Annotated in this window: 51 protein-coding genes and 1 pseudogene (1 of these 52 only partly in view); 30 read left to right on the plus strand and 22 right to left on the minus strand. The window is 71.9% G+C overall.

All coding sequences use genetic code 11. The annotated features are described in order from the left end of the window. Nucleotides 1–225: 225 nt before the first annotated feature. The 6 genes from ACWC21_RS26380 to ACWC21_RS26405 form a co-directional block, all read right to left on the minus strand. A complete protein-coding gene (locus ACWC21_RS26380; RefSeq protein ID WP_450885306.1) occupies nt 226–1761 on the minus strand; it encodes an MDR family MFS transporter in 1536 nt (511 codons plus the stop codon). A gap of 209 nt (nt 1762–1970) precedes the next feature. Further along, nucleotides 1971–2867, minus strand: a complete 897-nt coding sequence (locus ACWC21_RS26385) for a VOC family protein (protein WP_450885307.1) — start codon at nt 2865–2867, stop codon at nt 1971–1973. A 170-nt stretch (nt 2868–3037) separates the two neighbouring features. Then, nucleotides 3038–3619, minus strand: a complete 582-nt coding sequence (locus ACWC21_RS26390) for an NADPH-dependent FMN reductase (protein WP_450885308.1) — start codon at nt 3617–3619, stop codon at nt 3038–3040. A 144-nt stretch (nt 3620–3763) separates the two neighbouring features. Continuing rightward, on the minus strand, nt 3764–4516 hold the full coding sequence (locus ACWC21_RS26395; protein WP_450885309.1) for an alpha/beta fold hydrolase: 753 nt from the start codon (nt 4514–4516) through the stop codon (nt 3764–3766). 64 nt (nt 4517–4580) lie between these two features. After that, nucleotides 4581–5723: an FAD-dependent oxidoreductase gene (locus ACWC21_RS26400; protein WP_450885310.1), complete on the minus strand. Its 1143-nt coding sequence runs from the start codon at nt 5721–5723 to the stop codon at nt 4581–4583. Nucleotides 5724–5971: 248 nt separating this feature from the next. Beyond that, on the minus strand, nt 5972–6667 hold the full coding sequence (locus tag ACWC21_RS26405) for a TetR/AcrR family transcriptional regulator (RefSeq protein WP_450885311.1): 696 nt from the start codon (nt 6665–6667) through the stop codon (nt 5972–5974). Between the two features lie 229 nt (nt 6668–6896). On the opposite strand from ACWC21_RS26405, the gene ACWC21_RS26410 reads away from it, so the two are divergent. From ACWC21_RS26410 to ACWC21_RS26425, 4 genes are read left to right on the plus strand one after another with little or no spacing between them, the layout of a single operon-like run. Next, a complete protein-coding gene (locus tag ACWC21_RS26410) occupies nt 6897–8078 on the plus strand; it encodes an acyltransferase family protein (protein ID WP_450885312.1) in 1182 nt (393 codons plus the stop codon). Next, entirely contained in the window at nt 8053–8496 is a 444-nt protein-coding gene (locus ACWC21_RS26415; protein WP_450885313.1) for a response regulator transcription factor, read from the plus strand. The genes ACWC21_RS26410 and ACWC21_RS26415 overlap by 26 nt, the downstream gene beginning before the upstream one ends. After that, on the plus strand, nt 8487–8711 hold the full coding sequence (locus ACWC21_RS26420; protein WP_450885314.1) for a winged helix-turn-helix domain-containing protein: 225 nt from the start codon (nt 8487–8489) through the stop codon (nt 8709–8711). The genes ACWC21_RS26415 and ACWC21_RS26420 overlap by 10 nt, the downstream gene beginning before the upstream one ends. Next, nucleotides 8708–9955 carry a sensor histidine kinase gene (locus ACWC21_RS26425; RefSeq protein ID WP_450885315.1) on the plus strand — a complete coding sequence of 416 codons (1248 nt, stop codon included), beginning with the start codon at nt 8708–8710 and terminating at the stop codon, nt 9953–9955. Before ACWC21_RS26420 ends, ACWC21_RS26425 begins: the two co-directional genes overlap by 4 nt. Before the next feature lie 25 nt (nt 9956–9980). Here the strand turns inward: ACWC21_RS26425 and ACWC21_RS26430 are convergent, their stop codons facing one another. Next, a complete protein-coding gene (locus ACWC21_RS26430; protein ID WP_450885408.1) occupies nt 9981–10388 on the minus strand; it encodes a hypothetical protein in 408 nt (135 codons plus the stop codon). 717 nt (nt 10389–11105) lie between these two features. On the opposite strand from ACWC21_RS26430, the gene ACWC21_RS26435 reads away from it, so the two are divergent. Further along, nucleotides 11106–11498, plus strand: a complete 393-nt coding sequence (locus ACWC21_RS26435; protein ID WP_450885316.1) for a hypothetical protein — start codon at nt 11106–11108, stop codon at nt 11496–11498. 98 nt (nt 11499–11596) lie between these two features. Here ACWC21_RS26435 and ACWC21_RS26440 read toward each other — a convergent pair whose 3' ends face one another. Beyond that, a complete protein-coding gene (locus ACWC21_RS26440; RefSeq protein ID WP_450885317.1) occupies nt 11597–12574 on the minus strand; it encodes an L-threonylcarbamoyladenylate synthase in 978 nt (325 codons plus the stop codon). 130 nt (nt 12575–12704) lie between these two features. On the opposite strand from ACWC21_RS26440, the pseudogene ACWC21_RS26445 reads away from it, so the two are divergent. The 6 genes and pseudogenes from ACWC21_RS26445 to ACWC21_RS26470 all read left to right on the plus strand — a co-directional run bounded on the left by ACWC21_RS26445 (nt 12705) and on the right by ACWC21_RS26470 (nt 18639). Continuing rightward, a pseudogene (locus tag ACWC21_RS26445) lies at nt 12705–13122 on the plus strand (GNAT family N-acetyltransferase). A 1088-nt stretch (nt 13123–14210) separates the two neighbouring features. Continuing rightward, entirely contained in the window at nt 14211–15308 is a 1098-nt protein-coding gene (locus tag ACWC21_RS26450; RefSeq protein WP_450885318.1) for an IS110 family transposase, read from the plus strand. A gap of 32 nt (nt 15309–15340) precedes the next feature. Beyond that, nucleotides 15341–16636, plus strand: coding sequence for a bifunctional 3-oxoadipate enol-lactonase/4-carboxymuconolactone decarboxylase PcaDC (gene pcaDC, locus ACWC21_RS26455; protein ID WP_450885319.1), 1296 nt, complete (start codon nt 15341–15343; stop codon nt 16634–16636). Nucleotides 16637–16674: 38 nt separating this feature from the next. Next, a complete protein-coding gene (locus tag ACWC21_RS26460) occupies nt 16675–17310 on the plus strand; it encodes an MBL fold metallo-hydrolase (RefSeq protein ID WP_450885320.1) in 636 nt (211 codons plus the stop codon). Nucleotides 17311–17362: 52 nt separating this feature from the next. Further along, nucleotides 17363–18142 carry an exodeoxyribonuclease III gene (locus ACWC21_RS26465; RefSeq protein ID WP_450885321.1) on the plus strand — a complete coding sequence of 260 codons (780 nt, stop codon included), beginning with the start codon at nt 17363–17365 and terminating at the stop codon, nt 18140–18142. Nucleotides 18143–18222: 80 nt separating this feature from the next. Next, nucleotides 18223–18639: a DUF6278 family protein gene (locus ACWC21_RS26470; protein WP_450885322.1), complete on the plus strand. Its 417-nt coding sequence runs from the start codon at nt 18223–18225 to the stop codon at nt 18637–18639. A 137-nt stretch (nt 18640–18776) separates the two neighbouring features. On the opposite strand, the gene ACWC21_RS26475 is transcribed toward ACWC21_RS26470, so the two are convergent. After that, nucleotides 18777–20345: an alpha/beta fold hydrolase gene (locus ACWC21_RS26475; RefSeq protein WP_450885323.1), complete on the minus strand. Its 1569-nt coding sequence runs from the start codon at nt 20343–20345 to the stop codon at nt 18777–18779. Between the two features lie 115 nt (nt 20346–20460). Further along, a complete protein-coding gene (locus tag ACWC21_RS26480; RefSeq protein WP_450885324.1) occupies nt 20461–21219 on the minus strand; it encodes a hypothetical protein in 759 nt (252 codons plus the stop codon). Nucleotides 21220–21323: 104 nt separating this feature from the next. On the opposite strand from ACWC21_RS26480, the gene ggt reads away from it, so the two are divergent. Further along, nucleotides 21324–23123: a gamma-glutamyltransferase gene (gene ggt, locus ACWC21_RS26485; RefSeq protein ID WP_450885325.1), complete on the plus strand. Its 1800-nt coding sequence runs from the start codon at nt 21324–21326 to the stop codon at nt 23121–23123. 16 nt (nt 23124–23139) lie between these two features. Here ggt and ACWC21_RS26490 read toward each other — a convergent pair whose 3' ends face one another. Continuing rightward, entirely contained in the window at nt 23140–25695 is a 2556-nt protein-coding gene (locus ACWC21_RS26490) for an ATP-dependent Clp protease ATP-binding subunit (RefSeq protein ID WP_450885326.1), read from the minus strand. 250 nt (nt 25696–25945) lie between these two features. Here ACWC21_RS26490 and ACWC21_RS26495 point away from each other — a divergent pair, with 250 nt between their 5' ends. The 9 genes from ACWC21_RS26495 (at nt 25946) to ACWC21_RS26535 (ending at nt 37453) form a co-directional block, all read left to right on the plus strand. Next, on the plus strand, nt 25946–26197 hold the full coding sequence (locus ACWC21_RS26495; protein WP_450885327.1) for a helix-turn-helix domain-containing protein: 252 nt from the start codon (nt 25946–25948) through the stop codon (nt 26195–26197). 145 nt (nt 26198–26342) lie between these two features. After that, nucleotides 26343–28343, plus strand: coding sequence for a hypothetical protein (locus ACWC21_RS26500; RefSeq protein ID WP_450885328.1), 2001 nt, complete (start codon nt 26343–26345; stop codon nt 28341–28343). Nucleotides 28344–28536: 193 nt separating this feature from the next. Then, on the plus strand, nt 28537–29379 hold the full coding sequence (locus ACWC21_RS26505; RefSeq protein ID WP_450885329.1) for a nitrilase-related carbon-nitrogen hydrolase: 843 nt from the start codon (nt 28537–28539) through the stop codon (nt 29377–29379). Next, on the plus strand, nt 29376–30662 hold the full coding sequence (locus ACWC21_RS26510) for an aspartate aminotransferase family protein (RefSeq protein WP_450885330.1): 1287 nt from the start codon (nt 29376–29378) through the stop codon (nt 30660–30662). The genes ACWC21_RS26505 and ACWC21_RS26510 overlap by 4 nt, the downstream gene beginning before the upstream one ends. Before the next feature lie 49 nt (nt 30663–30711). Further along, nucleotides 30712–32289: a PucR family transcriptional regulator gene (locus tag ACWC21_RS26515; RefSeq protein WP_450885331.1), complete on the plus strand. Its 1578-nt coding sequence runs from the start codon at nt 30712–30714 to the stop codon at nt 32287–32289. Nucleotides 32290–32462: 173 nt separating this feature from the next. Continuing rightward, the gene (locus ACWC21_RS26520; RefSeq protein ID WP_450885332.1) at nt 32463–33305 is read left to right on the plus strand and encodes a nitrilase-related carbon-nitrogen hydrolase; all 843 of its coding nucleotides are present in this window, start codon (nt 32463–32465) and stop codon (nt 33303–33305) included. A 31-nt stretch (nt 33306–33336) separates the two neighbouring features. Then, a complete protein-coding gene (gene hydA, locus ACWC21_RS26525) occupies nt 33337–34779 on the plus strand; it encodes a dihydropyrimidinase (protein WP_450885333.1) in 1443 nt (480 codons plus the stop codon). A gap of 11 nt (nt 34780–34790) precedes the next feature. Next, nucleotides 34791–35810, plus strand: a complete 1020-nt coding sequence (locus ACWC21_RS26530) for a TIGR03842 family LLM class F420-dependent oxidoreductase (RefSeq protein ID WP_450885334.1) — start codon at nt 34791–34793, stop codon at nt 35808–35810. A 116-nt stretch (nt 35811–35926) separates the two neighbouring features. Continuing rightward, nucleotides 35927–37453, plus strand: coding sequence for an NCS1 family nucleobase:cation symporter-1 (locus ACWC21_RS26535; RefSeq protein ID WP_450885335.1), 1527 nt, complete (start codon nt 35927–35929; stop codon nt 37451–37453). A 23-nt stretch (nt 37454–37476) separates the two neighbouring features. On the opposite strand, the gene ACWC21_RS26540 is transcribed toward ACWC21_RS26535, so the two are convergent. Together ACWC21_RS26540 and ACWC21_RS26545 are read right to left on the minus strand one after the other, a co-directional pair. After that, entirely contained in the window at nt 37477–38142 is a 666-nt protein-coding gene (locus ACWC21_RS26540; RefSeq protein WP_450885336.1) for a hypothetical protein, read from the minus strand. A gap of 303 nt (nt 38143–38445) precedes the next feature. Further along, nucleotides 38446–38601, minus strand: coding sequence for a hypothetical protein (locus ACWC21_RS26545; RefSeq protein WP_450885337.1), 156 nt, complete (start codon nt 38599–38601; stop codon nt 38446–38448). 242 nt (nt 38602–38843) lie between these two features. Here ACWC21_RS26545 and ACWC21_RS26550 point away from each other — a divergent pair, with 242 nt between their 5' ends. The 5 genes from ACWC21_RS26550 (at nt 38844) to ACWC21_RS26570 (ending at nt 44664) form a co-directional block, all read left to right on the plus strand. Continuing rightward, a complete protein-coding gene (locus ACWC21_RS26550) occupies nt 38844–39701 on the plus strand; it encodes a hypothetical protein (protein ID WP_450885338.1) in 858 nt (285 codons plus the stop codon). Nucleotides 39702–39887: 186 nt separating this feature from the next. Next, entirely contained in the window at nt 39888–41699 is a 1812-nt protein-coding gene (locus ACWC21_RS26555; RefSeq protein ID WP_450885339.1) for a gamma-glutamyltransferase family protein, read from the plus strand. 79 nt (nt 41700–41778) lie between these two features. Next, entirely contained in the window at nt 41779–42636 is an 858-nt protein-coding gene (locus ACWC21_RS26560; RefSeq protein ID WP_450885340.1) for an inositol monophosphatase family protein, read from the plus strand. A gap of 103 nt (nt 42637–42739) precedes the next feature. Further along, nucleotides 42740–44158 carry a phytoene desaturase family protein gene (locus ACWC21_RS26565; RefSeq protein ID WP_450885341.1) on the plus strand — a complete coding sequence of 473 codons (1419 nt, stop codon included), beginning with the start codon at nt 42740–42742 and terminating at the stop codon, nt 44156–44158. Next, entirely contained in the window at nt 44155–44664 is a 510-nt protein-coding gene (locus tag ACWC21_RS26570; RefSeq protein WP_450885342.1) for an O-acetyl-ADP-ribose deacetylase, read from the plus strand. Before ACWC21_RS26565 ends, ACWC21_RS26570 begins: the two co-directional genes overlap by 4 nt. A gap of 58 nt (nt 44665–44722) precedes the next feature. Here the strand turns inward: ACWC21_RS26570 and ACWC21_RS26575 are convergent, their stop codons facing one another. Beyond that, the gene (locus ACWC21_RS26575) at nt 44723–45883 is read right to left on the minus strand and encodes an MFS transporter (protein WP_450885343.1); all 1161 of its coding nucleotides are present in this window, start codon (nt 45881–45883) and stop codon (nt 44723–44725) included. Nucleotides 45884–46011: 128 nt separating this feature from the next. On the opposite strand from ACWC21_RS26575, the gene ACWC21_RS26580 reads away from it, so the two are divergent. Further along, nucleotides 46012–47484, plus strand: coding sequence for an AlkA N-terminal domain-containing protein (locus tag ACWC21_RS26580; RefSeq protein WP_450885409.1), 1473 nt, complete (start codon nt 46012–46014; stop codon nt 47482–47484). 20 nt (nt 47485–47504) lie between these two features. Beyond that, a complete protein-coding gene (locus ACWC21_RS26585; RefSeq protein WP_450885344.1) occupies nt 47505–47990 on the plus strand; it encodes a methylated-DNA--[protein]-cysteine S-methyltransferase in 486 nt (161 codons plus the stop codon). A gap of 35 nt (nt 47991–48025) precedes the next feature. Here the strand turns inward: ACWC21_RS26585 and ACWC21_RS26590 are convergent, their stop codons facing one another. Continuing rightward, nucleotides 48026–48721, minus strand: coding sequence for an SDR family NAD(P)-dependent oxidoreductase (locus tag ACWC21_RS26590; RefSeq protein ID WP_450885345.1), 696 nt, complete (start codon nt 48719–48721; stop codon nt 48026–48028). A 102-nt stretch (nt 48722–48823) separates the two neighbouring features. Here ACWC21_RS26590 and ACWC21_RS26595 point away from each other — a divergent pair, with 102 nt between their 5' ends. After that, nucleotides 48824–49669 (plus strand): helix-turn-helix transcriptional regulator, encoded by an 846-nt coding sequence (locus ACWC21_RS26595; protein ID WP_450885346.1) that lies wholly within the window; start codon nt 48824–48826, stop codon nt 49667–49669. Nucleotides 49670–49679: 10 nt separating this feature from the next. Here the strand turns inward: ACWC21_RS26595 and ACWC21_RS26600 are convergent, their stop codons facing one another. The 4 genes from ACWC21_RS26600 to ACWC21_RS26615 form a co-directional block, all read right to left on the minus strand. Continuing rightward, nucleotides 49680–50429 (minus strand): SIR2 family NAD-dependent protein deacylase, encoded by a 750-nt coding sequence (locus ACWC21_RS26600; RefSeq protein WP_450885347.1) that lies wholly within the window; start codon nt 50427–50429, stop codon nt 49680–49682. Between the two features lie 64 nt (nt 50430–50493). Next, nucleotides 50494–50916 carry an SseB family protein gene (locus tag ACWC21_RS26605; protein ID WP_450885348.1) on the minus strand — a complete coding sequence of 141 codons (423 nt, stop codon included), beginning with the start codon at nt 50914–50916 and terminating at the stop codon, nt 50494–50496. Nucleotides 50917–51036: 120 nt separating this feature from the next. Then, nucleotides 51037–51531, minus strand: a complete 495-nt coding sequence (locus ACWC21_RS26610; RefSeq protein WP_450885349.1) for an NUDIX domain-containing protein — start codon at nt 51529–51531, stop codon at nt 51037–51039. Next, a complete protein-coding gene (locus ACWC21_RS26615) occupies nt 51532–52632 on the minus strand; it encodes an ADP-ribosylglycohydrolase family protein (protein WP_450885350.1) in 1101 nt (366 codons plus the stop codon). It abuts the gene before it with no gap. A 160-nt stretch (nt 52633–52792) separates the two neighbouring features. Between ACWC21_RS26615 and ACWC21_RS26620 the strand changes: the two genes are divergently transcribed. Beyond that, nucleotides 52793–53944: a glycerate kinase gene (locus ACWC21_RS26620; protein ID WP_450885351.1), complete on the plus strand. Its 1152-nt coding sequence runs from the start codon at nt 52793–52795 to the stop codon at nt 53942–53944. An 88-nt stretch (nt 53945–54032) separates the two neighbouring features. Here ACWC21_RS26620 and pssA read toward each other — a convergent pair whose 3' ends face one another. From pssA to ACWC21_RS26635, 3 genes are all read right to left on the minus strand, one after another. Next, nucleotides 54033–54815, minus strand: coding sequence for a CDP-diacylglycerol--serine O-phosphatidyltransferase (gene pssA, locus ACWC21_RS26625; protein WP_450885410.1), 783 nt, complete (start codon nt 54813–54815; stop codon nt 54033–54035). Nucleotides 54816–54873: 58 nt separating this feature from the next. Next, on the minus strand, nt 54874–55530 hold the full coding sequence (locus tag ACWC21_RS26630) for a phosphatidylserine decarboxylase (RefSeq protein WP_389153781.1): 657 nt from the start codon (nt 55528–55530) through the stop codon (nt 54874–54876). A 170-nt stretch (nt 55531–55700) separates the two neighbouring features. Next, a protein-coding gene (locus ACWC21_RS26635) for an acyl-CoA dehydrogenase family protein (protein ID WP_450885352.1) crosses the window boundary here: on the minus strand, nt 55701–56106 show its end. 809 nt of this gene lie beyond the right edge of the window; the window shows 406 of its 1215 coding nt (coding positions 810–1215); its start codon lies beyond the right edge, outside the window; it ends in the stop codon at nt 55701–55703.

Raw genomic sequence — 56106 nt, forward strand, 5'->3', positions numbered from 1 at the left:
AGCATCGCGACCAGTTGCTCGTCGGACACGGGCGCAGGCTGCCCGGAATGGGCACTCTCGACAGGCTCCACGGTCTCCAACTCCACGGCGGTGTCAGTCACTTGACGTCCCTACCATGATCGTCGGATCCGCCGTTAGATTTACACTCCCGGCCGCCGAGGTCATCTTCGACCGCGGCTGGGCGACGACCTGTTCGTGACGCGTCGGGAGGGCCCGGTGGATGAGTCATGCGGTCTGGGCATCGGGCTTGGCAGAAGCAGCAGCCCCGGACTTGCCGCGGAGGGGTACTTCCTCGATCAGTACGGAGGCGATCAGTGGGGCAGTTCCGATACAGGCGCCCGTGAGGAAGATCAGGTGGGTGGCGTGGGCGACGTCGTGGATGTGGATGAGGCCGCGGGCTGTCTGGCTGGGGTGGGCGGTGGCGGCGCTTGAGCCGGGGGTTGCTGCTGTGCCGGCGGTGACGGTGCCGGTGAACAGGGAGGCGAAGATGGCGATGCCGATGGAGCCACCGAGGTTGCGGAAGAGGTTGGTGGCGGCGGAGGCGGAGCCGATGTCGCGTAGTTCGACGGCGTTCTGGGCGATGGTGCTGGACATCTGCATGCACAAGCCGGTGCCTGCGCCGAGGACCACCATGTAGAGGGAGGTCAGGGTGCGGGGAGTGTCGGTGTTCATGGTGGACAGCAGTCCCATGGCGACGACCATGAGCAGGGTGCCCAGTACGGGGAAGATCTTGTAGCGGCCGGTCGCGGTCATGACCTTGCCGGCGATGCTGGAGGTGATCAGTGTGGCGATCATCATGGGCAGGAGCAGGAGGCCGGAGTTGGCGGCCGAGGCTCCTTGGACGACCTGCTGGTAGAGCGGCAGGTAGAGGGTCGCTCCGAACAGGGTGATGCCGCTGACGGTCAGCAGGATCGCGGCGATCGGGAAGTTGCGGTGCCCGCTGTAGATGCGCAGGGGCATCAGCGGCTCGGTGGCGCGCCGTTCGGTGACGATGAACGCGGCGAGCAGGGTGAGGGCGAGGACGGCCAGGCCGGTGGTCTGCCACGAGAGCCAGGCGTACGTGCTGCCGGCCCAGGTCGCGGCGAGCACGAACGCGGATATCGCGCCGGTCAGGAACATGATGCCGAGCCAGTCGATGGTGATCTTCGCGCGGCGCTGCGCGGGCGGCAGGCGGAGCAGCAGCCAGCACCAGGCGATGCAGATGACGCCGACGGGCACGTTGATGTAGAACGCCCAGTGCCAGCTCAGGTGACTGGTGACGAACCCGCCGACCAGGGGGCCGCCGAGCTGTCCGACGGCCATCACACCGGCGGTCATTCCCTGGTACTTGCCGCGCTCTCGCGGCGGCAGCAGCGCGCCGATCAGGGAGAAGGCGCCTGCGCCCATGCCGCCCGCGCCCAGGCCCTGAATGATCCGGAAGATGATCAGCTCGGTCATCGAGCCGGCCGTGCCGCACAGCACGGAGGCCGCGATGAAGAGGGCGACCGAGGTGAGGAAGACCCTCTTGCGGTTGAACAGGTCGCCGAGCTTGCCCCAGACCGGGGTGGAGCAGGCGGTGGCCAGGGTGTAGCCGGTCACCACCCAGGACATGTGGTCCAGGCCGCCGAGGTCGGCGACGACGGTGGGTATCGCGGTGCCGACGATCAGGCCGTCGAGCATCGACAGCAGCAGGGCGAGCATGACGCCGAGCAGGATCCAGCGGATGTTCTTGGGGACGGTGATGCTGTCGCCGGTGCCGGCCGGTATGGAAGGGGCCGCCATGACAGATCACCCCTTTCTTTTGATCTGGTGGACGGCGTGACGAGGCGCGCGAAGCGGCACGACCATCAACGAACGAGTTCGCTACGAACGAGTTTTGAGCGAGGTGTGCAGGAGAGCGGGCGCAGGGGGGACCTACGGAGCGGCGGCGCATCGGCGGCCTGCATGATGCGCCTGTGCAGGCCGCCGGGAAGTGTGTGGGTGGGCGGGGGCTATGCGTCCGTGCTGGATGCCGGCTTCGCGGTGTCGTGTACGGAGAAGCGCAGCGGGTTCCCGGAGGGGTCGTGTGTGGTCAGGCTGGTTCCCGTGCGCTGGTGCGGGTGGTCGGCGGCAGTGAGGCGTTCGGCCAGTTGCTCGATCGCCTCCGAGTTGGTGAGGAGCAGGTCGACGCAGGTGAGCCGGGCGGTGTCGGATCCTGCGGGCGTGCCTCCCTGCGGGCTGAACCGGGTGGTGAGGACGAGGAGGCTGCGGTAGTCACTCACGCCGACGCCGATGAACCCGTCTCCCAGGCGGGCGTAGATCTCCAGGCCCAGCAGGTCGCGGTAGAACGGCGTGGTGCGGGTGAGGGCGGCGTCGGTCGCCTTGAGTTGGACGTGCCCCATCTGTGTCCCGGCCGGCAGGGGTGCGGGCGTGCTCGCACCGGGCTCGTCGAGAAGGTCCTGCACAGCGATCGGAGTGGAGACCACGACGGGCAGGCCCTTGTCGGTCCACTGCCATTGCTCCTGCGGGCAGGCCCAGGTCACCTCGATCGTGTGGCCGTCGGGATCGGTGACGTAGCACGAATGGCTCACGACGTGATCGCGCGGATCGACGTCGAATCCTGCGTCGAGGTGCCGCTGGGTGAAGCGGGCCACGTCCGCCCTGGTGGGCACGAGCGGGGCGAAGTGGCTGAGCCCGGGGCTGGAGGGCGGCGGCGCGATGGCCCCGGCGACCTCGTGCAGGTCGACCAGCGCCTGTCCCTCCACGCCCAGTTGTGCTCGCTGTGTTTGACGGTCGAGGAGGCGGAAGCCTGCGACCTGCGTGTAGTAGTGCACGCTGCGTTCCAGGTCGGCCACCGTCAGCGTGACGGGTCCGAGGGTGAGTGTCTGGTCCATCCGGTAGTCGGTCATGGTCGACCTTTCGTCCGTGCTGCGGCTTCCCGGGGGCGGAGCACCTGTGTGAGCCGCAGCGTGGCCGGTGTCGCGGCCCTGCTCGCAGGCAAAGCGCAGCTCTTGACTGGCGCGTGAAGCGGGCTGCGGGCCGGGGCCGTCGTGTGAGAGGAGGTCGTGCGGGAGGTTCTTCAGGAAAGTGCCGGGACTGCGCTGTTGCGGGTCTGGGCGAGGGCGTTGCTCCAGGACAGGAGCTGGTCGAGCATCGCCGTCAGGGCGGGATCCTGGTGGTCGCCGGGGGTGAAGGTGGCGCCGAAGTCGGCGAAGTCGGTGCGCAGGTTCAAGGTGACCGTCGCGGAGACGTCCGCGAGTTGCAGGGCGCCCAGGACCGGGCGGAGGGCTTCGACGGCGCGCACGCCGCCGTCGGCGCCGTAGGAGACGAGGCCGGCGGCCTTGTTGTTCCACTCGGCGTGGACGCGGTCGAGGGCGTTCTTCAGGACGCCGGGGAAGGAGTGGTTGTACTCGGGAGTGACGAGCACGTAGCCGTCGTAGGCGGCGACGGTCCTGGCCCACTGCTGGGTGTGCGGGTGGGTGTAGCGGCCCATGGCGGGCGGGAACGGTTCGTCGATCTGCGGCAGGTCGACCTCGGCGAGGTCGATCAGGTCGTAGTCGGCGTCGCCGCGCTTTCGGGCCTGCTCCAGGACCCATTGTGCGACGCGTTCGCCGGCACGTCCGGTGCGGGTGCTGCCGAGAATGATCGCGATCTTCGTCATCGTGCCTCCGGTGGATGAAAGGGACGGTCGGTTCCCCGCCCCCGCGCGGTCGGTCTGCGACCGCGCGTGATGAGTCCCATGGGCGCCCGCTTGCCGAAGGGCGATGCCGGCGCCGGCCCGCAGATGGGGAACCAAGGGCAGGGTTCAGTGGCCGGCGGCCGAGGCCCGGGGGGTGAGGAAGGAGTCCAGAGCGGTGAAGACCGCCTCGGGCTCCTCGCGGATGGGCAGGTGTCCTGCGCCGGGGATGAGTTCGAACCGCGCGTGGGGGAACGCCGCGGCGTAGGCGCGGCCGAAGTCCGGGGTGACGACTGTGTCGTCGGCGCCCCAGATCACCAGCACCGGGCAGGTGACGGTGGAAAGGCGGGGCAGCATGCCGGCATCTCCCATGGCCGGCCCGGCGTAGACGCGCATGGCGGCCATCGACTGCGCGGACGGTCCGCCCTGAGGCGCCGGTCCTGCGGCCGCCGGAGCCGGTGGCCCGGCGGGCACGGTGATCTGCTGGCCGGGTATGACGGGGCCGATGGCGTCCATGAGGACGAGCCGGGAGATCCGGCCCTCGCGGTCGTCCAGGACGGTCTGGGTAGCGACCCAGCCGCCGAAGGACGTGCCGATCACCGTCACGTCGTTCAGTGAGAGGTGGCCGAGCAGGTCCAGGTAGGCAGCGGCGAGTGCGGGTACGGAGTCCAGGTCGTCCGGCCGTACGGTGCCCTCCCAGCCCGGATGGGTGGGCGCGACCACCCTGTGATCCGGTGCGAGGTGGTCGATCAGGGGCGTGATGCTGGAGGGGCCGGGGCCGCCGTGCAGGACGAGGACCGGGCTGCCGCTGGTGCCGGCCTCGCGCACGTCGAGATCGAGGCCGGGCCATACCCGAATGGTTCGCTGCGGGGATGAGGTCATGAGTTGCTCTTCCTGGTTGCGGGGTGTTCGGTAGCTGAGGGCGCGGTGGCCGTAAGCGCTGGCCTCACTGGGCTGCCGGGCCAGAGGTGAAGAAGGCGACCATCTGCTCCAGGCCCTTCTCGCTGAACATCGTGTCCAGGTTGGCGGCGGACTCGGCGGCGGATGCCTCGCTGCGCGGGAAGAGGGCCTCCTCGTACGCGGCCAGGGCGGCTTCGGTGTCGCCGGGGTGTGCGGCGATGGCCAGGGCGAGTTCGGCGCCGTCGAACATGGCGAGGTTGGCGCCCTCTCCGGCGAAGGGGGACATCAGGTGGGCGGCGTCACCGAGCAGCGTCACGCCCGCGACACGGTCCCAGCGGTGCCCCACGGGCAGGGCGTGAATACGGCGCGGGATGATCGTCTCCGCGTCGGCGACCAGGCCGCGCAGGCCCTCGTCCCAGCCGTCGAAGTGGGCGAGGACCGCGGCCTTGGCGGCGGCCTGGTCGGTGAAGTCGACCGTGTCCAGCCAGCCTTCGTCGGCCTTGAGCGCGGTGTAGACGTGGAGGCTGCCGTCGGTCTCCCGGTGCGCGAGGACACCGCGTTCGCCCCCCAGGGCGATGAAGAACCCGCCGCCGATGACCGCGGCGCTGCGCGGGTGGCGGGTGTCGGCGTCGAACAGGTCGGTCTCGACGAAGGAGATGCCGGTGTAGGCGGGCCAGGCACTCGAGACCAGCGGCCTGATCCGCGACCAGGCGCCGTCCGCGCCGATCAGGAGATCGGTGGTGACGGCCGAGCCGTCGGCGAACGTCACCTCGTGACGCCCGTCGCCCAGCGCCCGGGCCCCGGTGACCTTCCGGCCCCAGTGGATCGTGCCGTCGGGCAGGGAGCCCAGCAGCAGGTCACGCAGGTCGCCGCGGTCCACCTCCGGCCGGCCGCCGGTGCCGTCGTCCTCCTCGGCCACGTGCACCGTGCCGTCGGGGCCGAGCAGGCGCATGGCCTGACCACCCTCATGGACGATCTTGAGGAAGTCGTCGTGCAGGCCGGCGGCGTGCAGGGCCTTCTGCCCGTTGTTCTCGTGGACGTCGAGCATCCCGCCCTGGGTGCGGGCCGCCGCCGACGCCTCCAGCTCGAAGATCGCCGACTCGATGCCGTTGACGTGCAGGACACGGGCCGCGGTCAGGCCGCCAAGACCCGCGCCGATGATCGCGATCGGGAAATGGCTGGTGCTCATGGGGGCCTCCGGAAGCAGTAGGGGAATACCTCGGTGCGCCGAGTCATCGCCGCCGACGCCGCAAGGCTCCTTGCAGGAGCGGCGTGCGCAGCGGGCGGCAAGGGATGCGTGCCTCGGCCACTCGCCCCTCAACGTACCGAACATGTTCGTTGCGAACAAGTTCGCCACAGTGGGCGGCAGGCGGCGCGGAGACCTTCCGTTCCCCCTGGGCGGAGTCCGTCGCCGGGGCGGGCCACCCCGCCCGAGGGTCAGTCCGCTGCGCCCGGGACGGGTGTGCGGGTGATGCCGTTGACGAGGACGTCGAAGCTCCAGCGGATCCTGTCCGGCACCGAGCCGCCGATCAGGGCGGGCATGTGCGCGGTGATCGCCGGATGCGTGGCAGGATCCACGGCGCGCAGGGCGCGCACGGTGGCGTCCCAGTCGCCCTCGGCGGCGGGATCGTGCTCCCGCGTCGAGTGTTCGGCGGCGGTGGCTGTCGCGTCCTGGAGCAGTTTGTCCACTCCCCAGGCGACCTGCTCGCGGCTGGCGTCGCTCTGCGCAAGGAGGTCGAGGATGCGCTCCACCAGGCGCAGGTAGTTCTCGCCGCTCGGGCGGGCGACGAGCGCGGCCCGCGCGAGCTGCGGGTGCTCGAACAGCACCTGGGTGTACGACGTCATGACGGCACGGAGCTGCTCGCGCCAGTCCCCACCGCCGTCCTGCCCGGTCAGGTCGACCTCGCCGAGCAGGGAATCCAGGACGGCCGCGTGCAGTTCCGCGGTGTTGGCGACGTACACGTACAGTGACGCGGGGCCGGTGTCCAGCTCCTGCGCCAGGCGGCGCATCGTGACCTTCCCCAGCCCCTCCGCCCGCATGATCCGCACGGCGGTGTCCACGATCCAGCGCCGGGACAGAGCGGGCTTCGCCGGACGCTCCCGGCGGCTGATCGGCTCTCTTCTCACAGTCATAACCCGATCGTAACGAACACGTTCGAGACGCGGGGTTGCCCGGTTCGCCTTCGGCCTTCACGGATGCTGGTTCTGGCTCGCCCAGGGCCAGTGGGTTGCCCGCGCCGGGCGGAAGACCTGCCCGGGTCAGGCACGAGAGGGGGAGGGCCAGCCGCCGACCTTCCGCGCGGCCTGCTGGGCTTCCTGCTCCTGGCGCTCGCGTTCGTCGGCTTCGGGCTGCGCTTGGCCGATGGTCGTGGGCCGAGTGCGACGGGACCCGCTGCCCTCATCGAATCCTCATCCTCGCCAGAAGAAGATCGCGGGCATGAAAACCGCACGCTGTGTGTATTTCGACGTCCTGCGGGCTGTGGCGATGGTGCGGGTGGTGGTCTTCCACACCATCGGATACGGCGCGCTCAGTGTCGTCTTCCCAGCGATGGGGGTCATGTTCGCGCTGGCTGGTTCGCTCATGGCGCGAACTCTGGACCGGGCCGGCCCAAGGGCGGCGGTCACCGGACGGCTGCGACGGCTGCTGCCGGTGCTGTGGGTCCTGGGTGCCATCGGGGTGTCGGTAATGGTGTGGCACGGCTGGTCGGACGCCGACTACCGGCCGCTGAATGCGAAACAACTGCTTCTGTGGCTGCTGCCGGTCGTCGATCCACCGGCGAGCGACTGGGGCGTGGAGTACTTCGCCGCCGTGCTGTGGTATCTGCGCACCTACCTGTGGCTTGTGCTGCTGTCGCCCCTGCTGCTGCCGCTGTTCCGGCGGTGGCCGATACCCACCCTCCTCGCTCCGCTCGCCGCGCTGCTGGTGATCGGTCTGGGATACGTGCGTCTGGAGAGCCTGGCCGGCACCGCGCTGTACGACTTGGTCACCTGGATGCCTTGCTGGCTTCTCGGTTTCGCCCACCGCGACGGGATGCTTCACCGGCTCAAGGCGCCCGTGGTCGCCGGTCTGGCTCTCCTGTCCGGCGCCCTGGCCGCAGTCTGGTATTGCCGCCATCCCTCAACTGACATGCCGTGGGACCTCAACGCGGTCCCACTCGCCAACGTCCTGTGGTCGATCGCCTTCCTCGTGGTACTGCTGCGCTGGCGGCCGCAGATGGCCTGGCTGACGCGTACACGGCCGCTGCACCGGCTGGTGGGCGTGCTCAACGCCCGTGCGGTCACCATCTACTTGTGGCACATGCCCGCGGTCCTGGTGGCCGTTCTCCTGCTGGACAGGCTGGGGCTGGGAATGGGGCTCGAATCGCAGGCGGCGCTCCTGGGCGCGGTCTGGCTGGTCACCGGGATGTTCGTGCTGGCGCTGGGCTGGGTGGAAGACCTTGCCGCCCGCCGCCGCCCCCGCCTCCTACCGGATCCCTACGGTCCGCCGCCCGCGCCGCGCCGTCACTACGATGAGGCCGGTGCGAGTACTGGTGGTGGAGGATGACGACGATCTGAGGTTCGCGGTGGCACACGCTCTTCGACGTGCCGGGTTCGCGGTCGACGAGGCCGCGGACCTGCCCGCGGCCGATGAGGCGCTGTTCGTCAACGCCTACGACTGCGTGGTCTTCGACCGCTCGTTGCCGGCTGGTGACGCGGCCGCGTTCGTGCGGGCCGGCCGAACCCGGGCGTGGGACAGCCCGGTGATGTTCCTGACCGCCCGCGACACCGTTGCCGACCGGGTGGTGGGCTTCGACAGCGGGGGCGACGACTATCTTGTCAAGCCCTTCGCGGTCGAGGAGCTGATCGTGAGGGTGCGCAGCCTGTGCCGTCGAGCGGGCACACTGCGGCCACCGGTCATCCGGCTGGCCGATGTCGAGATCGACACCGCGCGACGCGAAGGCGCCGGGCCTGTGTGCTGTTGAGCCTGACGGCCAAGGAGTTCACGGTGCTGGAGCTGCTGGCCGCGCGCGCGGACCAGACCGTGACGCGTGCCGAGCTGATCGAGCGTGGCTGGGACGAGATGACCGAACCGAGCTCGAACGTCGTCGATGTCCTGATCGGCCAGTTGCGCCGCAAGCTGGGAAAGCCACCGCTGATCCACACGGTCCGCGGCGTCGGGTACCGGCTGGCACGGTGAACGCCACGACGAGGATCCGCCGACTGCGTCGGCGGCTGACGGTGCTGTTCAGGCTCACGAGCACGGCAGGTCTGATCGGCCTGACGCTGTATGCCGCGCACCTCAACAACTCGCTCTGGCGTGGGCAGCTCGACGACGAACTGCGCCGCCGCACCAGCCGGGCCACCGCCCTGCTCGTCTACGACCCGGGCGAACGCCTCGTCTTCGACGGCCTGATAGAGGACGACGTGGACAGCGGCTGCCCCGCCCTGACCGTACTCGCCCAGCAGGCCAACGGCCCCGTACCCGTCCGCCGCCCACGGCGCCCGTGCGCCAAGGTCGCGGACAAGGACCTCGTCGCCATCGCAAGGCGGGCGACGGCCGATGTGCGGCAACCGGTAGCCGCGACCGTGACCGACCAAGCCGGCCGACCGGTCCGCCTCTACGCGGAAGCCTTCCCCAGCGCCGACTTCAGCGCCACCGGCGGAGCGGTCGTCGTCGCCGACGACATGTCTGCCGACATCGCCGGACATCGGCAGGTGGTCCTGCTGCTAGCCATTGCCTGCGCGGCGCTCGCCGGGTTGTCAGCATTCGCCGGGCACATGCTCTCCGGCCGGGCCATGCGGCCCGCCCTGTCCGCCCTGGCCCAGCAGGAGGCGTTCCTGGCCGACGCGGCGCACGATCTACGCACCCCGCTCGCCACCCTCCGGGCACTGACCGAGGGGGCGCTGCACGACGACGCCTCGCGCGGTGAGGCCCTCGGCCGCGCCGCCCGCCTCGCGGCCAGAACAGGCGACATCGTCGACGACCTGCTGACCCGCGCCCGGCTCGCCGTCGGCGTCACGCCCGTTCGCCGCGAGCCGCTGCGGCTCGACCAGCTCGTCGAATCAATCCTGGACGACACACCCACGGCCGGACACCGCATACGGGTGACGACCCAGCCGGTCGTCGTCACCGCCGACCCGACCCTGCTCCGCCGTGCGGTGGCCAACCTGGTCGACAACGCCCTCACCCACGGCCACCCGCCCGGCGCGCCCGCGGACGTGGAGATCACCCTCACCGCCGCCGGCACGATCGCGATCGACGACGACGGTCCCGGCGTCGATCCCGCGCTTGCCGGTGAACTGTTCGACCGGTACCACAGCGGTGGCCGTTCCACCGGCCTGGGCCTGTCGATCGCGGCATGGATCGCGCACGCGCACGGCGGCTCACTCACCGTGGGCCCCAGCGCCAGGGGCGGAGCCCGGTTCGTCCTGCGCTTGTGACCGAGTAACAAGGCCCCGCCTGCCTTTAATCGCCGGACGGGCGGAGCGGGATGACGTTGCCGGGGACAGGCTGGTCCTGACTGTCGGGCCGCCGGAGGATGAGGACGGCTGCCGCGAGGGCCATCTGCTTCGCTCGATGCCGGGACTCGGCCTCGGCAGCCCGGGAGTCCTTGAGAGCTTCCTTCAGGCGGACAACCTCTCTGCGAAGCCGCCTCTCGACTTCCGGCGGCTGGTGCGTTTCCGTACGCACCCGCGCGTACAACTCCTCCTTGAGGTCGGCGTGGCGCTTTTGCAGAGCCATGCGGTGAACACCGGCCTCTGCGGCGAGCGCGACGACCGTGAGGCTGCCGTTGGAGCAGGTGGGCCGGCCGGCCAGGAGGCGGTCCATGGCCGTGCGGATGCGGGAGCGTTCGTCCTCGTGCTGCTGGTTCATGCGAGGGCCTCCTCGGCGGACTGGGCGGCGGAGTCGTGGGCGTCGGCGAGAGCGCGGAAGCGGTTGGCGGTTGTGCGGAACCGGTCGCCCAGGGGCTTGGGGCATCAGGGCTGCCTTCGCATCGAGCCGATCCGCGAGCTCTCGTGCCGCCTGCGCGTGGCTGTCGTTGCGGACCGCGTTGCCGCCGCCGAGCTGGCAGGCGAACTGGTTGGGCGCCGTCGCCCCGGGATCCGGGTCGCACAGGGCCGTGTCGCGCTTGAAGGCGCAGATGAGGAAGGAGTCCGGGTTGTCGAAGAGGACGAGTCCGTCGCGCGCGAGGAACTTGGCGGCGGCCTTCGGGGTGTTCAAGGCGCCTTCGAAGCTGGGGAGCGAGGTTGCTCCGATGAGAGCCCGTCGAACGGCGGGACCGGAGATCTTCTCGCCGGCCGCAGCAGGAACAAGGGCGGGGCGCCTGCCGGAGGTCCCGGCATGACGCCCACCTCCCACGGCAGCGGGACGCGCTCGCGGTTGACGGCGGCGTGTCCTGCCCGGGGTGGTGACGTTGGAGGAGGCGACACGGCGCTCGGGTGTCAGCGGCCCCTGATGGTGCACCGGCGTCGGGTCAGGGGCCGCGAGAAGGCGGAAGCCGCGCCGGTTCGAGGCGAAGATGATCACTCAATGTGCCCTGCCGTCGCGTCGCGGCCGCGTATGAACGTCACTTCTTGGCAGAATGCACAGGTGCAGCCGCTGCCGGTTCCCTGCCCCGCTCCCCTCATCCCGCGCGTCACCGGCACCAACGCCTTCCACGACGCCTACCGCAACGCCATGGCGCACAACGCTGTATTCGTCGCCATCGAACCCGAAGGCCAGCAGTGGACCGTGAAGGCGGACACCCTCACCGCCGGCTCCGGCCACACGGTCGCCGATGCTGTCAACGATGCCATCCGAGCCGCGATCCTCCGCTTGGTCGACAACCGCGAGGTCGATTTCGGCGCCTACACAGGCCCCGTCTACTTCATGATGCACGGTGTGCGCAGCGAAGAACGAGCCCGCGAACTCGCCGCCGTACTCCACGCCGCCCTCTACGGAGACCTGGAACCCCTGGCCCACGCCGTCCCTCCCGCACCCTGACACTCACGCAACTACCCCGGCCCGCATCTCCTGCACCATCTGGCCGTAAGCAGCCGCGGTCGGGAAACAGCTTCTCGGAGGCACGGCGTCCGTGCGGGTCACACGGTGGGCCGGGGCCCAGCGGCGCGGCGGAGCCGGTTGGCGATCGCCAGTCCCAGCCCCTCCTCCGCCGGCAGCGAGGCGATGATGAGGTCGCACCCTTGCTGGTCGAGTTCGCGCAGGAACCCGTACAGCCCGCGCGCGTAGGCGGCCATCGAACCGGGGACTTCCACCACCGCGTGCGCCTTCACCGCGGCGCCGACGAAGGAGGGCGGAAGAAAGACGCCCACCTGGTGCCCCAGCTCCTGAGCCAGCTCCGCTTCGACGACGACCTTCTCGGGCTCGACGAGGACGACCCGCGCCCGCGGCGCGTAGTGGGACGGATGCTGGCCCGGCACCCGGACCCGGCTGGACGAGGACACTGCGATCGGGTGCCCCAGCACCGCTTCGAGGTCCTCGCGCGTCACCCCGCCCGGCCGAAGGATGCTCGGGACATCCCCCGTGACGTCGACGATGGTCGACTCGACGCCGACCTCGCAGGGACCGCCGTCCAACACGAAGTCGACAGCATCGCCGAGCTCGGCACGGACATGGTCCGCCGTGACGGGGCTGACCGCGCCGAAGCGGTTGGCGGACGGGGCCGTGACACCACCGCCGAAGGCCGACAGCAGCGCCAGGGCGACGGGGTGGTCCGGCACGCGCACGGCCACCGTCTCCAAGCCACCGGTCGCTTCGAGGGGCACGCGGGAACCGCGCCGCAGGACCAGCGTGAGCGGCCCCGGCCAGAAGCGTTCGGCCAGCAGGCACGCCGCCTGGGGCACGTCCTGGACCCAGTCGTCCAGCTGCTCCGCGCCGCCGATGTGGACGATCAGCGGGTGGGAGGGCGGACGTCCCTTGACCTGGAAGATACGCGCGACGGCGGCGGGGTCCTCGGCGTTGGCGCCCAGACCGTAGACAGTCTCGGTCGGGAGGGCCACCAGCCCGCCGGCACGCAGCACACCGGCCGCCTTCTCGATGTCACTGGTTCTTGCCGTCACTCCCGCAATCCTAGGTGCATCAAGGACCAGCGGCGGTCATGATCAACCCCAGCGCCAACCGCCACCGCAACGCTCCGCCCACAGTCCCTTGATCCCCGGAGCCGCACAAGCGAGCCGTCCCGACTCCAAGATCATCACGTGGCCCCTCTTGGGCTCACCTCGGCGATACCCCAAGTGCGCGGCCGCGGTCGGGGGCTACCGGGTCGGTCCTGATTACATCGAGGCCCACCGCGCCTTTGTGGCCGTCGGCGCCGGCGAGCATGGAGGCCGGGTGCTCGGGTTCTACTCGCTCGCCCTGGCTCCGCCGGAGCTCGACCTGCTGTTCGTCGGCGACGAAGTGCGACGACGGGGTATTGGACGTCTGCTCGTCGCGCACATGCAGTCCGAGGCCCGTGCCGCCGGGCTCGACCGTGTCAAGGTCGTGTCGCATCTTCCCGCCGAGGACTTCTACCACCGCGCCGGTGTGCGGATCGCGACCGCGCTCGCGAACCTGCCCGCCGTGCCGTGGGGACCGTCCCGAATTCGAGTTTCGCGTTTCTTCGGAATGACGCGGTGTGCCGGTTCCCGGGGCCTCGGCTCCGCCTGCATGGTGGCCGGCGTGCAGGAGCCGCTGGACGCCGCGCGCTCCGTGTCTGCCGTCGTTTTCTGCTCTGGCGGGCTGTCTGCGCCCCGTCGCACAGATGATCTAGCTCGGGCACCCCCAGGACGCCCCTCGGTCTCCTTGGCGACACCGCCAAGAAGGCCGCGATGGCCGCGACGAAGGCGTTGGTCGCCTCCCAGAGGGCCGGGTACACGCGGTCCTCGGCGACGAGCGCCGGGCCGAGACGCACCTCGGAGTCGCCGACGAGCTCCTGGCGGACCGGCTTGGCGCCGATGTCCCGAATGGGCGAGCTACTTCGACGCCGCCGAGCCGGCCGGCGCCGGCACGGGTTGGCCTGGCCGCCGTGCTGTCCGACGAGGGCCAGGTCGAGCGAGGCGCCGCCGCCCGCGTCGGCTCCACTTTTGTGGCCTCTCGGCTCCAACACCTCGCTGGACGCGGCTCGCCCGTACCAGACCGCCGCGGTCGACGATGTACGGACACAGCCGCAGGACCTCGCCGCCGCCCGTCCCACCACGATCGCCGCCCGAGGCCATCAACACGGTGGGGGACAACCCGGAATACCGGGGCAACTGGGCGTCCTTCGCCGCGCTGTGCGGAGTCAGCCCTGTCGAGCGTTCGTCGGGCCGTTCGTGCCATGGTCGATGGATGACTCCCGGTAAGGGGGCCCACAAGGCTGTCCGTCAATGCCGGTCACGAGTGGACGAAGAGTCAGCTCATTTTCAGCTCGCCCAGGCCAGGTTGGGTGCCGGTTCGTTCGAAGCCATCCGGCAGTGATCGAGTCACGCCGTTGTGCCGGGATCGATGGGACGGTCGCGTAGGGCCGTCCCGGACGAGGTCTGACTCTTGAGATCTTTGACCGAAGTGTCCAGTCACAGGCGTGTCGACTGTCGTTGCGGGATGGCGCCTGCTGTCACCGAGCCACGGGGCCTGTCCCTATAGGGGCCTTGCCGAATTTCAGGCGCCATCACGGTTCGGGCCGCCCCAGCGGGCCGGTGCCATTCAACCAGTACGTCACCACGCGGGAGGCGGACCACCATGACGACCAGACAGCGCAGCACCTCCTCCAGCACGGATCCTCCCGTGCGGAGAGAGGTCGTACTGGGCGTGGACACGCACGGCGAGGTTCATGTCGCCGCCGTGATCTCCCCGCTCGGGAAGGTCCTGGGAATCGAGTCCTTTCCGGCGACGGCGGCCGGTTACCGACAACTGCTTGTCTGGGCCCGTAAGCGGGGGACAGTGCGTCGGGCCGGTGTGGAGGGCACCGGCACCTTCGGCGCGGGCCTGTCCCGTTATCTGCTGGCGCAGCAGATCCAGGTGTTCGAAGTGAACCGGCCTGACCGGTCGGCCCGCCGGCTGCTCGGGAAGTCGGACCCGCTCGACGCTCAGGCCGCCGCGCGAGCCGTGCTCAGTGGCCGCGCCCGGGCCCGGGCCAAGTCCGGCGACGGTCCGGTGTACAGCGCCCGGATCTTCAAGCTGGCCAAGGACTCCGCGGTCAAGGCCCGTACCCAGGCGATCAACCAGCTCAAAGCCGTTCTGGTCATCGCCGACCCCGCCCTTCGGGAACGACTGTCCAGCCTGGGCAACCGCGAGCTGTTCCGCACCTGCGCACGCCTCGGCCTACCCGGCGGTGGGGGAGACGAGGACGCGGTGACCCAGGCCACCCACCTGACGTTGCGCATGCTCGCCGAGCGCATCGAACAGCTCACCGGACAGATCAATGAGCTGAACCAACGCCTGACCCGGCTCGTCGAACACCACGCCCCACAGCTGCTCGCACCGGTGGGCATCGGTCCAGACAGCGCCGTCACTCTCCTGATCACCATGGGAGACAACCCCGACCGGCTGAACACCGAGGCGTCCTCTGCTGCCCTTTGCGGAGTCAGCCCCATCGAGTACTCCTCCGGCCGGCGGAGCATGCGCCGGCTCAACTACGGCGGCGACCGGCAGGCGAACGCCGCCCTGCACCGCATCGTGTTCACCCGCCTGCGCCACGACCCGCGCACCCAGGCGTACTACGAACGCCGCACCCAGGAGGGCAAGACCTGCCGTGAGATCATCCGATGCCTCAAGCGATATGCCGCCCGCGAGGTCTTCAATCTGGTCAGACCGGTCCTCCGCCCCCCTACGTTATAGGGGCGTCCGTGAGACGTGAGAGGGTCTGGGGCGTGAGTGAGACACCCCCGAACACCCTGCAATACCGCTTTGACGGGCCAGAAGACGCTCCGGTCCTGATCCTGGGTCCCTCACTGGGTACCACATGGCACATGTGGGACCGTCAGGTCCCGGAGCTGGCCCGGCAGTGGCGGGTCTTCCGGTTCGACCTGCCCGGACACGGCGGCGCCCCCGCGCAGCCGGCCGGCTCGGTCTCCGAGCTGACCGCGCGGCTGCTGGCCACGCTGGACGGGCTCGGCGTGCAGCGCTTCGGCTACGCGGGCTGTGCGCTCGGCGGCGCGGTCGGCATCGAGCTGGCGCTGCGGCACCCGGAGCGGCTGGCCTCGCTCGCGCTGGTCGCCGCCTCGCCGCGGTTCGGCACGGCCGACGAGTTCCGCCAGCGTGGGGTGATCGTACGGACCAACGGGCTCGACCCCATCGCCCGTACCTCGCCCGACCGCTGGTTCACCGGCGGATTCGCCGCCGCCCAGCCCGCGATCACCGAGTGGGCCGTGCAGATGGTGCGCACCACCGACCCCGGCTGCTACGTCGCCGCCTGCGAGGCGCTCGCCGGGTTCGACGTGCGCCCGGAACTGGGCCGCGTCGGAGTGCCGACCCTGGTCCTGGTCGGCTCCGACGACCAGGTCACCGGCCCGGCCGAGGCCCGCACCCTGGTCGCCGGCATCCCCGACGCCCGGCTCGCGGTCGTCCCGGGCGCCTCCCACCTGGTCCCCGTGGAGCAGCCCGCGGCCGTCACCGACCTGCTGGTCAGACACTTCTCGACCGCCTGGCAGCCCGCCCCCGAGCCCGCCACGGGCCAGACGGCCGTCCCGGCGGCCCCCCTCCAGCCGGGTCTTGCCGCGCCGGCGCAGCCCGCGCCCGTCGCCGAGATCGCCCCGGCCGCCGTACCGCAGCAGCTCCCCGGGCGCCCCGACGCCTACGACACGGGGCTCAAGGTCCGCCGGGAGGTCCTCGGCGACGCGCACGTGGACCGCGCCCTCGCCCAGGCCGACGAGTTCTCCGGGGACTTCCAGGAGCTCGTCACCCGGTACGCGTGGGGCGAGATCTGGGACCGCCCGGGCCTCGACCGCCGCACCCGCAGCTGCGTCACGCTCACCGCGCTGGTCGCAGGCGGTCACCTGGAGGACCTCGCCTCCCACACCCGGGCCGCCCTGCGCAACGGACTGACCCCGGGCGAGATCAAGGAGGTGCTGCTGCAGGCGGCCGTCTACTGCGGCGTACCGGCGGCGGGCAGCGCCTTCCGGGTCGCCCAGCAGGTCATCCGGGAGGAGACCACACCCGAGGGGTGACGCGCCCGCGCGGCACCGCGGCAGGCAGGATGGACGTCATGAAGCTCACGAAGATGTCCCACGCCTGCGTCCGGCTGGAGAAGGACGGGCGGACGCTCGTCATCGATCCCGGCGGCTTCAGCGAGCAGGACGCCGCCGCCGGGGCCGACGCCGTCCTGGTCACGCACGAACACCCGGACCACTTCGACGAAGGCCGGCTGCGGACCGCCCTGGAGGCCAACCCGGCCGCCGAGATCTGGACCCTGAGGTCGGTCGCCGAGCAGCTGACCGCGGCCTTCCCCGGCCGGGTGCACACCGTCGGCCACGGTGACACGTTCACCGCCGCGGGCTTCGACGTGCAGGTCCACGGCGAACTGCACGCGGTGATCCACCCGGACATCCCGCGCATCACCAACGTCGGCTACCTGATCGACGGCGGCAAGGTCTTCCACCCCGGGGACGCCCTCACCGTCCCCGGGCTGCCGGTCGAGACGCTGATGCTGCCGGTGATGGCCCCCTGGAGCAAGATCTCCGAGGTCGTCGACTACGTCCGCGAGGTACGCCCGGAGCGCGCGTACGACGTCCACGACGCCCTGCTCACCGACCTCGCCCGCCCTGTCTACGACCGCACGATCGGCACCCTCGGCGGCTCCGAGCACCTGCGGCTGGCACCGAGGGAATCCGCGGAGGTCTGAGCGCCGCACCGGGCGGGCCGCCTTGTCGGACCCGCCCGGTAGGTTGTGAGGCATGCGCATCGCGACCTGGAACGTGAACTCGATCACCGCCCGCCTCCCGAGGCTGCTGGCCTGGCTGGAGAGCAGCGGCACCGACGTGCTCTGCCTGCAGGAGGCCAAGATCGCCGAGGAGCAGTTTCCGTTCGACCGGCTGCGCGAGCTGGGCTACGAGGCGGCGGTGCACGCCACGGGCCGGTGGAACGGCGTGGCGGTGCTCTCCCGTGTCGGCCTGGAGGACGTGGTCAAGGGTCTGCCCGGCGACCCCGGCTACGACGGCGCGGTCGAGCCCCGCGCGATCTCCGCGACCTGCGGTCCGGTCCGCGTGTGGTCGGTGTACGTGCCCAACGGCCGCGAGGTGGACCACCCGCACTACGCCTACAAGCTCCAGTGGTTCCAGGCGCTGAAGGCCGCCGTCGCGGACGACGCGGGCGGCAGCCGCCCGTTCGCGGTGCTGGGCGACTACAACGTGGCGCCGACCGACGACGACGTCTACGACGTGGCGGCCTTCGAGGGCAGCACCCACGTCACCACCGCGGAACGCGCCGCGCTGGCCTCGCTGCGGGAGGCGGGCCTGTCCGACGTCGTCCCCCGGCCGCTGAAGTACGAGCACCCTTTCACGTACTGGGACTACCGCCAGCTCTGCTTCCCCAAGAACCGCGGCATGCGCATCGACCTGGTCTACGGCAACGCGCCGTTCGCCGGGGCCGTGAAGGACGCCTACGTGGACCGTGAGGAACGCAAGGGCAAGGGCGCCTCCGACCACGCGCCGGTCGTGGTCGACCTGGACGTGTAGGAGGGCCTCCGGGGCCTCCGGGACACGCCACCACGTCCACCCTGTGGTGCGCACGGCGGTGCGAGTGTCACGCTGGACGTATGAACATCCCTTTCCTGGGCCACCGGCACTCCAAGGCCGGGGAGGCGGTGCTCCCCGCCGACCCCGAGGGCGTCGCCGACCTCCTCTCCGAGTGCGAGCTGCTGCGCTCCCAGGCGGGGGCGGCGGGAGTCCGACTGGACGACACCCCCGCCTCGTTGGAGGCGCTCGACCAGGTGCTGCCGCGCTGGCGCGACGACGAGGAGACCCTGACCTGGCTGGGCAACGACGCCGGCTTCTACCTGGGCACGGTGATCGTGCGCACGGTGCCCGGCGCGGCCTGGGACATCCAGGCCGGCGGCCCCGTCGTACGGTTGCCCTCCGGCCGTGAGTTCGACGTCGTCACCTCCGGGCACGAGTGGGCCGCGAGCGGGGTGCCCGAGCTGTCACAGCTCTACGCCGAGGTCGCGGAGTCCTAGTCGGTGCCGGGACGTTGAGCGGCGTCGCGGAAGAGCGGTCGCCCCGGCCGGGCGCCCGGCCGGTGGTCGTCGCATAGGATGTGCCCTTCATGGGGTGGCAGTTCACCGAGCCAGACCCGGCCGGCGGCAGCCGGCGATCACTGCTCGCGCAGCGGTACGGACACGTATGACGGGTCCTCCGCGGGTGAGGAGAAGGTCAGCTGCGCGCCGGACGGGTTGTGCTCGATGTAGAGCGGGTCCACCGTGTCGACGACCAGGGCGAGACGGTGCCCGGCCGGAACGTCGTAGGCCGTGGAGAACAGGTCCAGGTCGACGTCGAACGACTGGCCGGGCGTCCGTCCGTGCCAGGTGTACGGCGCGTGGGTGACCAGCTTGCCGAGGCCGAGCGGCCCCACGTCGTACAGGTAGGCGACGAGGGTGCCGCTCTCCTCGGTCGGGGTGAGCGTGGTGTGCAGCTGCGCGGTGCCGCGCACCTGCTGCGCGTCGGCGTACCTCTCCGACTGCCAGACCGCGGCCCAGCGGCGGGGCAGCAGCGGCAGGGACGCGACGGGCGGTACCCGGGCCACCTGGTCGAGGATGCCGGAGAGCAGGACGACCCCGCCGTCCGCGCCCGAGTCGACGTTCGCGTGGATGGTGGTGGAGCCCTGGAGGGCGATCTTCCGGCGGGTGGCGGCGACCGACTTCCAGTCCGGGTAGCCCTCGTAGCCGCCCGACGTACGGGACTTCAGCTGGACCGGCTGCTCGCGGTCGATGCCGTTGTCGGCGCCCTTGAGGTAGTGGTCGAACCAGCGCCCGGTGTCGGTCCACACGTCGTTGGGCAGCCCGAACAGGCCCGTCAGCTCGGCGGTGGCGTGGTCGCCGGGGCGCAGTTCCAGCCGCTTGGGGCCGGTCAGCTTCTGGTAGAAGTCGGCGTACTGGTTGGCCGGGAAGATGCTGTCGCCCCAGGCGTTGGCGAGCATGACGGCCGCGCCGTTCCTGTTCAGATCGTCGACGTAGGTATCGGGGGAACGTTTCTTTCCCCAAGCCACGAGCTCGGGCTCCTTCGCCAGGTTCGAGGCGTAGAAGTCGTCGAAGACCTGGCGGACTTCGGGGCCCTCCCGGCCGGTGACTATGGCCGCGCCGTCCAGCAGGGCGGCTGCCTGGACGTGCTGGGTGCGGCCGGAGTATATGGAGCCGATCAGGTCCGCCCAGCCGCTCAGCGCGGCGACGGCCTTGATCCGCCTGTCGTGCGCGGCGGCCAGCAGGCTGATGCCGGCGCCGTAGGAGACCCCCGCCATCCCCACGTGCTCCGGGTCGGCGGCGGTGTTGGCGAGCGCCCAGTCGATCACCTTGGAGGCGTCGGCCGTGTCGGGCGGCCCCGCCACTTCTATCTCGCCGCCGGACTGCCAGAACCCGCGCACGTTGTACGTGAGCACGATGTACCCGGAGTCGGCGAGCTTCTGGGCCTGGGCGAGGTACTCGGCCTGCGGCAGGCCCCAGCTCGTGGGCAGCACGATCAGGGGGTAGCTGCGGGAGCCGTCGGCGTCCGCGGGCGTCACGACGTTCGCCTTGAGCGGTGTGCCGCCCTCACCGGCGATGTCGACGAACCGCACGCCGTTCTGCGCCGCCTGCGCGGCCGGGGCGAGCCCGAGGACGCCACCGGCGACCAGCGTCGCGGAGACGGCTCCGACGGCGGTCGTACGCAGGGCCTGACGATGGGTTCCCACGGCCACTCCTCACTCGTGTCAATGCAAAGTGACCAGACGGTAACCGGGGTTCCTTACCGGAAGTAACCCACCGGTAAGTTACGTACGGGTAAAGATTGTTGTGGTGTGAAAATATTCAGGGCGCCCGGTGGGAATTGCGTGGCGCCGCGGCTTCGGGCAGGGGCTCCTGCGCGGCGCGCGTCACGTCCGCGACCAGCTCGACGACGTCCGGACCGTAGGCCTCGGAGTTGAGGACCTTCAGCAGCAGCACGAAGGAACCGGCACCGCTCCTGCGCGACAGCCGCTCGTGGTTGCGCGCGAGGTAGCGGGCGGCGGCCTGGTTGGTGATCGAGGTCTGGCCGCAGAACAGGAAGACGGGGCGGGCGTTCTGGCCGCGTCCCGCGGTGAGCCGGGCGAGCAGCACGTACTCCTCCCTGCCGACGTCCAGGCGGTACCGCTCGGAACCGATCTGGAACGCCCCCCGGTCGGGGCCCGGTTCGGCGTCGACGTTCACCCGTATACCGGGGAGCAGCGAGGCGAGGTGGGCCGTCATACGGCGGTTCGAGGCCGGGCCGCCCACGCAGAACTCGGTGCGCTCGCCGAATCCCTGGCGTGCCGTGTCGTGCGGGAGGATCTGGGCGTGGGCGTTGCAGTCCTTGATCAGGGCGGCGAGTTCCAGGAGCGCGAACACGTCGTAGCGCATGACCGACAACTCCGGGCCGCCCGCACCCCGGTTGACCACCAGGAGCGACTCGGAGTTGTCCGGCAGGCCGAAGAACTCCTGCTTGCGGCGGAGCTTGCGCCTCCACAGGTACGTTCGGGCGATCCAGCCCAGCGCGGCGCTGATGCCCGCCGCCACCACGCCCAGGACGATGTTGCGCACGTCGTCGTTCATGGCCGCGCATGCTAGCGGCTCGGCCGTACCCGCGTTCGAGACACCGATGACGACGTCATGACGATGCATTAGGCTGCGCGGACCGTCTCTGGCTGGAGGTGCGGATGCGTCGCCGTGTCGCGCGGAAACTGTCGGTCCTGGCGGTCTCGGCCGCCGTGGTGTCGGTGGGCGCGGCGGCCCCGCCGTCCACCGCGAGCAAGGCCCCGGAGAAGGTCCCGGTCGCCGTCGGCTACGGCGGTGCGGTCGCCAGCGTCGACGCGGACGCCTCCGCGGCCGGCATCGAGGTCCTCAGAAAGGGCGGCAACGCCGTCGACGCCGCCGTCGCCACGGCCGCCGCGCTCGGTGTCACCGAGCCCTACTCCTCCGGCATCGGCGGAGGCGGCTACTTCGTCTACTACAACGCCAAGTCCCGTACGGTGCACACGATCGACGGCCGCGAGACCGCCCCGCAGACCGCCGGCTCCGACCTCTTCCTGGAGAACGGCAAACCGCTGGCCTTCGCCGACGCCGTCAGCAGCGGCCTCAGCGTGGGCACGCCCGGCACACCCGCCACCTGGCAGACGGCGCTGGACAACTGGGGCAGCAGAAAGCTCGGCACGGTCCTCGAGCCCGCCGAGCGGATCGCCCGCGACGGCTTCACGGTGGACGACACCTTCCGCTCGCAGACGGCGTCCAACGAGACCCGCTTCCGCTACTTCCCGGACACGGCCAGGCTGTTCCTGCCGCACGGGCAGCTGCCCGTCGTCGGCTCCACCTTCAAGAACCCGGAACTCGCCCGTACCTACGAGGAACTGGCGAAGAAGGGCGTCGGCGCGATCTACCGCGGCGACCTCGGCAAGGACATCGTGTCCACCGTCGACAACCCGCCGGTCGACAAGAACTCCGGCTGGAACGCCCGCCCCGGCAAGCTGTCCACCAAGGACCTCGCCCTCTACCGCGCCAAGCTCCAGGCGCCGACCAGGACCTCGTACCGCGGCCTGAAGGTGTACTCCATCGCCCCCTCCTCCTCGGGCGGCACCACGGTCGGCGAGGCCCTCAACATCCTGGAGCACACCGACCTCTCCAAGGCGAGCGAGGTGCAGTACCTGCACCACTTCATCGAGGCGAGCCGCATCGCCTTCGCCGACCGGGGACGCTGGGTGGGCGACCCCGCCTTCGAGGACGTACCCACCAAGGGACTGCTCTCGCAGCGCTTCGCCGACTCGCGCGCCTGCCTGATCAAGGACGACGCCGTCCTCACCAGTCCCGTCGCGCCCGGCGACCCGCGGCACCCAGCGGCCTGCGGCACCGGTGGCACGGCGGCCCCGACGACCTACGAGGGCGAGAACACCACCCATCTGACCGTCGCCGACAAGTGGGGCAACGTCGTCTCCTACACGCTCACCATCGAGCAGACCGGCGGCAGCGCCATCACCGTGCCCGGCCGCGGATTCCTGCTGAACAACGAGCTGACCGACTTCTCCTTCACCCCGGCCAACCCGGCCGTGCACGACCCGAACCTGCCCGGCCCCGGCAAGCGGCCGCGGTCGTCGATCTCGCCGACCATCGTGCTCGACCGGCACGACGTGCCCGTGGTGGCGGTGGGTTCGCCCGGCGGCGCGACCATCATCACCACCGTGCTGCAGACCCTGACCGGGTTCCTCGACCGGCATCTGCCCCTGGTGGACGCCATCGCCGCACCGCGCGCCAGCCAGCGCAACGCGGCTCAGACGGAGCTCGAACCGGGGCTCTACGACAGTGCCCTGAGGGCGAAGCTGGAGGCCATCGGCCACAGTTTCAAACTCAACCCGGAGATCGGTGCGGCGACCGGCGTGCAGCGCCTGGGCAACGGGAAGTGGCTGGCCGCCGCCGAGAAGGTACGGCGCGGCGGCGGCTCGGCCATGGTGGTGGACCCGGCACGGTGACCGGGTCCACCGGGGACTACAGCTCGGGAACGGGCGGCTGTTCGGCAAGGTCCGCGACACGGAACACCAGCCGCCCGCCCTCGACGTCCACCGTCACCCGGCTGCCCTCCTCGACCCGGCCGTCGAGCAGCAGCCGCGAGAGCTGGTTGTCCACCTCCCGCTGGATGGTGCGGCGCAGCGGCCGGGCGCCGTACTCGGGCTGGTAGCCGCGCTCGGCGAGCCAGCCCACGGCCGCCTCGGTGAACTCCACCGCCACGCCCTGAGCGGTCAGCAGCCGGCGGGTCCGCCCCAGCAGCAGGTCGGTGATCTGCCGCAACTGCTCGGCGGTCAGCTGGCGGAAGACGACGATCTCGTCGATGCGGTTGAGGAACTCCGGCCGGAAGTGCTCGCGCAGCGGCCTGAGGATCTGCTCCCGCCGAGCCTCCTCGTCCGCCTCCGCACCCGACGGCCCGAACCCGATCCCGGCACCGCGCCGGGTGATCGCCTCCGAACCGAGGTTGCTGGTCATCACGATGACCGTGTTGGTGAAGTCCACCGTGCGGCCCTGCGAGTCGGTCAGCCGGCCGTCGTCCAGCACCTGCAGCAGGATGTTGAAGACGTCCGGGTGCGCCTTCTCCACCTCGTCCAGCAGCAGCAGCGAGTACGGGTGCCTGCGCACCATCTCGGTGAACTGGCCGGCCTCCTCGTGCCCGACGTACCCGGGCGGGGCGCCGACCAGCCGGGACACGGTGTGCCGCTCCTGGTACTCGCTCATGTCCAGGCGGACCATCCGGTCCTCGCTGCCGAACAGCGCCTCCGCCAGCGCCCGGGCCAGCTCGGTCTTGCCGACGCCGGTCGGGCCCAGGAACATGAAGCTGCCGATCGGCCGGTCGGGGCTCGCCAGCCCGGCGCGCGAGCGCAGCACCGCCTCGGCGACCACGCCGACCGCCTCGTCCTGGCCGATCACCCGCTGGTGCAGATGCTCCTCCAGGCCGAGCAGCCGTTCCTTCTCCTCCTGGGTGAGGCGGCTGACCGGGACGCCGGTCAGCCGGGACACCACCTCGGCGACGGCCTCGGCGGTCACCTGGAGGTCCTGGCCCTCGTCGGCCCGGTCCTCGCCGGAGCTCTCGGTGATCCGCCCCTTGAGCTCGGCGATCCGGTCCCGCAGCTGGGTGGCCTGCTCGTACTGCTCGTCGGCGACCGCCTGGTCCTTGTCCCGGGTCAGCTGCTCCAGTTCGCGCTCCATGGCGCGCACGGCCGTGCCCTTCGTCCGGGCGCCCAGCCGGACCCGCGCGCCCGCCTGGTCGATCAGGTCGATCGCCTTGTCCGGCAGGCGCCGGTCGGTGACGTAGCGGTCGGACAGCTCCACGGCGGCGACCAGCGCCTCGTCGGTGTAGCGGACCTGGTGGTGGGCCTCGTACCGGTCGCGCAGTCCGCGCAGGATCTCGATCGCGTCGGCGACGGTCGGCTCGGGCACCAGGATCGGCTGGAACCGGCGGGCGAGCGCCGCGTCCTTCTCGATCCGCCGGAACTCCTCCAGCGTGGTCGCGCCGACGATGTGCAGCTCGCCGCGGGCCAGCGCGGGCTTGAGGATGTTGGCCGCGTCCATCTGCCCGCCCTCGCCGCCGCCACCGGCGCCGACGACGGTGTGCAGTTCGTCGATGAAGACGATCAGCTGGTCGGAGTGGGCGCGGATCTCGCCGACGATGTTGTTCAGCCGCTCCTCGAAGTCGCCGCGGTAGCGGGTGCCCGCGACCACCCCGGTCAGGTCCAGGGCGACCAGGCGGCGCCCGCTCAGCACGTCGGGGACGTCCCCGTCGGCGATCCGCTGGGCGAGCCCCTCCACGATGGCCGTCTTGCCGACACCGGCGTCACCGATCAGCACCGGGTTGTTCTTGCCGCGGCGGGAGAGCACCTCGACGGTCTGCTCGATCTCGCCCTCCCGCCCGATCACAGGGTCGATGCCCCCCTGCCGGGCCAGGTCGGTAAGATCACGGCCGTACTTGTCCAGCGTCGGTGTCGAGGTGGGCCGCTGCCGCTCGGCGGCCCGCGCCCGGTCGGCCTCGGGCGCCTCCTGAGGCAGCGCGGAGGACCCGAACCGGGCCGCGTGCAGAATGTGCCCGGCGGCCGAGTCGGGGTTCGCGGCCAGCGCGCTGAGCACGTGCTCGGGACCGATGTACCCGGCACCGCGGGACCGGGCCAGGTCGTGCGCGTCCAGCAGGGCGCGCTTGGCGGCGGGGGTCAGGGACATCGTCGTCGGGGCAGGTGTCTCGCCCGGCGGATGCTTGGCCGGGCCCGACCGTTCGTCGATCTCCGTCGCCAGCGAGTCCGGGTCCGCCCCGGCCCGGCTGAGCAGGCTGCGGGTGGGCTCGGCGGCGAGCGCGGCGCGCAGCAGGTGCTGGGTGTCCAGGTCCCGGCTGCCGTGCTCGGCGGCGTACTGGGCGGCGCCGCGCACCAGTTCCCGGGCGGGCTGACTGAGCAGACGGCCGATGTCGATCTGGCGCGCGCTGGGATGGGGGCCGGCTCCGCCGAAGAAGCGGGCGAGGAATTCGCCGAAGGGGTCACCCTCCGGGCCGATGAAACCGCTGGTCATCGCTTTCCGTTCCTTCGCTGACGTCTGGCTCCCGCCGGGTAACCGGATAGGGGTGCGCTCATGCCACGATGGCATGTTCTGTTTCCGGCGGCATGTTGTGTTCCGCCCGGTTCGAGGGGCCCCCGTGCCGCCCGCTCTCCTCCGGCGCCGCCCGCTCTCCTCCGGCGCCGGCACCCTCCTTCGGCGCCGGCGGCCTCGTGCCCCTCCGGTTCCACCGCGCCCGTTCTCGTACCGGTATTAGAATGGCGGCATGGTGCGCAACCCCCTCACCCCCGAAGAGCGTGAACGCGGCGAGCGGCTCGGCCGGTTGCTCCGTGAGGCGCGCGGCGCGCGGAGCATGACGGACGTCGCGGCGGAGGCGGGCATCTCGGCGGAGACCCTCCGCAAGATCGAGACGGGCCGCGCTCCGACCCCGGCGTTCTTCACGGTGGCCGCGCTGGCCCGGGCGCTCGGGCTGTCGATGGACGAGGTGGTGGACCGGTGCGCGCCGGTCGCGGTGTGACGCCCGGCGTCCGGAATCCCGCCGACGGGTCAAGATCCCGTTAAGTGCGTGTTCGCACCCCCGTGGAAAACTGCGCGTAGCATGCCCGTAACACACCTGGTGTTGCCTACCGACCGGAGTGCTCCGGTCTGGCGGGAGTTGGGCGATGGCGGTGGATCGACTCCCCGGGCGGGTGCGGGAGTTCGCGAACTACCTGGACGGTCTGCTGGCACGCCTGGATCAGGGCGGCGGCTGGTGCGGGGTGTTCTGGCAGCGCGATCCCGACGGTATGCGGGCCTGTCTCGCGGGGCGTGAAGTACCGCCGTGGGACGTCATGGAGGCGCTTCTGCACGATCTCGCGGTGGCCTACGGGACCGCGACGGCGGGGGCGGAGCGGGAACGGGCCCGGGTTCTGCACGCGGCCGCCCTCACCGCCCACGACGCCCGGCCGGGAGCCCGGGAGGAACTGGGCGACCGGCTCGACGTGATGCTGCGCGAACAGCGGTACGCCGCCGAACGGCAGGCCGAACTGGGCAGGCTGCTGGCCTCGGCCACCACCCCGCAGGAGACCGACAAGCTCCGCCTCGACCTCGCCTGGGCCCGCGACGACCACGAGCGCGCCACCGCCCGGTGCGCGGAACTGCGCGCCCGGACGGCGGCCCTGGACCACCGGACGGTGCACACCACCTCACCCGCCCTGCGCGACACCGGCGGGGACGTGCTCCGGGCCGGTGACGGGCACCCGCACGGAAGCGGTGGGACAGCCCCGGCCGAGCCGGCGGGCCGTCGAGTGCCGCCGGCGTGGGCGGCAGCCGGCGGCCTACCGGCGAACGGCTCCGGCGACGTTCCTTCGACGGTCGCCCCGACGGGTGACCCGGCGGGCCCGCGTCCGGCACACCACACGGCCGCCACCGCCGGCCACCGCACTCCGGGCCCCCGCCCACCGGCCGGCCTCGCGCAGCACACCACCACGGAGGACTTCCTCCGCGAGTACCGCATCCGCCCCCGGACGCCCCGCTTCCGGGCCGACCCGTCCCACGCCGGGCTCACCCCGGCCCCGGCGCCGGGCACCACGGGCGACGCCTGGCCGACCGCGTCCGCGGACGGCACGTCCGTCGCCGGTCCCTCCCCGCGTCCGGGGCTCACGGATGCGGGTGACCCCCGTCCGTCCCACGGCCCGGCGGCAGACGCCCCGGACGGCGCCCCGCGTGCCCATCCCGCCCCGGGCCGGGCCTCCCATGCCGCCGCCGACGACGACGCCCAGCAGGCCGTCGCCGCCGACACCGCGTTCCACGCCTTCCGCCGCCCCGTCCGGCCGCCGGTGCCCGACCAGGAACACCCCGCTCCGCCCGAGCCCGCCCGCGCCTCTGAACCGGCCCGCGCCCCCGAAGATGCTCCCGTCCCCGATCAGGCTCCCGTCCGCGCCCGACAGCGCAAGCGGCGTCGAGGCGGTGCCCGGTTCGCCGGGGCGGCCGAGGGGGTGGCCGCGCCGGCCGTCGTACCGCGGACGCCGGTGCCGCCGCCCGCCGCCGACCCGGCGCCCGGGCCCCGGCGTACTCCGCGCGGTGCCCGATTCGCCGGAGCGGCAACGGAGGAGGTGCGGCCGCCGCAGCCGCGGGCCGGGGAGACCCCCGACCCGGAGGCGTGGCAGGCCGTCGGCGGGGCCGTGGAGAGCCTCGTACGGCTCCGGGCCGAGGGGCGCAGCGGTGAGGCGCACGCCCTGCTGGCCGAGATCGCGCACTGGCCGGCCGCCTGCTTCCCGCTGCTCGCGGCGGAACTCGAGCGCGCCGGGCTCGGCGCGGACTGGGCGACCCTGCTGTGGGAGGCCGCGTCGCTGCCCGCCGACCGGCTGGTCGCCGCGGCCGACGCGCTGGAGGCGGCGGGCCGCTCCGCCGACGGGCAGCACGTCCTGCGGCAGGGTGTCGCCCGGCCCGCCGCGGAGATCGGCGAGGCGGTGCTGGCGCTGGACGCCGAGGGCCGGGAGCGCGAGGTACACGTCCTGCTGGACGCCTGCGTCCGGGTCCGCACCCCCGAGGAGGCCGCCCGCTGCGTCGTGCTGGACCCGGGGCGCCTGGTTCCGCTGCTGCTCCAGGCCGCGCGGGACGTCTCGCAGGAGCGGCACTGGGACGTCCTGCACGCCGTCCGGGTCGCCGGATTCACCGCCTGACCGCCCTGGCGCCGGCCCTGACCGCCATGGCACCCGCCGCCCGTCGATCGTCCACTGGAGTGCGAAACACGATCGACCCAGCGGGTTGACGACGATGGTCTTGGCAAGGCCGTCCGGGAGGCTTACGTTCGTCCCTCTACGGCCCCGCGTCTACGGGCGTAGAGGGATGAACGTCCCGTCGAAGGAGCAGCTCATGGCGAACGTCGTCCGCGCCGCACTGGTCCAGGCCACCTGGACCGGTGACACCGCGTCCATGGTGGCCAAACACGAGGAGCACGCCCGCGAGGCCGCCCGGCGGGGCGCCAAGGTCATCGGGTTCCAGGAAGTGTTCAACGCGCCCTACTTCTGCCAGGTCCAGGAGCCGGAGCACTACCGCTGGGCCGAGCCGGTGCCCGACGGGCCGACGGTCAGCCGGATGCGGGAACTGGCCCGCGAGACCGGCATGGTGATCGTCGTCCCGGTCTTCGAGATCGAGCAGTCGGGTTTCTACTACAACACCGCGGCGGTGATCGACGCCGACGGCAGCTACCTCGGCAAGTACCGCAAGCACCACATCCCGCAGGTCAAGGGCTTCTGGGAGAAGTACTACTTCAAGCCGGGCAACCTCGGCTGGCCCGTCTTCGACACCGCCGTCGGCAAGGTCGGCGTGTACATCTGCTACGACCGGCACTTCCCGGAGGGCTGGCGGCAGCTCGGTCTGAACGGCGCCCAGCTCGTGTACAACCCCTCCGCCACCCACCGCGGGCTGTCCTCCCACCTGTGGCGGCTGGAGCAGCCGGCGGCGGCCGTCGCCAACGAGTACTTCGTCGCCGCGATCAACCGGGTCGGCGTCGAGGAGTACGGCGACAACGACTTCTACGGCACCAGCTACTTCGTCGACCCGCGCGGACAGTTCGTGGGGGAGCCCGCGAGCGACAGCAAGGAGGAACTCGTCGTCCGCGATCTCGACTTCGACCTCATCGAAGAGGTGCGGCAGACGTGGGCGTTCTACCGCGACCGCCGCCCCGACGCCTACGAAGGGCTGGTGCAGCCGTGACCAAGGACCTGCTGGGCCGCCACCGGGCCGTCCTGCCCGACTGGCTCGCCCTCTACTACGAGGACCCGATCGAGCTCACCCACGGCGAGGGCCGGTACGTCTGGGACGCCTCCGGCAAGCGCTACCTCGACTTCTTCGGCGGCATCCTCACCACCATGACCGCGCACGCGCTGCCCGAGGTGACCAAGGCGGTGAGCGAGCAGGCCGGGCGGATCATCCACTCCTCGACCCTCTACCTCAACCGGCCGATGGTCGAACTCGCCGAGCGCATCGCCCAGCTGTCCGGCATCCCGGACGCCCGGGTCTTCTTCACCACCTCCGGCACCGAGGCCAACGACACGGCCCTGCTGCTCGCCACCACCTACCGGCGCAGCAACACGATCCTGGCGATGCGCAACAGCTACCACGGCCGCTCCTTCAGCGCGGTCGGCATCACCGGCAACCGCGGCTGGTCCCCGACCTCCCTGTCCCCGCTGCAGACCCTGTACGTCCACGGCGGTGTACGCACCCGCGGCCCGTACGCCGCGCTGAGCGACGAGGAGTTCACCGCCGCCTGCGTCGAGGACCTGAAGGACCTCCTCGGCCACACCCGCCCGCCCGCCGCGCTGATCGCCGAACCCGTCCAGGGCGTCGGCGGCTTCACCTCCCCGCCCGACGGCCTCTACGCCGCCTTCCGCGAGGTCCTGCGCGAGCAGGGCGTCCTGTGGATCGCCGACGAGGTGCAGACCGGCTGGGGCCGCACCGGCGACCACTTCTGGGGCTGGCAGGCGCACGGCCGCAGCGGACCGCCGGACATCCTCACCTTCGCCAAGGGCATCGGCAACGGCATGTCCATCGGCGGGGTCGTCGCCCGCGGCGAGATCATGAACTGCCTGGACGCCAACAGCATCGCCACGTTCGGCGGCACCCAGATCACCATGGCGGCGGGCCTGGCCAACCTGACCTACCTGCTGGAACACGACCTGCAGGGCAACGCCCGGCGCGTCGGCGGCCTGCTGATCGAGCGGCTGCGGGCCGTCGCCGCCCAGCTGCCCGGCGTACGGGAGGTACGCGGACGCGGACTGATGATCGGCGTCGAGCTGGTGAAACCCGGGACCGACCGGGCCGACCCACAGGCGGCCGCGGCGGTGCTGGAGGCGGCCCGCGCCGACGGACTGCTGATCGGCAAGGGCGGCGGCCACAACACCAGCGCCCTGCGCATCGCACCCCCGCTGTCCCTGACCGTCGCGGAGGCCGAGGAGGGCGCCGCGATCCTCGAACGCGCTCTGCGCAGCACCTGGTAGCACCGCCCGGGCCGCGCCCGGCGGCACTCGAGCAAGGGGAAGGACGGCCATGGCCACCACCACCTTCGAGACCCTGCAGAGCCTGGAACCCGCCCTGTCGGTACGGCAGGTCCTCGGCCTGGAGCGGGTGCTCGCCGGGGAACCCGAGGTGGTGGCCGGCGCCGACCGGCTCGACCGGCCCGTACGCTGGGTGCACGTCGCCGAGGCCCCCGACGTCGGCGTCATGCTCACCGGCGGCGAGATGGTGCTGACCACCGGTGTGCTGCTCGCCGGCGACGAGAGTAAGCAGGCCGAGTACATCCAGTCGCTGCACCGCGCGGAGGCCGCGGCCGTCGTCCTCGGGCTCGGCCGGGCCTTTCCCGCCCCGCCGGACGTGATGCGCCGGGCCGCCGAGCGGTGCGGGCTGCCCCTGGTCGTGCTGCACCGCCCGTTCCCCTTCGCCGAACTGACCGAGGAGGTGCAGTCCCGGCTGGTACGCCGGAAGTTCGCCGCCGTGAGCCTCTCGGAGGCGGTACGCACGGCCCTCACCGGGCTCATCACCGCGGGAGCCCCGCTGCAACGGCTCCTCGACGAGGTGGCCCAGCACAGCGGCTGCCCCGTCGTCGTCACCAACCTCGCCCACCGCGTCCTGGCCACGGCGGGGGAGCGGTCCGCCGTGGACGACGTACTGCGCGACTGGGAACGCATCGCCCGGCAGGCCGGCGGTGCCCCGGGCGACGGCTGGATCCGCGCCGATCTCGGCGGACGCGGCGAGCGGTGGGGGTGGATCGTGCTGTGCGGCCACCGGGGCGACACCGCCACCGGACGGCTGCTCGCCGACCGCGCCGCCGAGGCGCTGGTCCTGCACCGCATGCTCGGCGGGGGCTCGGCCCACACCTGGGAGGAGCAGTCCGCGCAGAGCCTGCTCACCGACCTGGTCTCCGGCGTCGTACCGGCCCGCCAGCTGCTGCCCCGGGCACGCGCCGCCGGGCTCCCGGTCAACCGCCGCACCTTCGTGCCGCTCGTCGTACGGGACGCGGAGCCCGCGGGGCTCGACCGCATGCTGCGGCTGCTGGGTCTGCCGGGGATCGTCGCCGAGCTCGCCGACGGCGCCACCGCGGTGCTGCTCAGCCTCCCCAGGGACCAGGACGCCGAGGCGCTGGCCGGGCACTTCGCGGCCCGGCTGCGCACCGAGTCCGGTCAGGCCCGCACGGTGGTCGCCGCCGCCGATCCGCGGACCGCCTGGGACGACGTGCCCGCGGGGCTGCGCGAGGCGCAGCACGTCGCCGACGCCGTGGCCGACTCCTCGGCCGCCCTGGGCCTCCCGGCGGTGGTCCGCCTCAGGGACGTCCATCTGCGCGGCCTCGTAAGGCTGTTGAGGGACGACCCGCACGTGCAGTCGTTCGCGGAGCGGGAGCTGGACGGGCTGCTGTGCCCGTCCGACGACGACCTGCTGTCCGTGCTGCGCACCTATCTGGCCACCGGGCGCAACAAGTCCCGCACCGCCCAGCTCCACCACGTCTCCCGGCCCGCGCTCTACCGCCGGCTGGAAGCGATACAGGGCCGGCTGGGTGTCGACCTCGACGACTTCGAGCAGGCCGCGTCCGTGCACATCGCGCTCCTCGCGCACGACGCGCAACAGCGCTGAAACATACGATGACCTGCGAAAACGGCGGTGAAACATGGGCTCGCGAAAGGGTGACACCGTGGCACGCCGCAGGCCCGCAGACGTGACACCGTGCAACTCAAAGCCGGTTTTCGGACTTCCTACTCTTCTGGCACACCGAGCTCTTCTCGCACACCGAGCGACCGGAGGTCCCGATGAGCAGAGTGATCCGTGCCGCCCTCTTCCAGACCGCGTGGACCGGCGACAAGGAGTCGATGATCCGGGTGCACGAACAGGCGGCCCGCGACGCGGCCGCGCAGGGCGCCCAGGTGCTGTGCTTCCAGGAACTGTTCTACGGCCCCTACTTCTGCCAGGTCCAGGACAAGGCGTTCTACGAGTACGCGGAAGCGATCCCGGACGGTCCGATCGTCAAGCGCTTCCAGGCACTCGCCAAGGAACTGGGCATCGTCCTCATCCTGCCGATGTACGAGGAGGAGCAGCCCGGCGTCCTGTACAACACGGCGGCCGTGATCGACGCGGACGGCTCGTACCTCGGCAAGTACCGCAAGCACCACATTCCCCAGGTGCCCGGTTTCTGGGAGAAGTTCTACTTCCGTCCGGGCAACCTCGGCTGGCCGGTCTTCGACACCAAGGTCGGTCGGATCGGGGTCTACATCTGCTACGACCGGCACTTCCCGGAGGGCTGGCGGGCCCTCGGCCTGGCCGGTGCCGAGATCGTCTTCAACCCGTCGGCCACCTCGCGCGGCCTGTCCGCCTACCTGTGGCAGCTGGAGCAGCCGGCCGCGGCCGTCGCCAACGAGTACTTCGTCGGCGCGATCAACCGGGTCGGCGTGGAGGAACTGGGCGACAACGACTTCTACGGGACGACGTACTTCGTCGACCCGGAGGCCCAGTTCGTGGGCGAGGTGGCGTCCGACAAGGAGCCCGAACTGGTCGTCCGCGACCTGGACATGGCCAAGCTGCGCGAGGTCCGCGACCGCTGGCAGTTCTACCGGGACCGCCGCCCCGACGCCTACCCCCCGCTGACCGCACCCTGACCGCACCGTCCACCCTGGCAGGAGAGGGACCATGAGCAGCCGTACCGTCATCCGCGGTGGTCTCGTCATCACCGCGTCCGACGAGATCCACGCCGACGTCCTGATCGAGGACGGCCGGATCGCCGCCCTCGCCGCCTCCGGCACCCCGGCAGCCGAGGCCTTCACCGCCGAGCGAAGCGAGATGGGGGCACCCCCGCCCGAAGGGTGGGGGACGGTCATCGACGCCACCGGGAAGTACGTCATCCCGGGCGGCGTCGACGCCCACACCCACATGGAGCTGCCCTTCGGCGGCACCTTCGCCTCCGACACCTTCGAGACCGGAACCCGGGCCGCCGCCTGGGGCGGCACCACCACGATCGTCGACTTCGCGGTGCAGAGCGTCGGACGGTCCCTGCGCGAGGGCCTGGACGCCTGGCACGCCAAGGCCGAGGGCAACTGCGCCGTCGACTACGGCTTCCACATGATCGTCTCCGACGTCAACCAGGAGACGCTGAAGGAGATGGACCTGCTGGTGGAGGAGGGCGTGACCTCCTTCAAGCAGTTCATGGCCTACCCGGGCGTCTTCTACAGCGACGACGGCCAGATCCTGCGCGCCATGCAGCGCTCCGCCGAGAACGGCGGCCTGATCATGATGCACGCGGAGAACGGCATCGCCATCGACGTGCTGGTGGAGCAGGCACTGGCACGCGGCGAGACGGACCCGAGGTACCACGGCGAGGTTCGCAAGGCCCTGCTGGAGGCCGAGGCCACCCACCGCGCCATCAGGCTCGCCCAGGTGGCGGGCGCCCCGCTGTACGTCGTGCACGTATCGGCCATGGAGGCGGTCGCCGAGCTGGCCCGGGCGCGCGACGAAGGGCTCCCCGTCTTCGGCGAGACCTGCCCGCAGTACCTGTTCCTGTCCACCGACAACCTCGCCGAGCCCGGCTTCGAGGGCGCCAAGTACGTCTGCTCGACACCGCTGCGGCCCAGGGAACACCAGGCCAGGCTCTGGCAGGGCCTGCGCACCAACGACCTGCAGGTGGTGTCGACGGACCACTGCCCCTTCTGCTTCGCGGGCCAGAAGGAGCTCGGCCGCGGCGACTTCTCCAAGATCCCCAACGGTCTGCCGGGCGTGGAGAACCGCATGGACCTCCTCCACCAGGCCGTCGTCGACGGACACATCAGCCGCCGCCGCTGGATCGAGATCGCCTGCGCCACCCCGGCCCGCATGTTCGGCATGTACCCGAAGAAGGGCACCATCGCCCCGGGCGCCGACGCCGACGTCGTGATCTACGACCCGCACGCCGAGCAGGTCATGTCAGCCGAGACCCACCACATGAACGTCGACTACTCGGCGTACGAGGGCAGGCGCACCACCGGCCGGGTCGAGACCGTGCTCTCGCGCGGCGAGCCCGTCATCACCGAGCGGGAGTACACCGGACGCGCCGGGCACGGCGTCTACACCCCGCGCTCCACCTGTCAGTACCTCAACTAGGAGTGGCGCCCATGGACTTCGGACTCGTCCTGCAGACCGACCCGCCGGCCTCCCGCGTCGTCAGCCTGATGCAGCGCGCCGAGCGCAACGGCTTCACCCACGGCTGGACCTTCGACTCCGCCGTGCTCTGGCAGGAACCCTTCGTCATCTACAGCCAGATCCTCGCGAACACGGAGCGCCTGAAGGTCGGCCCGATGGTCACCAACCCGGGCACCCGCACCTGGGAGGTCACCGCCTCCACCTTCGCCACCCTCAACGACATGTTCGGCAACCGCACCGTCTGCGGCATCGGCCGCGGCGACTCCGCCATGCGCGTCGCGGGCCGCAAGCCCAACACCCTCGCCCGGATCAGCGAGGCCATGAAGGTCATCCGGGCGCTCGGCCGGGGCGAGGAGGCCGACCTCGGCGGCACGGTGGTCAGGTTCCCGTGGATCAAGCCGGGCGCCGAACTGCCCGTGTGGATGGCGGCGTACGGGCCCAAGGCGCTGAGGATGACCGGCGAGGAGGCCGACGGGTTCATCCTCCAGCTGGCCGACCTGTATCTGACCGAGTACATGGTCAAGGCCGTGAAGGACGCGGCCCGCGCCGCCGGACGCGACCCGTCCGAGGTGAGGATCTGCGTCGCCGCCCCCGCGTACGTCACCGAGGACGACTCGCCCGAGGCGCTCGCCCACGCCCGCGAGCAGTGCCGCTGGTTCGGCGGGATGGTCGGCAACCACGTCGCCGACCTGGTCGCCAAGTACGGCGAGCACTCCGCGGCCGTACCCGACGAACTCACCGACTACATCAAGGCCCGCCAGAGCTACGACTACGCCCACCACGGGCGCAGCGGGAACCCCGACACCCAGTTCGTGCCGGACGAGATCGTCGACCGGTTCTGCCTGATCGGCCCGGTCGGCAAGCACATCGAGAAACTGAACGCGCTGCGCGAGCTCGGCGTCGACCAGTTCGCGGTGTACGACATGCACGACGCGCAGGAAAAGGTCATCGACGTCTACGGGACGCAGGTGATCCCCGCCGTCAACTCCTGAACCGCTCCCGCCCCTCCTTCCCACCCCCCACTCCTGGTCACCCCTCCCCACCTCCCCGGGGAGGGGCGAGTGCCCGCACGGCCTCTCCCGTCCCACCTCGTTCGATTGGCCTGCCCATGACCGACACCGCTCCCACCGCCATACCGCCGACCTCCCAAGTCACCCTCGCCGACGGCCGGGTGGAGATCGCCGCCGGGGCGCCGCAGCCCAGCGGCCCCTACGCCAACGAGGACCTGCTCCCGGTTCCGGTGGCCGGACGCACCTGGACCACCTACAACTTCTCCGCGCTGTGGGTCGGCATGGCCCACAACACGGCCTCCTGGACCCTCGCCTCCGGGCTCATCGCCGTGGGGATGGACTGGAAGCAGGCGGTGTTCACCATCGCCCTGGCCAACCTGATCGTGCTCGTGCCGATGCTGCTCACCGGGCACGCGGGACCGAAGTACGGCATCCCCTTCCCCGTCTTCGCCCGCGCCTCCTTCGGCGTGCGCGGCGCCAACCTCCCGGCCGTGGTACGGGCGTTGGTGGCCTGCGGCTGGTTCGGCATCCAGACCTGGATCGGCGGCGAGGCCATCTACTTCCTCGCCGGGAAGCTGATCGGCGACAGCTGGTCGAACGCCTCGCACATCGGCGGCTACGCCTGGACCATGTGGCTGTCGTTCGCGCTCTTCTGGGCGATCCAGGTCGCGATCATCTACCGGGGCATGGAGACCATCCGCCGCTTCGAGAACTGGGCGGCGCCCTTCGTCCTGGTCGGCGCCTTCGTGATGCTGTGGTGGATGAGCAGCAAGGCCGGCGGCCTCGGCCCGCTGTTCGACCAGCCCTCCAAGCTGGGCTGGGGCGGCGACTTCTGGAAGCTGTTCTGGCCCTCCCTCATGGGCATGATCGGCTTCTGGTCCACGCTGTCGCTGAACATCCCGGACTTCACCCGGTACGGCAGGAGCCAGAAGGCGCAGACCCGGGGCCAGGCGCTCGGCCTGCCGACCACGATGACCCTCTTCGCCTTCCTCTCCGTGCTGGTGACCTCCGGCTCGCAGGCGGTGTACGGCAAGCCGATCTGGGACCCGGTCCAACTGGCCGCGCGGACCGACAGCGTGGTGGGTCTGCTGTACGCGCTGGTGACCGTGCTGGTGGCGACCCTGTCCGTCAACATCGCGGCCAACCTGGTCTCACCGGCGTTCGACTTCTCCAACATCGCGCCCCGCCGGATCAGTTTCCGTACCGGCGCCCTCGCCACCTGTGTCCTCGGCGTGCTGATCTTCCCCTGGAAGCTGTACTCCGACCCGCAGGGCTACATCTTCACCTGGCTCGGCCTGGTCGGCGGCCTGCTCGGCACGGTCGCCGGCATCCTCATCGCCGACTACTGGATCCTGCGCCGCACCCGCCTCGACCTCACCGACCTCTACCGCACGGGCGGCCGGTACTGGTACGAGGGCGGCTGGAACTGGCGGGCGGTCGTCGCCTTCCTGGCCGGCGGCGTGCTGGCCGTCGGCGGCGCCAGTTTCAAACCGCTGATCGACGGCCGGCCCGTCCCCGCGCTGGCCTCCCTCGCCGACTACGGCTGGGCCGTGGGACTCGGCACGTCGCTGGTGCTGTACCTGGCGCTGATGCAGCTGACGGGGCGGAAGGCAACCGTGGTCTGACGTGCCGCCGGCCCCGGAGGGCGTCAGCCGCTCCTGCTGCCCTCCAGGGCCGTCACCGCGTCCTTGGCCGCCTTGATGGCGCCCGTGTTGATCGCATCCGTGCCGGGCGCCTTCTTCGTCCCGAAGTCGCTGCCGTTGTACGTCACCACCACCAGCGCGTTGGAGACCCGCACCAGCACCACGCCCTCGCGGGTCTGCTGCTTGTCCTCGGTGGTCAGGTTCACCACCGAGTACCCGGAGTCACCGACGCCCGGAACGTCCCCTCCGCCGCTCTTGTCGGTGATGCGCTGCTTGTACTCCTGCTCGGCCGCCTGGCTCGACCCCATGAGCTCGAACGACACGTCGAGCCAGCGGTAGTCGTACCCCTTCAGGGCGTTCCAGGAGCAGGTGCGGCGCAGCTTGGTGTCCGTGGACCGGATCTCCTTGCCCGCCGTCTTCGCCCCGGGCACCAGCGATGTGACGGTCTTGGGCGTGATGCTGCCGCAGGGTGCGGGCGCGACGGTGTACGTCCTGGACGCCGCGGTGGCGGAGGGCGCCGAGGGCGCCGGGGCGGCCGCACCGGCCACGGCCGGCCGGTGCCCGGCGGCCGGCGCCGGCGGACCGGACGCCAGCGCCCAGCCGGCCGTGGCCAGTACGGCCACCGGCGACAGACGCGCGGTCAGGGCGAGCGGCAGGGGAAGTGAGGGCACGGCGCACTTCTCGTGAGGGAGCGGTGTGCGGCACGGAGGGGTCCGTACCGCCGGGGGGACGACAGTGTCACACGACTCCCTGTGGGGTGGAAGTGCGAACTCGCTCCGTGCCTGCTTGATCACTTCGGGACAGGTGCGCGAGGCAGTCGAGAGCCCGCGGCGTATCGCCGGCCACGCGCGTGCTCGGCGCTCCTGCTCCGACACGGGACCGCCGTGGACGATCTCGCCGACCAGGCCCTCGGCATCGATCACGGCGTCGACCTCGAGGCCCTGGGCGAGAAGGCCGCCGGCCGCAGGCCGAGGTCACAGTTTCAGGAACACGGTCAGGGCCATGAAGGCGGCGAACGCGATGCCCAGGGCGGGGATCAGGACCGGGTACGCCACGGCGACCAGCCCGGCGAGCGTCGTGCCCAGGAGGGCGATGGCCACGGAGTGGCGGTCCTGCGGGTCGTTGGACATGGAGTCGACCTCCTGTGGGAGTGGTCCGCGGGTCGGAAACGTCTGCCGTCCCGCAAGGCGGGGCGAGGGCGGAACGTGTGGCTCGGCGAGCAACCGGGACCAGGACAGCAGAGATCCGGGCCCCTGGGCAGCCGCAGATCCCCTTATCGCACGGCAACTACGAACACCGTCGCATTGCCGGGAAAGCCCCTGTTGGGAAGGCCCGTTCAATTACGGTGTTGGCCTACGGCTGAGGGGAATTCATGACGACTTACCCTGCTCGCCCGCTGCCGGATCCGGCACAGGTGACGTCCTCGCTGCAACTCGCGCTCGCCGCGAAGGAGCTCATGGCCTGCCTGGACCTCAGCGGCAACCAGGTCGCCAAGAAGGGAAACCTGTCGACCGGGACCGTCTCCGGCCTGCTCAACGGCAGGGTCTTCCCCCGGGAAGCCACCTTCAAGGCGTTCATCACGGCGGGATGCGGGCAGACCTGGGAGCCGTGGCTTCAGGCATGGCGGCGGGCTCACCAGGACGACCTGCACCGGCGTCCCACCGAGAGCCTGGCCGTGGAGGTCCACGAAGCCCGGAGCAGGATCGAGGTGCTCGAGCAGGCCCTCGCAGCCGCGGCCGAGAGGCTCTCGGAGCTGGAGGAGCGCGTCACCGTCGGCCTCGACGCCCGGCGTACGGACGAGGCTGCCGAACGCGAAGAGGCACGCCGCCGGACCGACGCCATGGTCCAGCTCCTCGAAGCGGTGCCGGCACCCCGATTCGCAGTGGAGCGTTGGGACCATCGCTCATCCGGAAGCCGGCCGCTGTACGACATCTCCGCAGTGGACAAATTCCTCCAGGAGGTACGGACGCGGTCGAATGAAAGCCTTCTGAAACACCTGCTCAGAACGCATCCCGGAACGTTCAGGGATCCAGGCGGAGGTCAGACCTGCGGATACCGCGCCTTCGAGGTCGACCTCTACATGTCACAGCTTCGCCTGGCACTGGGCATCGACAGCCCCGACCCGAACCGGCTCCCGGGCCCCGCCCGGCCACTGCGCCACGGGCAGCAGCAGGCGCAGTCAGACCGGGGCGTGGAGCCGGAAAACGAGGTGGCGGGGTTCTCGAATTGACCGCCCGCGGTCGGCCGGGACGCGTGGCCGCGATGATTGCACCATCTCCGGCTCGTCGGGGGCGATCGATGGCCTTCTGGGGGAGTGGAAGGAGGAGGTCCCTGGTGTCAATAGATTCTCCCCAGGACCCGTCCTGACGGCCCGTCGCCCGGGCCGGTACGCGTAAACAGCGAGGTGAGAGGCCGTATGTTCACGACCCGCCCCACCCTCCAGGGCACCTTCGGCATGGTGTCGTCCACCCACTGGCTGGCCTCCCAGTCGGCGATGGCCGTGCTGGAGGACGGCGGCAACGCCTATGACGCGGCCGTCGCCGGCGCGTTCGTGCTGCACGTCGTCGAGCCGCACCTCAACGGGCCCGCGGGTGAGGTGCCGATGCTGCTCGCCCCGGCCGGCGGCGAGGTGCGCGTGCTGTGCGGGCAGGGCGTGGCGCCGGCAGGGGCCACGGCCGCGCACTACAGGGGACTCGGGCTGGATCTCGTTCCCGGCACGGGGCCGCTCGCCGCGGCCGTGCCCGGCGCGTTCGACGCCTGGATGCTGCTCCTGCGCGACCACGGCACCAAGTCCCTCGACGACGTCCTGAAGTACGCCGTCGGATACGCCGAGCACGGGCACGCGCCCGTGGAGAACGTCGGCGCCACCGTGGAGACGGTACGGGAGCTGTTCGAGACCGAGTGGACCTCCTCGGCGGCGGTGTACCTCCCCGGCGGCCGGGCACCCCGGACCGGCGAGCTGCTGCGCAACCCCGCCCTGGCCGCCACCTGGAAGCGGCTGCTCGCCCTGACCGCCGGGGCCGGGGACCGTGAGGCACGCATCGAGGCCGCCCGCGAGGTCTGGCGCACGGGCTTCATCGCCGAGGCGCTCGTCCGGCAGGCCGCCCGCCCCACCCTCGACACCAGCGGCGAACGGCACACCGGCACACTCACCGCCGCCGACCTCGCCGGGTGGTCCGCGACCTACGAGACGCCGGTGACGTACGACTGGAACGGCTGGACCGTGTGCAAGGCAGGTCCCTGGAGCCAGGGCCCCGCCCTGCTCCAGCAACTCGCCCTGCTCCCGCCGGAACTGCCCCCCTACGGCTCGGCCGACCACGTCCACCTGCTCGTCGAGGGCTGCAAGCTGGCCATGGCCGACCGGGAGGCCTGGTACGGGGACGCGGCCGGGGTCCCGCTGGACGCGCTGCTGTCGGAGGGCTACAACGCCGGGCGGCGGCGGCTCGTGGGCGCGCAGGCCTCCTACGAACTGAGGCCCGGCAGCCCCGGCGGGCGGGAGCCCCGGCTGCCCCTCCACGCGCGCGTGAGGACCGACGCGGAACCGGGCTTCGACCCGATGGGCGTCGGCGAGCCCACCGTGATGAAGATCCCGGGGGAGGCCGAGGTCTCCGCCCATGGCGGCACGCGTGGCGACACCTGCCACCTCGACGTCGTCGACCGCTGGGGCAACATGATCGCCGCGACGCCGAGCGGTGGCTGGCTCCAGTCCAACCCGGTCGTCCCCGAGCTCGGCTTCCCCCTCGGCACCCGGCTGCAGATGGCCTGGCTGGAGGAGGGCCTGCCGAACACCCTCACTCCCGGCCGCCGCCCCCGCACCACCCTCACCCCGTCCCTGGCGCTGCGCGACGGCGTGCCCGTCATGGCCTTCGGCACCCCCGGCGGCGACCAGCAGGACCAGTGGCAGCTGCAGTTCTTCCTGGCCGCCGCCCTGCGAACCCCCGTCCGCGGCGGCCTCGACCTCCAAGGTGCCATCGACGCACCGAACTGGCACAGCGACAGCTTCCCGAGTTCCTTCTACCCGCGCGGCACCCGCCCCGGCAGCGTGACCGTCGAGTCCCGCCTCGCCCCGGAGACCGTCGGCGAACTCCGGCGCCGCGGCCACCATGTCACGGTCGGTCCGGCCTGGTCGGAGGGCCGCCTCTGCGCGGTCGCCCGGGATCCGGAGAGCGGCATCCTGTCGGCGGCGGCCAATCCGCGCGGAATGCAGGGGTATGCGGTGGGACGGTGACCCCGCTTCTTCAACCCGATTCCACCCGGTGTCCACCACCCCGGCGGGGATTGTCAGTGCCACGTGCTCTCATGGGGGCATGACCGGACACACGGAAACCATCGACGAGTTTCTCGACACGTTCCTCACCCGCCACGCGGCCGACGTGGAGGAAGCGATCCGCAAGGCGGCCGCCGCCGAGATCCTGCCCCGCTTCCGCCGGCTCGCCGCGCACGACATCGACCAGAAGAGCGGCCCCCACGACCTGGTGACCGACGCCGACCGCCTGGCGGAGCTCCACCTCACCGACAGGCTCGGCGCACTGCTGCCCGGCTCCCTCGTCGTCGGCGAGGAGGCGGTGCACGCCGACCCGGCGACGTACCGGGCCATCCAGGGCGACGCACCCGTGTGGATCATCGACCCCGTCGACGGCACACGGCAGTTCGTGCACGGCGACGAGGGCTTCTGCACGCTGGTGGCCCTCGCCCACCGCGGCGTCACGCTCGCCTCCTGGACCTACGCGCCCGTCCACGACCGACTGGCCACCGCCGTCCGGGGCAAGGGCGCCTTCCTGGACGGCGAACCGCTGCACGCCGGCACCCCCGACCCCGGCCGGGACCTGCGCGTCGCCACCTCCCACCCTGACTTCACCACCGACGAGCAGAAGCGGGCCCTGCTCGGCCTGTGGACGCAGGGCGTCGCGCCCCGCCCCTGCGGCTCCGCGGGCCTGGAGTACCTGGCCGTCGCCCGCGGCGAGTTGGACGCGACCGCCTTCTCCTGGGAGGCGGCCTGGGACCACACGGCCGGGCTGCTGCTGGTCGAGGAGGCGGGCGGCGCCCACCTCACGCTCGCGGGCGAACCGTTCCGGATCACCGGCGGCAACGCCCTGCCCTTCACCGCGGCCCGGGACGCGGCCACCGCCCGCCGGGTGGTGGACCTGCTGCTGCCCCGGGCCTGACCGGCCGCCCGCACCACCCGGGTGAACCCACCCGCGCCGGGGACCGCCCGTGCCCCGGCATATGCTGAAGCCGAGTGGCCATGGCTGACGAAGGGGTCCCAAGGTGCCGTCGATGCTCGATGCGGTCGTGGTGGGTGCGGGACCGAACGGCCTGACGGCCGCCGTGGAACTGGCCCGCCGCGGATTCTCCGTCGCCCTCTTCGAGGCCCGCGACACCGTGGGCGGGGGAGCCCGCACCGAAGAGCTCACCCTGCCCGGCTTCCGCCACGACCCCTGCTCCGCGGCCCACCCCCTCGGCATCAACTCGCCGGCCTTCCGCGCGATGCCCCTGGAACGGTACGGCCTCGAGTGGCTGCAGCCGGAACTGCCCATGGCCCACCCGTTCCCGGACGGCACGGCCGCCGTGCTGGCCCGGTCCGTCGCCGAGACGGCGGCCTCCTTCGGGCCGCGCGACGCGGGGGCCTACCGCAGGCTGGTCACCCCGTTCCTGACCCGGTGGGACACCCTGGTCCGGGACTTCATGTCCCTGCCGCTCACCGCACTCCCGCGCGACCCGGTGACCCTGGCCCGGTTCGGCCTGGCCGGGCTGCCGCCCTCCACCTGGCTGATGCGCCGCTTCCACGACGAGCGCGCCAAGGCCCTCTTCTCCGGTCTCGTCGCCCACGTCATCGCACCCCTCGACGGCTTCGCCACCGGCGCCATCGGCCTGGTCTTCGCCCTGTCCGCACACGCCCGCGGCTGGCCCGTGGCCCGCGGCGGCTCCCAGTCCGTCTCCGACGCCCTCGCCGCCTACCTGAAGGACCTCGGCGGCACCGTGCACACCGACTACGAGGTCAAGCGCCTCGACGACCTGCCGCCCGCGCGCGCGTACGTCTTCGACACCTCACCCACCGCGCTGGCCCGCATCGCCGGCTTCGGCCGCTACTACGACCGCTACCGCTACGGCCCCGCAGTGTTCAAGATCGACTACGCGCTGGACGGCCCGGTCCCGTGGACCGCGCCCGAGGCCCGGCGCGCCGGCACCGTCCAGATCGGCGCGGACAGCGCCGAGATCGGTGCCGCCCTGAACGCGGTGTACCGGCAGGGCCGCGCACCCGACCCGCCCTTCCTCATCACCGTGCAGCCCGGGGTCGCCGACCCCACCCGGGCCCCCGACGGCAAACACGTCTTCTGGGCCTACGGCCATGTGCCGAACGGCTGGACCGGCGACCTCACGGACGCCATAGAACGCCAGCTGGAGCGCTTCGCCCCCGGCTTCCGCGACCGGATCCTGGCCCGCGCCACCGCCGGCCCGCCCGAACTGGCCGCCCGCAACGCCAACTACGTCGGCGGCGACATCGCCTCCGGCGCGGCCTCCGGACTGCAGCTCCTGATGCGCCCCAAGCTGACCCTGTTCCCGTACCACACCCCCCATCCGGCCGTGTTCATCTGCTCCTCCGCCACCCCGCCGGGGCCCGGCGTGCACGGCATGTCGGGGCACAACGCGGCCAGGGCCGTGTGGCGGAGGCTGCGACAGAGATGACCGCCATCACCCTCGTGCGCGGTGACATCACCCGGCAGACCGTCGACGCGATCGTCAACGCGGCCAACTCCTCCCTCCTCGGCGGCGGGGGCGTCGACGGGGCGATCCACCGACGCGGCGGCCCCGCGATCCTCGAGGAATGCCGTCGGCTCCGCGCCGCCCACCTCGGCCGGGGCCTGCCCACCGGCCGGGCGGTCGCCACCACGGCCGGCGACCTGGACGCCCGCTGGGTGATCCACACCGTCGGCCCCGTCCACCGGGCTTCCGGCAGTGATCCGTCGCTCCTGACCTCCTGCTACCGGGAGTCACTGCGGGTCGCGGACGAGCTGGGGGCGCGGACCGTCGCGTTCCCGGCCATCTCGACCGGCGTCTACGGGTGGCCGATGACGGACGCCGCCCGCATCGCGGTGGCAGCGGTCCGGGAGGCGGAGACCGAGGTGGAAGAGGTCAGGTTCGTTCTCTTCGACGAGCGGGCGTACGAGGCGTTCGCCGCGCAGCTGCGTTGAGCGGCCCCCGGCCACGTCGAGGCCGTGCGCCGCGCCGTCCGCCGGCCGGTACGACCGGTCAGCCGCCGTTGCGGCGCCGTACCCGCCGCCCTGCGATCGCAGCCACCGGCCCCAGCGCCAGCACCGCCGCCAGCACCCCGTACCCGTATGTCAGCGTCGCCGCCGACGCCACGGCCGCCACCAGCAACGGGCCGCCCGCGTCCCCGAGTTCGCGCCCCAGTTCCGCCGCTCCCATGGTCTGGCCCAACCGCTCCGGGGGAGTGGCCGACGCCAGAGCGGCGAAGCCCAGCGGGGTGATCAGACCCGTGCCGACGCCGATCAGCGCGGCGGCGAGGAGCACACCGGCCGGCCCCGGCAGCATCGCCGCGGCCAGGCCCGCCGCCGCGAGCAGCAGTCCCCGGGCCAGGCCGGTGCCGGCCGTCAGCCGCCCCGCGTCCAGTGCTCGTCCGGCGCGGGGCTGGACGACGGCCGCGCAGGCCGCCAGCAGCGACACCGCCGCACCGGTCGCCACCGTGCCGAACCCCGCCACCTTCCCCGAAACGGGCAGGAAGCCCACCCCGGCCGACAGCGCCGCCGTCGCCCCCGCGAGGGCCGCCGTCGGTACCAGGAACGCCGGATCGGACAGCCGCCGCCCGAGATCGAGCAGCGTCTGCCGGGCCCGGGGGAGCGGCGGCACACGGGGCACGGCGGCCAGCGCCCACACCGCCACCACCGCGCCCAGCACCGCCAGCACCCCGAACAGCAGCCGCAGCCCGCCCGCCCACACCAGCACCCCGCCCAGCAGCGGACCCAGCGTGTACCCCACGGACTTGAAGAAGCCGTAGCTCCCGAACGCCCGCCCCCGGCCGGCGGCCGGATGCAGCCGGGCCACCAGCGCGGACGCCGCCGGGGAGAACGCGGAGGCCGCCGCGCCCTGGCCCAGCCGAGCCGCCCACAGCCAGCCGGGCGAGCCCGCGACGGCGTACACCGCGGACGCGGCGGCGAAGGCGGCGAGCCCGCCCAGCAGCACCGGGCGCGCCCCGACCCGGTCGGCCAGTGTGCCGAACACCGGCTTCAGCAGCACCTCGGCGCCGTCGTACAGTGCCAGCAGGCCGCCCAGCACCCACAGGGAGGTGACCGCGTCGGCGGAGCGGGCACCCAGGCTCGCGGCGACACCGTGTGCGCCGAACGCGGTGGTGAAACCGGCGGCGTACAGCGGCCACACCCGACCTCGGTCCATGGCGAGCAGCGTACCGACCGCCCCACCCGAACCGGGGCCCAGGCAGGCGCAGGACAGGCGAGGTCCATGTCGGATTTCCGCCAGCCCGGCCCGGGCGGGTGGGAGATCCTGGATCCATGCAGACAGGGATGCACGCCGACCGGGAGCGCTGTGTGCGCGCCGTGCAGTCGAAGGACGCCCGATTCGACGGCTGGTTCTTCACCGCCGTGACCACCACCCGTATCTACTGCCGGCCCAGCTGCCCGGTCGTGCCGCCCAAGCCCGCGAACATGACCTTCTACCCGAGCGCGGCCGCCTGCCAGCAGGCCGGTTTCCGGGCCTGCAAACGCTGCCGCCCCGACACCAGCCCGGGCTCCCCGGAGTGGAACCAGCGCGCCGACCTGGTGGCCCGCGCCATGCGGCTGATCGCCGACGGGGTCGTGGACCGAGACGGCGTACCCGGTCTCGCCGCCCGCCTCGGCTACAGCACCCGCCAGGTCGAACGCCAGCTCCTCGCCGAGCTGGGCGCCGGCCCGCTCGCTCTGGCCCGCGCCCAGCGCGCCCAGACCGCCCGCCTGCTCATCGAGACCACCCCGCTGCCCATGGCGGAGATCGCCTTCGCGGCCGGGTTCGCCTCGATCCGCACCTTCAACGACACCGTCCGTGAGGTCTTCGCCCTCGCGCCGAGCGAACTGCGGGCCCGGGCGCCGAAGAACAACGGCACCGCCACCGCACCGGGCGCCCTGTCGCTGCGCCTGCCGTTCCGTGCCCCGCTCAACCCCGACAACCTCTTCGGCCACCTGGCGGCGACCGCGGTGCCCGGCGTCGAGGAGTGGCGGGACGGCGCCTACCGGCGCACGCTCCGGCTGCCGTGCGGGCACGGCATCGTGGCACTGGCCCCCCGGCCGGACCACATCGCCTGCCGGCTCACCCTCAGCGACCTGCGTGACCTCACCGTCGCCATCAGCCGCTGCCGCCGGCTGCTCGACCTGGACGCCGACCCGGTCGCCGTCGACGACCAGCTGCGCACGGACCCGCTCCTCGCACCCCTGGTCGACAAGGCCCCCGGCCGGCGTGTGCCACGCACCGTCGACGAGGCCGAGTTCGCCGTCCGCGCCGTCCTCGGCCAGCAGGTCTCCACGGCCGCGGCCCGCACCCACGCCGCCCGTCTGGTCACCGCGCACGGCACGCCCGTCGACGACCCCGAGGGTGGCCTCACCCACCTGTTCCCCTCACCCGAGGCGCTCGCCGCCCTCGACCCGGAGGCGCTGGCGATGCCCCGCACCCGGCGCACCACGTTCACCACCCTGGTGCGTCAACTGGCCGACGGAGCACTCCACCTGGGTGTGGAGAGCGACTGGGCCGAGACCCGCGCCCGGCTCCTCGGCCTCCCCGGCTTCGGCCCGTGGACCGTGGACGTCATCGCGATGCGCGCCCTCGGCGACCCCGACGCCTTCCTCCCCACCGACCTCGGAATCCGGCGCGCGGCCCAGGAACTGGGCCTGCCCTCCACCCCGGCGGCGCTCACCGCCCGCGCGGCGGCCTGGCGCCCCTGGCGGGCGTACGCCGTCCAGTACCTGTGGGCGACCGACAGCCACCCGATCAACTTCCTGCCCGTATGAGAACAGCCGAGGACAATCCAGTGAAGCAGCACACCGTCATCGACAGCCCCTACGGCCCCCTCACCCTCGTCGCCGGCGAGGACGGCGTCCTGTGCGGCCTCTACATGACCGACCAGCGCCACCGCCCACCCGAGGAGACCTTCGGCGACCGCGACGACACGCCCTTCGCCGAGGCGCGGGACCAGCTCGCGGCCTACTTCGCCGGAGAACTGAAGGAGTTCACCCTCGAACTGCGCCTGGAGGGAACCCCGTTCCAGCGCAGCGTCTGGGACCAGCTGCGCCGCATCCCCTACGGCGAGACCCGCTCCTACGGCGAACTCGCCGCCGCCCTCGGCAAGCCGGCCGCCTCCCGGGCCGTCGGTCTGGCCAACGGCCGGAACCCGGTCGGCATCATCGTCCCCTGTCACCGGGTGATCGGTTCGGGCGGCGCCCTCACCGGCTACGGCGGCGGCCTCGACCGCAAGCAGCGCCTGCTGGACTTCGAGCGGGGCACGGCGTTGTTCTAGGAATCCCTGGGGTGCCGGCCGCTCTCGCGGCGGGTTCACCAGGCCATCGCACCGTGACGGTCACGGAAGGTCCCGGTCGGTCCGTCCGCCCCGATGGTGGCGAGTTCGACGATCGCGTCGGTGCCCTCCGTCACGGTCTGCGGGCCGCTGTGCCCGTTGAAGTCGGTCGCGGTGTAGCCCGGGTCGGCCGCGTTCACCTTCACGTCCGGCCAGGCCTTGGCGTACTGCGTGGTCAGCATGGTCACGGCGGCCTTCGACGCCGTGTAGAGCGGTGCGACGGGCCGGGACTCGACGCGCTCGGGATCGTGGGTCGCCGCGAACGACCCCATGCCGCTCGACACGTTGACGATGACCGGGTGCGCGGACTTGCGCAGCAGAGGCAGGAACGCGTGCGTCACCCGGACGATCCCGACGACGTTGACCTCGAACACCGTGCTCGCGTCGGCGGCCGTGAGCTCGTCGGCGGGGCTGTGTGGGCCGAAGACACCGGCGTTGTTGATCAGGACGTCGATACCGCCCTCGCGAGCCGCGACGTCGGCGGCGGCCGCGGCCACCGAGGCGTCGTCGGTCACGTCGATCCGGACGAAGCGGGCACCGAGCGCGTCGGCGGCCGCCCGACCACGCTCCGGATCGCGCGCGCCGACGAGGACGGTGTGGCCGGCCTCGATCAACCGGCGGGCGGTCTCGTACCCGAGGGACTTGTTGGCTCCTGTGATGAACGTTGTCGTCATGTGCTCACTCTCGGCCGGTGACGAGAGGAGAACCAGTGCCCTCCGCGACGGTAGGACCGCCAGTACCAGGCAGAGTGCCCTTCCGGCGGACACAATGGTCGGGTGGACGAGACCCTTGGCACGGCATTGCGCCGCTGGCGCGACCGGCTTTCTCCCGTCGACGTCGGGCGGACCCCGCGACCCGGACGACGTGCGGTGGGATTGCGGCGCGAGGAGCTCGCCGAACTCGCCGGGCTGTCGGTCGACTACGTGGTGCGGCTGGAGCAGGGACGCGCCACGAGCCCTTCCGCCCAGGTCGTCGCGAGCCTGGCCAGGGCGCTGCAGCTGGAGCCCGTGGAGCGCGATCACGCCTACCGGCTTGCCGGCCTCCTCCCGCCACAGGCGGGGACGATCTCCACGCACGTGCCGGCGGGGGTCCAGCGGATGCTCGCCCGCCTCGGGGAGTTCCCCGTGGGCGTGTTCAGCGCCGACTGGACCCTGCTGTCCTGGACTCCCGCGTGGGCGGCGCTGCTGGGCGACCCCGGCGCACGGACCCATGCCGAGCGGAACCTGGTGCGGGCGGTCTTCGCCACAGGGCCCTCAGGACTCGCGGCCTGGCCCGTGCTCCAGGAAGGCGACGCCCTGAACTCCGCCCTCGTCGCCGACCTGCGCACCGCCCTCGTCGACTACCCCCGCGACCAGGGACTGATCGGCCTCGTCGCGGAACTGCGCTCCGCCAGTGCGGAGTTCGCCCGGCTGTGGGACGAGGGTGCGGTCGGCCCGCACGTCTCGGCCCGCAAGGTCGTCCTGCACCCCCAGGTCGGCGAGGTGACGTGCGACTGCGACGTGCTCACCGTCCCGGGCAGCGACATCCGCCTCGTCGTCTACACGGTGGCCGCGGGTTCCGTCGACGCCGAAAGGCTGCGGTTCCTGCGGGTCACGAACGGCGTCCACGTCCACGGCTCCTGAGGGCCGGTTCTCAGCCCGATGCCCGGTCGCCGCGCGGCGCGCCGAGCTCCCGCAGCAGCTCGGGCAGCGCGACACCGATCGGCCGGCGCACGACCTCGTCGGCCCGGCTGTCGTAGGGGGTGGGCTCGGCATTCACGATGATCAGCCGCGCGCCGTGGTCGGCGGCGAGGCCCGCGAGGCCGGCGGCGGGCTGTACCTGGAGGCTGGTGCCGACGGCGATGAACACCTGGCAGGCCTTGGTGATGGCCACGGCCTCGCCGAGCACCGCCGGGTCGAGGCGTTCGCCGAACATCACGGTGGCGGACTTGAGGATGCCGCCGCACTCCAGGCACGAGGGATCGTCCTCGCCCGCCTCGACCCTGGCCAGGGCGTCCTCCATGGGGCCGCGCGCGTGGCACCGCGTGCAGACGACGCTACGGGCGGTGCCGTGCAGTTCGAGGACCTTGCGGGCGGGCATGCCGGCGAGCTGGTGCAGCCCGTCCACGTTCTGGGTGATCACGCGGACCGGGACGCCCGACTTCTCCAGCTCGGCGACGGCCCGGTGCGCGGCGTTCGGTTCGGCCTTGAGCGTCCGGTTCCGGCGCCGCATCTGCCAGGAGCGCCGCCGGATCTCCGGATCGCCCATGTAGTACTCGTACGTCACCAGCTTCTCGGCCTCGGGATCCCGCCGCCACAGCCCGTTCGGACCGCGGTAGTCGGGGATTCCGGAGTCGGTCGAGATGCCTGCGCCGCTGAGTATGGCTACGAGAGGGCCGTTCATGGGCCGAGAGTAGGACGCGCGCCCGCCGGGAGGCGAGCGCATATCGCGCGGCCTCGTTGGCCGGTCAGGCTTCCTCCGGTCCCTCCGGCCGCCCCGACGCGCCGATCCCGGCGTACTGGGGCAGTGCCCGTACCAGGTCGGAGGGGAGGGCGATGCCGTCCTCGGTGGACGGGTCGACCGCCAGCCACAGATCGTCCTGGGGCCAGCTCACGGCCAGCTCGACGACCGGGATCCTGATCGCCGTGTCAGGGTCGGCGCCGGCCGCGGCCAGTGCGTCGTCCGAGGTGAAGACGGGGACGTACCGGTTGCCGTCCTGCTCGATCACGGGCAGGGCGAGCGCGCCTTCGGGAGGCCGCTCGCCCTCGGGCGGCAGTGCCTGCGGGACCAGGGCGATGCTGTTCGCGAGGTCGATCAGCGCGGCCTGGGTGTTCTCGGCCGCGGAGGTCGCGTCGGCCCGTGCATGGTCGTCGGGGTGCGGTGTGCTCATGGGATCGGCCTCCTCCACTTCATGGCGCTGCTGGGTGTGCGCGCCTGGCGGCCCGAGTCCCTGCCCAGCACGCCCTTCAAACCGGGTTCGGTCGATAAATGGGATATACCGCCCAATCGGTCAGCCGACGCGCCGGCCGTTCTCCAGCTCGGCCGTCCCGGCCCCCTCCGCCAGTACGTCCAGGGCGGCGAGGACCCGGTGTCCCAGGGCGCCGGGCAGGTGGGCGGTGAGCTCCTCGCGGGGGACGAGTCGCCAGGACAGGAGTTCCTCCTCCTGCAGGCGGATCGCCTTGAAGTCGTCCTCGGCGAGGACACCGCCGTCGTAGAGGTACGCCACCAGCGGCGGGCGTCCCGTCCCGTGCACCCAGTCCACGGCCAGCAGCCGGCCGGGCTCCACGTCGAGCCCGATCTCCTCCAGTGTCTCGCGGCGTGCGCCCTGGCGCGGGGTCTCCCCGTCGTCCGACTCGACGGTCCCGCCCGGCAGGGCCCAGCCCTCGCGGTAGTTCGGCTCGACGAGCAGGACCCGGCCCTCGGCGTCCCGGAAGAGGGCGGCGGCGCCGGAGAGGACACGCGGCAGGCCCGCGATGTACGCGGCGAAGTCTTCGTTGCTGGTCACTCAGGCAGGGTAACCGGGGGCAGGCTGCTCGAACTCCGCCGTCGCCAGGCGCAGGGTGCGTTCCGCCAGCGCACTGATCCGCACGCCGTCGAAGCCGAACACCGCACTGCGGACCGTGTCCCGGAGCGGGTCCTTCCACTGGGCCGGGATGGCCGCCGCACCGTTCAGGACCCCGGCCACCGACCCTGCGGTGGCGCCGTTGGAGTCGGTGTCCAGGCCGCCGCGGACGGTGAGGGCGATGGTGCGGGTGAAGTCTCCGTCGCCGTAGAGGAGGCCCGCGGTGAGTACGGCCGCGTTGGGGACGGTGTGGATCCAGCCGAGCCCGGCGGTCTCCTCGCACACCGTGGTGAGGGTGTCCTCCCACGTCATCCCGGTCTCGTGCAGGGTGGCGACCCGGCGAACGGCACGGGCCAGGCGGCAGCTCGCCGGTACGACGGTGAGTGCGGTGTCCAGGGCGTGGCGTACGGTCGGGGCGGTGAACGCGGCCGAGATCAGCGCCGCCGCGAACATCGCCCCGTACACGCCGTTGCCGGTGTGGGACAGTACCGCGTCCCGGCGGGCCAGCCCGGCGGCGCGGTGCGGGGCGCCCGGACTGGTCCAGCCGTAGACGTCGGCGCGGATCAGGGCGCCGATCCACTCCTGGTACGGGTTGTCGTGCGTGGCCGTCAGCGGGGGTTTCAGACCGCCGGCGAGATTGCGGTAGGCCGCCCGCTCCGCCGTGAACGTCTGCAGGTACGGCAGCCGCAGCAGCCACAGGTCGCCCACCTGCTCGGTGCTGAAGCCGAAGCCGTGGGTCTCCAGCAGGTGCAGTCCGAGGATCGCGTAGTCGACGTCGTCGTCGCGGCAGCTGCCGTCGACGCGGCCGCGCACGCACTGGCGCCACTCGGGGCGCAGCGCCCGGCCGTCGCTCTCGTCGGCCGGTTCGGGCAGGTAGTCGGTGAGCGGCAGGGCGGCGGCGTGCCGCAGGTAGCGGTCGATGCGCTCGCGCGTCCACACCTCGCCCTGCTCGACCGGTTTGCCCAGCATGTTGCCGGCGATCCGCCCCACCCAGCCGCCGAGGATGCGGTCGGCGAGTTCCGGCCCGGTGTGCACAGCGGTCATGGCTTCAGATGTACCCGCTTTCCGCTTTCGGCACAGCAGGCTGCCAGGAGGTTCCCAGGCTTCGGGCACCGCATGACGGCGGGGCCGTCCTGCGGCTAAGGTCGCAGCGGCGCGGCAGGCCCCGACGTGCGAAGGGCCCGGAGAGCAAGGGGAAAGCAAGGTGGCGGACGCTGCAGTGGACGGGACCCGAGGGGTGCTCGTCGCCGCGGACAAGTTCAAGGGCTCGCTGACGGCCGTGCAGGTCGCCGAGCGGGTGACGGCCGGTCTGCGCCGGGTCGTGCCGGGCCTGCGGGTGGAGGCGCTGCCGGTGGCCGACGGCGGTGACGGGACCGTGGACGCCGCGGTCGCCGCCGGGTTCGAACGGCGGGAGGTCCGGGTGGCCGGGCCGCTCGGGCAGGAGGTGACCGCCGCGTTCGCGCTGCGCGGCGGTACCGCGGTCGTGGAGATGGCCGAGGCCAGCGGGTTGCAGCGGCTGCCGGCCGGCGTCTTCGCCCCGCTGACGGCCTCCACCTACGGCTCCGGGGAACTGCTGCGGGCCGCGCTGGACGCCGGGGCGAGGACCATCGTGTTCGGCGTCGGCGGCAGCGCGACGACGGACGGCGGGGCGGGGATGCTGACGGCGCTGGGCGCGCGGTTCCTGGACGCGGACGGGGAGCCGGTGCCGCCGGGCGGGGGAGGACTGGCCGGGCTCGCGAGCGCGGACCTCACGGGTCTGGACCCGAGGCTGTCCTCGGTGGAGCTGGTGCTGGCCAGCGATGTGGACAACCCGCTGACCGGTCCGAAGGGTGCGCCCGCGGTGTACGGGCCGCAGAAGGGGGCCTCGCCGGACGACGTGGCGGCCCTCGACGCGGCGCTGACGCACTACGCGAAGGTGCTGGAGGCGGCGGTGGGGCCGCGGGCGGTGGAGTACGCGGCTTCTCCGGGCGCGGGCGCGGCCGGCGGCATCGGCTACGGCGCCCTTCTCCTGGGGGCCGCCTTCCGTCCCGGCATCGAGGTGATGCTCGACGTCCTCGGCTTTGGGCCCGCGCTCGCCCGGGCCGGCCTGGTGATCACCGGTGAGGGCTCCCTCGACGAGCAGACACTGCACGGCAAGGCCCCCGCCGGGGTCGCCGCGGCGGCGCGCGCCGCCGGCAAGGACGTCGTAGCGGTGTGCGGGCGGCTGGCGCTGACCCCGGACGCGCTGGTGCGGGCCGGGATCCGGCAGGCGTACCCCCTGACCGGCGTCGAGCCGGACGTGGCGAAGTGCATCGCCGACGCGGGGCCCACCCTGGAGCGGGTGGCGGAGTCGATCGCCAGGGACTGGCTGACCTGACCGCGCCGGGCGACCCCGCGGTGCCGGACGCCACGCAAAGGCCCCGGACCTGAAAGAGAAGGATCCGGGGCCCACGTCGACGCGAGCGCTACGGCAGCTGAGCCGCCCGCGCCTCCCGCCGGTTGTCGCGGAAGTTGTTCACCCGGCGAGCCGTGGCGAACAGGGGGATCACCGCGCCCGTGACCAGCTGGAGGGCGCAGCCCGTCTGGAGGAGCAGCTGCCCGCTCGGGGCGTCGAACGCCCAGGCCGCCAGCAGCCCCATCGACACGACGATCCAGGACAGCATCGCCACCGCGAGGCGGCCCCGCGGCTTGGGGTACTCGACCCGGCTCACCATCAGCCAGGCCGTGCCCAGGATCGCCAGGAGCGTCGCCACGAAGGGCAGCTCGAGGAGCACGATCGAGACCACGGTCAGCGCACCGAACGGGGAGGGCATGCCCTGGAACATGCCGTTCGGTACGGTCACGCACGAGAAGCGCGCCAGACGTAGCACCACGGCCAGCAGCACCACGATCGCCCCCAGCGCCGCGACTCTCTGGTGCGCGTCGTCCGCGACCATGCCGTAGACGAGGACGAAGTACGCGGGAGCGAGGCCGAAGCTGATCAGGTCCGAGAGGTTGTCCAGCTCCGCGCCCATCGGCGACGACCGCAGCTTGCGCGCCACCAGGCCGTCGAACAGGTCGAAGACCGCCGCGCACAGCATCAGGATGACCGCCGTGGCCGCGCTGTGGCGGGCCATGCCCGTCTCCTGGTCACCCGTGAGGTGCGGGATCAGGATGCCGGTGGTGGTGAAGTACACCGCCATGAACCCGCAGGTGGCGTTGCCGAGGGTGAGGGTGTCCGCTATCGACAGGCGGAGCGAGAGGGGCATCTCCTCCTCTTCGTCCACCTCGTCGGGGCCCGGCGCCCAGCCGGCCTGCGTCTCCGGATCAATCACGGTCAATGCGAGTCACCCCAGCCACGGTCTTCTGGCCGACCTCGACCGCGACCTCCACGCCCTCGGGCAGATAGAGGTCGACACGCGAGCCGAAGCGGATCAGACCGATGCGGTCGCCCTGCTCGACCTTCGTCCCCTGCGGGATGTACGGCACGATGCGCCGGGCCACCGCACCGGCGATCTGGATCATCTCGATGTCGCCGAGTTCGGTGTCGAAATGCCAGACTACGCGCTCGTTGTTCTCGCTCTCCTTGTTGAAGGCGGGAACGAAGCCACCGGGGATGTGTTCGACCGACGTCACGGTGCCCGAGAGGGGCGCGCGGTTGACGTGAACATTGAGCGGGCTCATGAAGATCGCAACGCGGGTGCGCCCGTCCTTCCACGGCATGATGCTCTGCACCACACCGTCGGCCGGCGAGATGACCCGGCCCTGGGCGATCTCGCGCTCGGGGTCGCGGAAGAACCACAGCATGCCCGCCGCGAGCGCGGTGGCGGGCACGGCGACGGCCTTGGCGGCGCCGGAGCGGCGTGCGCGGGCCAGGCTGAGGGCTGCGGTGGCGACGGTCGGGAGAAGCCACGGCGATGCTCCGCGCGCAAGGCGTACGCCGGCTCGGCTGTCGCGAGGTGCAGAGGTTTGGCTGTGGGGCATGGATGACCTTCGTAGCGGATGATGCCGCGCTGGAACGGGGGACGGCGGCTTTCCCGGGATCGTACCGGTCGCGGGCCACAACTGGGCAAGCCAGGAAGCCGAGTCGGCGGCAGAACAGCGTTTACGGGGTGTGATCTTCTTCTCGAAGAAAACACCCCGCACCCGGACAATCAGCCTTGGAACCGATACTCCTCGAGCAGCCTGCGACCGATGATCATTTTTTGGATCTCGGCGGTACCTTCACCGATCAGCAGCATCGGGGCCTCACGGTAGAGGCGCTCGATCTCGTACTCCTTGGAGAAGCCGTAGCCGCCGTGGATCCGGAAGGCGTCCTCCACGACCTCCTTGCAGTACTCGGAGGCGAGGTACTTCGCCATCCCAGCCTCGAGGTCGTTACGCTCACCGGAGTCCTTTTTGCGTGCCGCGTTGACCATCATCGCATGCGCGGCCTCGACCTTGGTAGCCATCTCCGCGAGCTTGAACTGAATGGCCTGGTGCTGGGCGATCGGCTTGCCGAAGGTGTGCCGCTGCTGGGCGTACCGGACACCCAGCTCGAACGCGCGCTGGGCGACACCG

This window comes from Streptomyces sp. NPDC001348 (genome assembly GCF_053597535.1).

Bases quoted from the DNA above. Each gene is read 5' to 3' on its own strand.
- ACWC21_RS26380 (WP_450885306.1), bottom strand. From the start codon at position 1,761: ATGGCGGCCCCTTCCATACCGGCCGGCACCGGCGACAGCATCACCGTC.
- ACWC21_RS26385 (WP_450885307.1), bottom strand. From the start codon at position 2,867: ATGACCGACTACCGGATGGACCAGACACTCACCCTCGGACCCGTCACG.
- ACWC21_RS26390 (WP_450885308.1), bottom strand. From the start codon at position 3,619: ATGACGAAGATCGCGATCATTCTCGGCAGCACCCGCACCGGACGTGCC.
- ACWC21_RS26395 (WP_450885309.1), bottom strand. From the start codon at position 4,516: ATGACCTCATCCCCGCAGCGAACCATTCGGGTATGGCCCGGCCTCGAT.
- ACWC21_RS26400 (WP_450885310.1), bottom strand. From the start codon at position 5,723: ATGAGCACCAGCCATTTCCCGATCGCGATCATCGGCGCGGGTCTTGGC.
- ACWC21_RS26405 (WP_450885311.1), bottom strand. From the start codon at position 6,667: ATGACTGTGAGAAGAGAGCCGATCAGCCGCCGGGAGCGTCCGGCGAAG.
- ACWC21_RS26410 (WP_450885312.1), top strand. From the start codon at position 6,897: ATGGTCGTGGGCCGAGTGCGACGGGACCCGCTGCCCTCATCGAATCCT.
- ACWC21_RS26430 (WP_450885408.1), bottom strand. From the start codon at position 10,388: ATGAACCAGCAGCACGAGGACGAACGCTCCCGCATCCGCACGGCCATG.
- ACWC21_RS26450 (WP_450885318.1), top strand. From the start codon at position 14,211: ATGACGACCAGACAGCGCAGCACCTCCTCCAGCACGGATCCTCCCGTG.
- ACWC21_RS26460 (WP_450885320.1), top strand. From the start codon at position 16,675: ATGAAGCTCACGAAGATGTCCCACGCCTGCGTCCGGCTGGAGAAGGAC.
- ACWC21_RS26465 (WP_450885321.1), top strand. From the start codon at position 17,363: ATGCGCATCGCGACCTGGAACGTGAACTCGATCACCGCCCGCCTCCCG.
- ACWC21_RS26470 (WP_450885322.1), top strand. From the start codon at position 18,223: ATGAACATCCCTTTCCTGGGCCACCGGCACTCCAAGGCCGGGGAGGCG.
- ACWC21_RS26480 (WP_450885324.1), bottom strand. From the start codon at position 21,219: ATGAACGACGACGTGCGCAACATCGTCCTGGGCGTGGTGGCGGCGGGC.
- ggt (WP_450885325.1), top strand. From the start codon at position 21,324: ATGCGTCGCCGTGTCGCGCGGAAACTGTCGGTCCTGGCGGTCTCGGCC.
- ACWC21_RS26490 (WP_450885326.1), bottom strand. From the start codon at position 25,695: ATGACCAGCGGTTTCATCGGCCCGGAGGGTGACCCCTTCGGCGAATTC.
- ACWC21_RS26495 (WP_450885327.1), top strand. From the start codon at position 25,946: ATGGTGCGCAACCCCCTCACCCCCGAAGAGCGTGAACGCGGCGAGCGG.
- ACWC21_RS26500 (WP_450885328.1), top strand. From the start codon at position 26,343: ATGGCGGTGGATCGACTCCCCGGGCGGGTGCGGGAGTTCGCGAACTAC.
- ACWC21_RS26505 (WP_450885329.1), top strand. From the start codon at position 28,537: ATGGCGAACGTCGTCCGCGCCGCACTGGTCCAGGCCACCTGGACCGGT.
- ACWC21_RS26515 (WP_450885331.1), top strand. From the start codon at position 30,712: ATGGCCACCACCACCTTCGAGACCCTGCAGAGCCTGGAACCCGCCCTG.
- ACWC21_RS26520 (WP_450885332.1), top strand. From the start codon at position 32,463: ATGAGCAGAGTGATCCGTGCCGCCCTCTTCCAGACCGCGTGGACCGGC.
- hydA (WP_450885333.1), top strand. From the start codon at position 33,337: ATGAGCAGCCGTACCGTCATCCGCGGTGGTCTCGTCATCACCGCGTCC.
- ACWC21_RS26530 (WP_450885334.1), top strand. From the start codon at position 34,791: ATGGACTTCGGACTCGTCCTGCAGACCGACCCGCCGGCCTCCCGCGTC.
- ACWC21_RS26535 (WP_450885335.1), top strand. From the start codon at position 35,927: ATGACCGACACCGCTCCCACCGCCATACCGCCGACCTCCCAAGTCACC.
- ACWC21_RS26545 (WP_450885337.1), bottom strand. From the start codon at position 38,601: ATGTCCAACGACCCGCAGGACCGCCACTCCGTGGCCATCGCCCTCCTG.
- ACWC21_RS26550 (WP_450885338.1), top strand. From the start codon at position 38,844: ATGACGACTTACCCTGCTCGCCCGCTGCCGGATCCGGCACAGGTGACG.
- ACWC21_RS26555 (WP_450885339.1), top strand. From the start codon at position 39,888: ATGTTCACGACCCGCCCCACCCTCCAGGGCACCTTCGGCATGGTGTCG.
- ACWC21_RS26560 (WP_450885340.1), top strand. From the start codon at position 41,779: ATGACCGGACACACGGAAACCATCGACGAGTTTCTCGACACGTTCCTC.
- ACWC21_RS26570 (WP_450885342.1), top strand. From the start codon at position 44,155: ATGACCGCCATCACCCTCGTGCGCGGTGACATCACCCGGCAGACCGTC.
- ACWC21_RS26575 (WP_450885343.1), bottom strand. From the start codon at position 45,883: ATGGACCGAGGTCGGGTGTGGCCGCTGTACGCCGCCGGTTTCACCACC.
- ACWC21_RS26580 (WP_450885409.1), top strand. From the start codon at position 46,012: ATGCACGCCGACCGGGAGCGCTGTGTGCGCGCCGTGCAGTCGAAGGAC.
- ACWC21_RS26590 (WP_450885345.1), bottom strand. From the start codon at position 48,721: ATGACGACAACGTTCATCACAGGAGCCAACAAGTCCCTCGGGTACGAG.
- ACWC21_RS26600 (WP_450885347.1), bottom strand. From the start codon at position 50,429: ATGAACGGCCCTCTCGTAGCCATACTCAGCGGCGCAGGCATCTCGACC.
- ACWC21_RS26605 (WP_450885348.1), bottom strand. From the start codon at position 50,916: ATGAGCACACCGCACCCCGACGACCATGCACGGGCCGACGCGACCTCC.
- ACWC21_RS26615 (WP_450885350.1), bottom strand. From the start codon at position 52,632: ATGACCGCTGTGCACACCGGGCCGGAACTCGCCGACCGCATCCTCGGC.
- pssA (WP_450885410.1), bottom strand. From the start codon at position 54,815: ATGCCCCTCTCGCTCCGCCTGTCGATAGCGGACACCCTCACCCTCGGC.
- ACWC21_RS26630 (WP_389153781.1), bottom strand. From the start codon at position 55,530: ATGCCCCACAGCCAAACCTCTGCACCTCGCGACAGCCGAGCCGGCGTA.